Origin of the sequence: Curtobacterium sp. MCBA15_009, assembly GCF_001864895.1 — a bacterium.
Classification (GTDB): domain Bacteria; phylum Actinomycetota; class Actinomycetes; order Actinomycetales; family Microbacteriaceae; genus Curtobacterium.
This window is the reverse complement of the sequence record NZ_MJGO01000040.1, coordinates 21,167-77,250: the sequence shown is the minus strand read 5'-3', so window position 1 is coordinate 77,250 and position 56,084 is coordinate 21,167. Positions and strand designations below refer to the sequence as shown.

The following is a 56,084-nucleotide window of genomic DNA, read 5'->3' as shown; positions in this document are numbered from 1 at the left end:
TCACCGCGAGGTCGGCGAGGATGCGACGGTCGACCTCGACGCCGGCCAGGTTGAGACCCTGGATGAGGCGGTTGTAGGTCAGGCCGTTGGCGCGGGACGCAGCGTTGATGCGCTGGATCCAGAGGCGACGGAACTCGCCCTTCTTCGCGTGACGGTCGCGGTACGCGTAGACGAGGGAGTGGGTGACCTGCTCCTTGGCCTTGCGGTACAGGCGCGAACGCTGGCCGCGGTAGCCCTCGGCGCGCTCGAGGATGACGCGGCGCTTCTTGGCGGCGTTGACCGCTCTCTTTACTCGTGCCATTGCACTATTCCTTTACGATCCGGGGGCTCAGTGGCCGAGGAGCTTCTTGACGTTCTTCGCGTCAGCCTTGGAGAGGACCTGGTCCTCGTTCAGGCGGGCCTTGCGCTTGGCGCTCTTGACCTCGAGGTTGTGACGCATACCGGCCTGCTGCTTCATGATCTTGCCGGTGCCGGTGACCTTGAAGCGCTTCTTCGACCCGGAGTGGGTCTTCTGCTTGGGCATGGAGGTGCCTTTCCGTGGGATGGATGGGGGCCGCGTCGTTGCGGGATCGGTCGGTGGGACCTATTCGGCGGGAGCGTCGGTCTGCTCGGAGCCGGCGGCCGCGTCCGCGGTCTCCTTGCCCTTCGCAGCGTGCTCCGACGCACGACGCTCGGCCTTCTGGGCAGCACGCTTCGCGTTCTGCTCGCCCTTGACGTCGGACTTGTTCTTGAGCGGGGCGATGATCATCGTCATGTTGCGGCCGTCCTGGGTCGGACGCGACTCGACGACACCGAACTCGGCGATCTCCTCCGCGAACTTCTGGAGGAGACGGACACCCTGCTCCGGACGCGACTGCTCGCGGCCACGGAAGAGGATCATCGCCTTCACCTTGTCGCCGCCGAGGAGGAAGCCCTCGGCGCGCTTGCGCTTCGTCTCGTAGTCGTGCACGTCGATCTTCAGGCGGAAACGGACCTCTTTCAGGTCCGTGTTCACCTGGTTGCGACGCGCTTCCTTGGCCTTCTGAGCGGCCTCGTACTTGAACTTGCCGTAGTCCATGATCTTCGCCACGGGCGGCTTCGAGTTCGGCGCGACCTCGACCAGATCCAGTTCGGCTTCCTGCGCGAGACGCAGTGCCATGGCGATCGGGACAACGCCGACCTGCTCACCCTGCGGACCGACGAGTCGGACTTCGGGAACGCGGATTCGGTCGTTGGTACGGGGATCGGTGATGCGGAGCTCCTTCAATCAGGTGGTGGCCGTCCGGGGCGTTTGCCCTGGACGACAGCACGAGAGAGGAGATCTGACGCACGGATCGGAACCCGTTCGGCAGCCGCCCTGCATCGGGTCCGTGGACCCGACCGACGTGTGCACCCAGTTGCCGTGCACTCGCGGAGCGGTGGTGACCCGGTAGCCTGGTGGAACGCGGCCGCGGGTGGGAGAGACTCCTCTTTCGTGACACCGTCCGAGCGCTTCAGGAAGACCTGATGGCACACGGACAGCATCTGCCGCGAGCGAGTCTAGCAGAGGAGCACCGTGACCGACACCCCGATCGACGACGAGGGCAGCGGCATCGACGCCGCACGGGACATCTCGGAGGTGCCCGCCGTCGAGCTCATCAACACCGTCGCGGTGCACCTGCTGAGCGCCGCGGCCGTCAAGGTCGGCCTCGCCGACGACCCGCAGCAGCAGACCGACCTCGACGAGGCCCGGAAGCTCATCACCGTGCTCGCCGGACTGGTCACCGCCGCGGCGACCGAGATCGGCGACCACCACGCCCGGCCGCTGCGCGACGGGCTGCGCTCGGTGCAGCTCGCCTTCCGTGAGGCCTCGGCGATCCCGGACGCCCCGGGCGCGGGCCCGGGCGAGAAGTACACGGGGCCGGTCAACTAGGCGCGGGGGCTGTTCCGCGCGTAGGGCGCCGTTCCGCGCGTAGGTGGTCGTTCCGCGCGTAGGTGGTCGTTTCGCGCGTGGGGAGATGTTTCGCGCGTAGGAGGTCGGTTCTTCCGACTGCCTACGCGCGATTCTGCTTTCCACTGCGAGTGCGATGAGACGTTCTGCGCATGGCGCGGCAGTTCGCGCGTGGTGGGTTCCTCCGGGCTCGGGCAGGTCTTCTGCGCGTCGGAGGGCAGTTGTTCCTGCCTCCTACGCGCGGAAGTGCTCCCCATCGCGGGCGTGATGGGACGGTTCGCGCGTCGTCGGGCGGTCCGATTGTGCTGGGAGCGGCCGCGCGGGAGTTCTGACCTCCGACGCGCGGAACTGCTCGCCAGGGCGGGCGGCGGAGGTGCGCGCAGGAAGGACGGGAGGCCCGTGGCGGCGTCGCCACGGGCCTCCCGTCCGGTGCCGGGCCGGGTCGGTCAGGAGCCGCTGCGCGCGACCAGGCGCGTGACGGCCGCGAGCGGGATGCCGACCCAGTCGGGTCGGTTCCGGGACTCGTAGACGACCTCGTAGACGGCCTTGTCGAGCTCGAAGGCGTCGAGGAGCTCGCGGTGTGCCGTGAGGTCCGCGCCGGTGCCGTGCTCGTAGCCGGCGAGGAAGCGGGAGCGTGCGTCCGCCGCCCACTCCCCCGCGTCGACCGGTTCCGGGTCGTGCGCCAGTGCGCCTGCCACGTAGTCGAACGACCGGAGCATGCCGGCGACGTCGCGCAGGGTCACGTCGGGCACGGAGCGCTCGGCGAGGGGGCGGAGGGGCTCGCCCTCGAAGTCGAGGAACACCCATCCGCGAGACCCGGGAGCCGCCAGGACCTGACCGAGGTGCAGGTCGCCGTGGATGCGCTGCAACTCGGGCCACGGGACCGTGGCCGCGCGGGCGTAGACGGCGCGGATGGCAGCTGCGTGTTCGGCGACGGCCGGGACCTCGCGAGCTGCCGTGTCGAGGCGTTCGTGCATCGTCGCGACGGCGGTGTCTCGTCGGTCGGGGTCAGCGGGCACGGTCGGCAACGCGGTGGCGAGAGTGCGGTGCACCTCGGCGAGCGCTGCGCCGAGCTGCTCCGCCCGGTCGCCGAAGGGGTTCCGCCCCCGTGCGTCGTCGAGGGCCACACGCCAGGCGTCCTCGAGTCCGGGCAGGAACTCCTGCGCGAAGGCGAGGTGGCCGGTCGCGGTCCCGTCCGGGCGTCCGGCGTCGGGCCAGCTGCCGCGGAGGGCACCGTAGACCTGCGGGACGCGGGAGCTGCCTGCGGCGGACAGGGCGAGCTGCGTGGTGACGTCCGGGTTGTCGCCGTGGTGCAGTACCCGGAACACCTTGATGATGACGCGCTCACCGGATGCGGTGTCGCAGATGACCGAGGTGTTCGACTGCTCCCCGGTCAGCACGCGTGCGGCGGTCACCTGTCCGATGGGACGCAGGCTGTCGGGGTCGGCATCGATGCGGCTCGCGAGTTCGGCGATCCAGGCGGTGTCGGTCGTGGCGTCGGTGATCGTCCCCTCGGGACCGCCCGTGACCGGCGACTGGTAGAGCACGGGCGCTGCCGGCGCTGCCGGGGCCTCGTCGAGGACGAGTCGGGTGCCGTCCTCCGTGGAGATCGTGCGGAGGCGCGGCACCGACCCCTTCGACGCGTACCAGCGGCGGTCGGCGATCCAGGCTTCGAGGGCGCGGTCGTCCGGCGCGTCGATGACGGCTGGGGTCGAAGGGGTTCCGGGGGCGTTGTCGAGTGGGTCTCGGGCTCCGTCGCTCATGCAGCGGAAGGTACGCGCCGAGGGCTGTCGAGGTGCCGAGTCCGCGCCGGTGGTGCTCCTCCACAGGCCAGTGAGCCGGCGGCACCGTCCACAGGATGCTCTCGCGGAGCCGAGGGCTGCACGCCCCCGGATCACACTTGCCGCATGACGAGCCGAACCGAGACGAACGACCCTCCCTGCACCGCGCCGCGTCTGCTCTGGTGCATCGACGACGACCGCGAACTGCCCACGTTCGACGGCGTCGGCAGGCGTGTGACCCGGCACGACGCGTCCGTCCTGTACGACGTCGTGTGGGACAGCCCCGACAAGGTGCTCGCGAGCGCGGGCATCGAGTTCGCCAGCTCGGACGACGACGGCGGCGTGTGGACCGTCGACCGCGGCGAGGGGCCCGAGCGGGTCGGCGGCGACCAGGACGAACCGCCGCGTGCGGCGGTCGAAGCCGTCCTGTGCGGGCGGCCGATCGAGCCGTTGTGGGTCCGGCGGGTCAGGACGGTGCTCGTGACGGTGTACGCCGACGACGGCGACCTCGGGGTCGAGGTGGGGGACGTTCGGATGGACGTCGCGGGCTGGACGTCGGCCTTCGGGGAGACCGGTGCCGAACCGCCCCACGGGAGGTGGTGGACACTCGCCGACGACCACCGCGACGCCGTCCACCGTGGCGACGGGCTCGAACGCAGGGTCGAGGCGCTCCTGACGGACGCCGCCGGGGCTCCCCCGTCGAGCACACCGCCGTCGGACGCGTCCGGAGCGCCGCAGCGGTGAACGGATCGCAGAGCGCGCGGTCGTGGTGGACGGGGTGGACGCGGTGGCTCGGGGCGGTCGTGGTCCGCTCCCGGGTGCGACGTGCCCCGCGGACGCCGTGCCCGGTTCTGCGAGGATCGGGGCATGCCGCACTACCTCGAGGACCTCGCAGCCGGTCAGACCTTCACGACGCCGGGACGCACCATCACCGAGGCGGACGTGGTGTCCTTCGCCTCGTGGACGAACGACAACAACCAGGTGCACACCGACGTCGAGTTCGCCGGGCGGACCCGGTACGGCCAGCGGATCGTGCACGGGCTGCTCGGGACCTCGCTCTGCCTCGGGCTCATCGCCCGGACCGGGGTGTTCGAGGGGTCCGCCGTGGCACTGCTCGGGATCGACCAGTGGCGGTTCGCCGAGCCGGTGTTCATCGGGGACACGGTGACCTGCGAGGTCGAGATCCTGTCGACGCGGGCGACGAGTTCCGGGAAGACCGGCATCGTGGAGCGGACCGTCACGCTGCGGAACCAGCACGGGGTCGTCGTGCAGCAGGGGCGCATGGACGTGATGGTCCTGACGCGGGACGCCGCGATCGCCTGACGGTGCACCGTCGTCTTCGGCGGCCGCGTCCACTGCGCGCACCGTCGTGGTCGACCACGACGGTGCGGCGTGCGGCGTGCGGCGTGCGGCTGGGCGGCACTCCGGTACGCGTCCGCGCGGCGCAGCGGCCCGCGCCCGGTGGAGGTCCGGCGCGTGTTCCGGCGCTCGGGCGGCAATCGTTGCCGCACCCTTTACAACGATGTACAACCACGGGAGCATTGATCCATGAGCACGCTCGACGGCACCGTCGCCGCACCTGACACCTCGCCTGCACCGACCCTCCCCCTGGCCTCACGGCAGGACGGCACGTACCCCCGGCCGCAGATGCTCCGCACGGCCTGGGCCGACCTCGACGGCACGTGGTCGTTCCGGAACGAGGGCGACGAGTCCTCGTGGCGGAACGGCTTCCCGGACGCCCGCGACATCCTCGTGCCGTTCCCGCCGGAGTCCTCGGCGTCGGGCATCGACGAGCCCGGGTTCCACCCGGTCGTCTGGTACTCGCGGCCGATCACCCACGAGGACCTGCTCGCAGCGGGGCACGACGAGCACGCGGACCGTCTCGTGCTGCACTTCGGGGCCGTCGACCACCGCGCCCGTGTCTGGATCGACGGGCAGTTCGTCGGCGAGCACGAGGGCGGGCACACCCCGTTCTCCTTCGACGTCACCGAGCTGCTCACCGGCGGCGCCCCGGACGCCGTGCACACCCTGGTCGTCCGTGCCGAGGACGACCCGCACGACCTCACGCAGCCCCGCGGCAAGCAGGACTGGCACGAGGACCCGCACGCCATCTGGTACCGCCGCACCACCGGCATCTGGCAGACGGTCTGGCTCGAGGCCGTGCCGACCGCGTCGATCGGGTACCTGCGCTGGACGAACGTCGACCACGCCACGATGCGCCTCACGGTGCGGCTGCACGGCAGACGGTCCGGCGGCGAGCGCCTCCGCGTCGAGGCGTGGTGGGACGAGCGCGGCGAGCACCTCGCGACGGTCGAGTCCACCATCGGCGACACCGCGACCGAGTTCGAGGTCGTCCTGCCGATCGCCCGCCAGACGAACGGCCAGGCCGAGGACGAACTGCACTGGACGCCCGAGCACCCACGCCTGATCGATGCCACGGTCGCGCTGCTCGCGGCGGACGGCACGCCGGTCGACGCGGTCTCGAGCTACTTCGGCATGCGCACGGTCGGGGTCGACGCGGGGACCTTCCTGCTGCACGGACGCAGCTACGACGTCCGCAGCGTCCTCAACCAGGGCTACTGGCCCGAGTCACACATCGCCGCGCCGTCGCGACAGGCCCTCCGCCGCGAGGTCGAGCTCATCAAGGAGCTCGGCTTCAACGCCGCCCGCAACCACCAGAAGATCGAGGACCCGCGCTTCCTGTACTGGGCGGACCGGCTCGGCCTGCTGGTCTGGGGCGAGGCCCCCGGTGCCTACGCGTTCTCGCCGCGCGCCGTCCAGCGGCTCATGCGGGAGTGGATGGACGCCGTCGAGCGCGACGCGTCGCACCCGTCGATCGTCACCTGGGTGCCCGCGAACGAGAGCTGGGGCGTGCAGCACATCGCGACCGACCCGGCGCAACAGGCGTACGCCCGGTCCCTCGCGGACGTCACCCGGGCGATCGACCCGACCCGTCCCGTGATCTCGAACGACGGGTGGGAGCACACCAACTCCGACATCGTGACGATCCACGACTACGAGGGGGACGGCGTGGCGCTCGCACGGACCTACGCGGACGACGCCGCCCGCGAGCGGCTCTTCTCGCGCTTCGGTCCGGCGGACCGCTGGGTCCTCGTCGGCGGGGCACGTGACGAGGGTCAGCCCGTCATGCTCACCGAGTTCGGCGGGGTGAACTACCAGCCCGGCGTCCAGCGCGAGGACGGCTGGGGCTACACCTCGGCCAGCGACGGCGACGACTGGATCGCGCGCATCACCGCGCTCTACGACGCGATCCGGGCCAGCTCGTTCCTCGCCGGCTCCTGCTACACGCAGCTCACCGACACCATGCAGGAGACGAACGGCCTGCTCAACGCGGACCGCACGCCGAAGGTGCCGATCGAGCAGATCCGTCGCGCGGTCACGGGGCGCTAGCCGGGAGGCCCGCCCCCGGTACGCAGCGGTGGTCGCGTCCGGCAGATGGACGCGCCCACCGCCGCTCCCGAGCCGAGCAGGTCGACGCACGGTCCGGTGTCCGGCCCGGTGCGTGACCGCGAGCAGGTCGCTGCGCGGTCCGGCGTCGGGCCCGGCGCTCGACCGCGCGAGCAGGTCGACCCACGGTCCCGTGTCCGGCCCGGCGCTCGACCGGGTGCGGGGCAGCTGCCGTGGTCTGGGAGGATCGGACGGGTGACGAGCGTGGCGGAGACGAGCCGGGCCTCCCGGCCGGGGGCGCACCGTCTGCTGACCGGACGGCACCACGCGTGGCGCGCACCGCTGCTGCTGTGGCTCGGCTCGCGGGTGGTGAGCACCACGCTGCTCGCGGCGGTGTACCTGCTCGCGACCGCGAACGGCTGGCCGTTCGCCTCGTACCGGCGGGACCCCTCGTTCTTCACGTTCTCCGGGTCGTGGGATGCGTCCTTCTACCGGACCATCGCGGAGCACGGGTACCCGACGACGCTGCCCCTGGACGGAGCCGGGCACGTGGCACCGAACGCCTGGGCGTTCCTGCCGGTGTTCCCGGCGGTCGTGCGTGCGCTGATGACGGTGACCGGCGGGTCGTTCTGGGTGGTCGCCGTCCTCGTCGCCACCGCAGCGGGAGCCGGGGCGTGCGTGCTGCTCTACCGCCTGGTGCTCGCGGTCGGCGACGAGCGGCGTGCGCGGTGGGCGACGGCGCTCTTCGCCTTCGGGCCGACGGGGTTCCTGCTGCAGGTGGCCTACGCCGAGAGCCTGCTGCTCGTGCTGCTCTTCGGGGCGCTGCTGGCGCTCGTGCGACGACGGTACTGGCTCGTCGCGCCGCTCGGCGTGGTGGCCGCCTTCACGAAACCGGGGGTCCTCGCGCTCGCGGTGGCCCTCGCCGTGCACCTGGTCGTCCGGTGGGTCGAGGCGCACCGGACCGGGCGGGTGGCGGCGGTGTTCCCGTGGCGGGAGCGGTCGGTGATCGTGGCCTCGGGGCTGGTCGTGGCGGCGGCGGGACTCGCGTGGCCGGTCGTCGCGTCGGCGGTGACCGGGAGGCCGGAGGCGTACCTCGAGACCGAGCTGTCGTGGTGGGTGGGCTTCGTCGGCCGGCAGCACTTCGCCCCGCTGACGCCGTGGTTCACGATGGCGACGACGTGGCTCGGTCCGCTCGGTGTCGTGCTCGTCCTGGCGGTGGTGGCCGGGGCGGTGTGGTTCTTCCGGCGCCGGGACGTCCGGGCGCTCGGCGTCGACGTGTTCGCGTTCACCGGGTCCTACGTGCTGTACCTGTTCGCGGTGTTCCTGCCGCAGCAGTCGCTGCCGCGGCTGCTCATGCCGACGGCGCCGCTGCTCGGGTCGGACGTGTTCGTCCGGACGCGGCGGCGGGCGGTGACGTGGCTGGTCGTGGGGGTGTGCCTGCAGCCGGTGGCGATCGTGCTGCTGTGGTTCCTCGGGTACCCGTGAGTGGTGCGTTGGCTGCGACGGTGCGGCGGCTGCGGCGCCCTACGCGTCGAACGTGTGGAACCAGGCCGTGCCGCCGGGGTGCTGCACGGTGATCATCTCGTCGAGGTCGCGGTACGGGCCGTCCTGGTTGTGGCTCGCCGACTTGATGCGGATGGTGCCGTCGGGCTCGGTGAAGACCTCGGACACGATCGTCGTGTGGTCCGGCGAGTCGTTGTCGTTCCAGTCGTAGAACACGATGTCGCCGACCTTGACCTTGTCGCGTTCGTCCAGCGAGCGGCGCGTCAGTCCGAACTCGGCGGCGTTGGCCGAGAGCCACGGGTCCATCGTCGGGCAGTAGGTCCAGGTGGCCGAGTGCTCGGCCCCGGCGGCCCGGTTGTACCAGTCCGACCGCTGTTCCCAGCCGCGGGCGATGAGGGTCTGGCTGACGTAGTTCGCGCAGTCGCCGCCGATCGGGTTCATCGTGCCGTACTCCGTGAGGTTGTAGTCCTCCCAGTACCGCATCGCGTAGGCGAGCTGCCGGTCGACGTCGGTCAGCGCCGCGTACGCCAGTGACGTGGTGGCGACGGCGTCCGATGCGTCCGGGACCGGTGCGGCGGTCGGCGTCGGGGTGGCGGTGGCGCCGTCCTGCGTCGCTCCCGTCTGGCCGTCGTTGGCCGCGCTGCCGTTGCCGTCCGAGGACCGGTTCGCCGAGGGGCTCGGCTCGACCGTGTCGGTGAACAGGGCGACGTCGGCGTCCCCCGCCGTGTACATGGCCTGGTGGGGGGCGGTGAAGGTCACCGTCGTCGCCGATGCCTGCACGTCGCGTGCCGCGACACCGCCGACCGTGACGCCCTTGACGGCCGCGAGGCCGGATCCCGTGACCGTGACGGTCACGCCGCCGGCCAGTGGCACCTGGGCCGGGCTGAGGGTCTTCGCCGTCGGCGAGGCCGCCTTCGTCGGGCGCTTCGACCCGTCGGAGCTCCGCCCACCGCCCGTGTCGTCGCCGTCACCGCCCGACGAGCACGCGGCGACCGCGAGTCCGATCCCGGCGACGCCGGCGAGGGAGAAGAGGGCGCGGCGGTTCATCGAGGCAGTCATGACCCGTCCAGCGTAGGCGACGCACCCGACGCCCGGACAGTGCATGATCGTGTGCGGGGGGCACGTGTCCTCCGCGTGCGGACTGCAGCCTCCGGAAGGACCACAACACATGCCCGAGAGCCACGACTTCTTCGTCGCCACCGACCCCGAGACCGCTCGGGCGCAGGTGCGCACCGCCCTCACGAACGAGGGCTACACCGTCGACGACGGCGAGCAGGGCGCACTCCGCGCGACCCGGGGCAGCATGGGCCTCACGCTGCTCATCGGCGGCATGGCGAACGACCGCACCTTCCACACCCGTCTCGACGTGCAGATCATGGTGGCGCCGGACGGCCGGACCGTCGCCCGCCTGCTCCGCGGGTCCGGCAAGTCGGCGCTGAAGGGCGGCGCGCTCGGCATCTCCCGCGGCAACCGCGCGTTCGAGCAGGCCGCCAACGCGATCCACGCCACGTTCACGCAGGCGGGTGTCCTGACGGACAGCTTCGCGAGCTGACCACGGTCGGTCTCCGCCGTCCCGAGGGTCAGCGCCCGTCGTAGCGGACCGCGAGCACGGTGACGTCGTCGTCGTGCTCGACGTCGTCGCCGAGTGCGCCGATCCCGGTGACGAGGTCGTCCGGCTCGGGGTGCGCGGTCGCGAAGGCGCGGAAGGCCTCGAGCGCGTCGACGTCGCCACCGAACAGGTCGAGCACCCCGTCGCTGACGCTCACGACGACGTCACCGGGCAGGAGCGCCGTGCGCGCCGAGGTCCAGGCGGTGTCGACGCCGATGGGCAGGTCCCCGGACCGCAACCACTCGCTGCCGCCCGCCCGCCGGAGCAGCAGGTTGAGCCCGTGCCCGGCGTCGGCCCACCGCGCGGAACCGTCCGCGGCCACCCGGAGGTGGAAGCACGTCGTGAACTGGTCCGTCGACGCGTCACCCGTGTCGGTGCTGAGCGCGCCCGATGCCGCCGCCACCGACGCCGCGGGGTCGGCCGCGTCCACGCTCGTGCGCATCACCGACCGGACCACCGCGGCGATCATGCCGGCACCGGCCCCCTTGCCCATCACGTCGCCCAGCGTGAAGGCCGCGCCGTCGGACGTCGGGAACCAGTCGTAGAAGTCGCCGCCGACGGACCGCGCCGGCAGGCAGACGCCCCGCACGGTGAACTCCGCGGGGATGCCCACGTCCGACCCGGGCAGGAGCGCCCGTTGCACGCGTGCGGCCTGACCGATCTCGCTCTCGGCGATGCGGCGCAGCTGCTGCGCGGTCCTGAGGCGGAGGGCGGCCTGACGGGCGAGTTCGTTCGTCACGCCGGCGACCGCGGCGAAGACCAGCAGCACGAAGACCAGGCGGACGAGTTCGCTCGCCAGGATGTCGCCGGGATCGAGGACGATCGGCAGCAGGAACGTCACCGCGGTGCCCGCGAGCGGGTACACGATGTGCCGGCGCCCCGGTCGCGCGGCGATCCAGATGAGCGGGAGCAGGATCGCGGCGAGGAACACCGACCGTGCGTCACCGGTGCCGAAGCGGAGCAGACCGATCGCGACGAAGTCGAGCGCAGGGACGAGCAGCTCCACGGCGAGCAGCGCCGGGCGGCACACGATCAGGGCGGTGGCGGCCAGGCCGAGGAGCGCGAGCACGACCCCGCTCCACATGGCGGGGCCGTTCGTGACCTCGAGCCAGGGCAGCAGGACGCTGCTCACAGCGGCGACGACGGTGAGCCCGGCGATGACGGTCTGGTTCGCGAGCGGGGCGAAGCGCGCCCGGGACGAACGGTCCCGGTCCTGCTCGGACGGCGAGGGCGCGGTGGTGTCCGGCACGCTGAAGCGTGCCGTCACCGGTCCGCGTGACGGGGTCACGGCGGCGTCACCGCGGAGCGGCCGTCACGCCGCGCCCTGGTCAGGAGCAGGACCAGTCACGGTCGATCTTCGACGAGCCGAACGGGGTGACGTACTGCGTCATGAGAACTGGTCCGTCCAGGAGTGCTCTCGAGGAACAGGCGGCTTGGGCCTGATCGAGCCTTCCGTCGCCAATGGCGATCCAGCTGGGCAGCCTCTGCTTCCTCAGGGCACTTGTCGCCGGGATGTCTCCCATGATCTGACTGAACTGGTACCCAGTTGAGTACACCCCCGCCGAAGTCACCCCAGCGGCCTTGAGTCCGTCGACCATTCCCTGGAGTGACGCTTGATTCAGCGACGTCTTGATCTGCCACGACAGGCCCGTTTCGACATCGATCCACCAACGGTAGGAGGCAGGGTTTGACGGACCGTACTTCTTGACGTCGTCGAAGGCGCGCATGTACCCGTACATGTACGAGCATGCTGCGGTGGTCACTGGCTTAGTGGTTGATGTCTTGACACATGTGCCCAGGGGATTCGGTACCTGGACACCGGCGGGGTAGGTGTTCGAAGTGGGCCATTCCTTGGATCCAGGTTCCTGAGGATCGGAATTGGAGCCGAAGGCTCCCGGATTCGCTGCGAGCACGTAGAGCTGTGCCTTGGGTTGCTTCGTGCCCCCGATCGAGGACGCAGCCCAGCCGAGCTGCTGCTGGAAACACGTGTTCGAGGTGTTCCCCAAATCCCCGTTCACCCCGACGATGCCGAACGACTGGTCCGTCGGCACGCTCTTGCCGCACTGCGGGTACGACACGTCGACCCCGGTGCCGGAACCGCTCGACCCGTCCAGGAAGTACCCCACCACGTCGACGTACACGGTCGCCGAGCCGGCCGACACCTTGGCCTGCACCCGGCCCCCGGACGCGAGCGGCGCGATGAGGGCGTTGCCGATGGTCTGGCCCTTCGCGTAGACCTGTGTCGGGACGCTCGACGCCAGACCAGCGCCGACGACGCGGAGCGAACCGCCGACGGTCCCCTTGCCCACCTTCGCGTTGATCACGGCGGCGGTGGCGTTCCGGGGGACCCCGGCGGTGCCGGCGACGGTGATCGTCTTCGCGGTCGTGCCGGCGGCCACGGTGGCCGCGCGGACGGGGTGGGTGGACACGAACACTGAGCCGGTGCTGACCGGGGCGTAGTACCCGACGACGTCGGCGAGGACGCGCGCGGACCCGGAGGACACCCGCGCCTGCACCGCCCCGCCGGAGAGGCGGACGGTCGTGGTGTTCGCGACCGTGACGCCCTTCGAGTACATGACGGACACGACGCCGGCGTCGTTGCCGCTCGGGGTGATCCGCAGGCGGCCGGACGTCGCCGGACGCGACACGTCGGCCTGCAGCACGACCGCGGTGGCGTTGGTGGGGACCCCGGCCCGGCCCGCGACGACCACGCGGGTCGCGGTGGTCCGCACGGTGCCGTCGAGCACCTTCGACGGGGCGAGCGGCGTGTAGGTCGACCCGGAGGCGCTCGTGCCGTACCAGCCGGCGACGTCGAGCGCGACGGTGGCCTTGCCGGCCGAGACCCGCACCTGGGCCTTGCCCGAGGTGAGCCCGACGGTGGTCGTGCCGGAGATCGGCTGCGCCTTCGCGAAGTTCTGGATCGCGGGGCTCGCGGTGCTGCCCGCGGGTGCGACGCTGACGTACCCGGCCGCGGTCGGAGCGGTCACCGTCGCCGTGAGCACCACGGCGGTGGCGGTCGCCGGGATCCCGTTCCGCCCGCCGAGGGTGACGGTCGTCGCCGTCTTCGTGGCGGTGCCGGACCATGCCCGTGCGGGTGCCACGGGCGTGAACCGTCCGGTCGTCGGTGCCGCGGCCGACGCCGGCGCGGCCGGTGTGGCGACGAGCAGTCCGGCGGTGACGGCGAGCACCGTCCCGATCGATGCGATGGCGGTCCTGATGCGCACGTGCTCCCCCGTTCACGCGCCCTTGCGGCGCACCGGGAGTCTAGAGCGGTGCGCCGGACGACACACCACCACGATCCGTCGATGGACCGATCGGCCCATCTGGCATCCCCGGAACGCAGGACGGCCCGGAACCTGTCGGTTCCGGGCCGTCCTCGTGGTGCTGCTCGGTGGAGCTAAGGGGATTCGAACCCCTGACCTTCTCATTGCGAACGAGACGCGCTACCAACTGCGCCATAGCCCCGAGTGCTCGACCACACTAACACCCTCGGTCCGCCGATCCGAAATCGCCGGGCGCGGTCCGGGCGAGCCGCGGGTCAGACCGCGCGGCGACGACGCATGATCGCGTCGAGGTCGGCCTGCTGGTACGCGTCGTCGTCGATGACGCCCATGCCCGCCCACTTGCTGGGCGGCGCCGGGGGGCCGGTCGGCGCGGACGGCTCCTCGGCGACGAGTTCGGGCACGGCCGGCGCCCGCAGCCCCAGGCGCTCGGCCAGTCGCCCCTGGTCGTGCGCGGACAGCGACGCGGCAGCGTCCTCGAGCTCGGGCCGCATGCGCGACACCCGGGCGAGTGACGGGTCGGCGTCGCCCGCGCGGATCGCGGCGGCCTCGGCCTCGGCCTCGGCCTTGGCCGCGGCGACGCGCTCCTTCAGACGCGCGGCGAGTTCCGCCGACGACTCCGGTGACGGCGCGGGAGCGGACGGCCGTTCGACGTACAACGGCTTCGGGACGCGGTTCGGGGTCCAGCTCCGGTCCTGCGCGGGTTCCGCGGGCTGCTCGGTGGACAGCGGCGGTGCCGGGTCCGTCCACGCGGTCGCCGGCCGGGAGGCACGGCTCGCGCCCGCCTCGGCCGTCGCGATCCGCTGCTTCCGTGCCGTCGCCACCTGGTGCAGCTGGGCGAGGACCGCCGCGGACCCGCCCGCGGCGACGAGCCCGGCGACCGCGACGAGCCAGAGCGACGGTGCCGCGACCAGGACGACGACGGCGACGACGAGGCCGACCGTGCCGAGCAGGGTCGCGCCGAGCCGGGAGCGACGCATGCGCATCGCGGTCAGCGCCGGCACCGACGACGCGCGCTCGAGGACGGGGGCCTGCTCGGCGAGCCGGCGGGTGATCTCCCGCTGCCGCGCGGCCTCGTGGGCGCGGACGATGGCGGTGCGCTTCGCTTCCTCCGAGCGGGCGACGCGCTGCGCCTCGGCGAGGGACTTCGCGTTCATCTCGACGCGGACCTCCTCCGGCAGCTCGGCGGTCTGCGCGAGGATGCGCAGGGTCTGCTGCAGCCGGATCGCGTTCCGCTCGGTCGCGAGGTACTGCCGTCGGGCGGCCCACGACGGCATGAGGTAGACGAGCCAGAGCACGGCCGCGACGAGCAGCACGATGCCCCCGCCCCACGAGCCGATACCTGCCATGCGAACACGGTAGGGGCGCGGGTGACCCCGCCACGTGATTGCCGGACGCGTGTTGCGCGTGTCGCGACGGAATCCGTGGGACGCGCCACGGGCCTCCCGTCAGAGGTGCGGCGTCGTGTGCAGCGGCAGCGCTGCCTCGTCGCGGGCGGCGAGCGGCACGCTGCCCACGCCGGGCGGCACCTGCCCGCGGACCCAGCGTTCGAGGACGCCCTCGCGGACCTCCTCTGCGACGAGCGCGAAGCAGAAGTGGTCGCGCCAGTCCCCGTTGATGTGGATGTACCGGCGGCGGAGCCCCTCGTACCGGAAGCCGAGCTTCTCGACGACGCGCAGGCTCGGCGCGTTCTCGGGGCGGATGCAGATCTCGATGCGGTGCACCCCGACGGACCGGAAGCAGTGGTCGACGGCGAGGGCGACCGAGATCGGCGTGACGTTGTGGCCGGCGGCGCCCTCGACGACCCAGTAGCCGATCGACGCGCTCGCGAGCGAGCCGTACGTGATGCCCGAGACGTTGAGCTGTCCGACGAAGCGGCCGTCGAGCTCCATCGCGAACGGCAGTCCGAGGCCGGCGCGGGCGTTGGCCTGCAGCGCGCGGATGCTGCCACGGACGTCGGTGGAGACCTGGCCGGAGGGGTTGGTGGCCTCCCAGGTGCGGAGCCACGACCGGTTGGTGGCCAGCGCGACGTCGAGGTCGCGGGTGTCACGGAGCCGGAGCGGCCGGATGGTGACCCGCCCGTGGGACAGGGTCGGGATCGTCGTCATCGCTCAGGTTCCTCCGGTGCCCCGCTGCTGTGCGGGACGGGTGTCCCGCTCGGACCCGGGACGTTCCGGGTCCGAGCGGGATGGGCCGACTCATTCGCCCGCGTTGAACTCCTTGAGCCACGACTTGAGGTCGGGGCCGAGGTCATCGCGGTCCGAGGCGAGCTGCACGATCGCCTTGATGTAGTCGAGTTTGTCACCGGTGTCGTAGCGGCGTCCACGGAAGACGACGCCGTACACGCCGCCGGTCCACTCCTCGGCGCTCGCCATCTTCATGAGCGCGTCGGTCAGCTGGATCTCGCCGCCCTTGCCGGGCTCCTGCTTCTCGAGGACGTCGAAGACCTCGGGACGGATGACGTAGCGACCGATGATGGCCAGGTTCGAGGGGGCCTCGCCCTGTGCGGGCTTCTCGACGAGACCGGTGATCTTCACGACGTCGTCGGTGTCCGTCTGCTCGACGGTCGCGATGCCGTACAGGTGGGTCTGCGACTCGGGGACCTCGAGGAGCGCCACGATGGTGGCGTTCTTCTCGCCCTGGACCTCGATCATGCGCTTGAGCAGCGGGTCGCGGGCGTCGATGATGTCGTCGCCGAGGAGCACGGCGAACGGCTCGCGGCCGACGTGCATCTTCGCGCGGAGCACCGCGTGCCCGAGGCCGAGCGGGTCGCCCTGCCGCACGTAGTGCATGTCGGCGAGGTCCGTCGACTGGTTGACCTTCTGCAGCTTGTCGTGGTCACCCTTCTTCTTGAGGGTCTCCTCGAGCTCCGACACGTGGTCGAAGTGGTTCTCGAGGGCGTTCTTGTTGCGGCCGGTGATCATCAGGACGTCGTGGAGGCCGGCGTCGACGGCCTCTTCCACCACGTACTGGATGGCCGGCTTGTCGACGACGGGGAGCATCTCCTTCGGCATCGCCTTGGTCGCGGGGAGGAAGCGGGTGCCCAGCCCTGCCGCTGGGATCACCGCCTTGGAAATCTGGAAGCCCATGGTCGAAACCGTATCCGATCACCCTTCCGAGAGCATGTCGTCGCTCTTGGGGACAGCGCTCCTGCGCGCTGCGCGGCGGGTTCCCGCAAGGCCACGCTCGGTAGACTCCTCGGCATGACCGCCGATCTCGGGAACGAGAAGCGCGCCCTGCGAGCCGACCTCCGGCAGCGGCGGCGCACCCGGACCACCACCGAACGCGCCACCGAGAGCACGGCCCTCACCGCGACCCTGCAGCGCTTCGTCGAGGAGCGCCAGGTCACCTCGCTCGCCCTCTACCTGTCGGCGCCCGACGAGCCGGACGTCCGGCCCTTCCTGAACTGGGCGTGCGAGCGGGGGGTCCGGGTCCTGCTGCCAATCACCCGCGAGGACGGCCTGCTCGACTGGGCGGTGAGCGACGGCGAGAGCGAGGCGGAAGGGATCGCCGGGGTGCCGGAGGTCGTCGGCGAGGTCCTCTCCCCCCTGGCGATCAACGACGTCGACGCGATCCTGGCGCCGGCCGCCGCGGTCGGGCACGACGGGGTCCGGATGGGCTGGGGCCGCGGGTACTACGACAAGACCCTCGGGTCCATGGCGAACCGCCCGCCCGTCTATGCTGTGATCTTCGACGCGGAGTACCTCGACGAGGTCCCGCGCGAACCCCACGACGAACCCGTGGACGGCATCATCACGCCGTCGCGCATCCTCACGTTCCGGAGCTGACGTGCCCACCTACTCGTACCGCTGCACGGAGTGCGACAACGCCTTCGACATCAAGCAGTCGTTCTCCGACGCCACGCTCACCGAGTGCCCGGTGTGCGGCGGTGCGCTCCGCAAGGTGTTCTCGCCGGTCGGCGTGACGTTCAACGGCGGCGGCTTCTACCGCACCGACTCGCGCCCGGCTCCGAAGTCCGAGGGCTCGAGCAGCACCCCGGCGAAGTCCGAGCCGGCGAAGTCCTCGCCCGCGAAGACCGAGTCGAAGCCGAGCACGGCGAAGCCCGCCGCGTCCTGACCACGACGCTGCTCCGTCTGTAGGTTGGGGCGGTCCGCCGGCCGGCGGCCGTCCTCGACCCGGAAGGAGTCCCGTGAAGGGCTTCAAGGAGTTCCTGCTCCGCGGCAACGTCATCGACCTGGCGGTCGCCGTCGTCATCGGTGCCGCGTTCACCGCGATCGTCACGGCGATCGTGAACTCGCTGATCAACCCGTTGATCGGTGCCGTCTTCAACGCTTCGAGCCTGGACGAGGCACTGGTGTGGAAGATCCCGACGGTCTCCGGCGGGCACGCATCGATCCTGTTCGGCGCGATCATCGGTGCTGCCCTCAACTTCCTCATCGTCGCGGCCGTCGTGTACTTCGCGCTCGTCGTGCCGGTGAACCACCTCAAGAAGGTGGCGTTCGAACGCGTCAAGAACGACGAGCAGCAGACCCCGCAGGACGTGCCCCCGACCGACGTCGAGGTGCTGCTCGAGATCCGCGACCTGCTCCGAACCCAGAACGGCGACTCCCCGAGCGCCGGCGGCGGTGCGCACGTCGCGCCGAGCACGGCTCCCGAGGGCCCGGGCATCGCCGGCTCGACGAAGCTCTAGCTCGACCCGGAACCAGGTTCCGGACACGACACCACGAGGATCCGCGGTGCTGTGTCCGGAACCTGGTTTCGTACGCGGGGGGCGGTGCGCGTCAGACGGACGCGAGCGCGCGGCGCTTGCGGACCATCGCCACGGCGTACTGCGCGCCGGCGAGCACGTGGCCGGCGGTGCCGAGGTAGACGAACACGAGGGCGACGACACGCACCCACGGGGCGTTCTCGTCGACGGTGTGCACGGCCGAGAACAGCAGGACCGGCAGCCCGACGAACAGCAGCGCCGAGCGGACCTTGCCCGTCCAGGTGACGTCGAGGTCGGGGTTGCCGCGGAACAGCACGCTCGAGAGCACCGCGAGCACGAGGTCGACCGCCACGACGACGATGACGACGAACAGCGGCAGCAGCCCGGTCAGCACGAGGGACAGCACGATCGCGATGATCGCGAGCCGGTCGGCGACGGGGTCGATGGCCTTGCCGAGCTTCGAGCCCTGGTCGAACCGCCGCGCGATGAAGCCGTCCGCCCAGTCGCTCACACCGATGACGACGAGGGTCACGAGGGCCCAGCCCGGGTGCCCGGCGACGACGAGCCACACGAACACCGGGATCAGCAGGAGCCGGACCAGCGAGATCAGGTTCGGCCAGGTCTGCCAGTCGGGTCGCTGCCGTACGGTGTCGCTCATCGCAGGCAAGGCTACCCGCTACCAGTGCGGCGGGACGTCGCGCCGGAGCTGGTCGTCGTTCTCCCCGTCGCGGTGGCGGGCCGGTTCCGGGGGCGCGTCGGGGGCGTAGCCCGGCACCGGCTGGGTGGTGACGCGTCTGCGGCGCCGCACCAGGCCTCCCGGCCGCTCGCCCGCCTCCCCCGTCTCGCCGCCGTCAGGCGCTGGTCGCACGGGAGGCGCGACTGCCGACGCGTCGTCGGCCCGCGTCCACGTGCCCACCAGCTGGTCCGTCTCCGGCGTGACCGGACCGGCGGGCCGGGAGGCCCGCCGACTCGGCCGGGGGGTCACCGGCGTGCGGGGATCGGCGGGATGGAGATCTCCTGCGTGACGCCGCGGTCGACCCCGAGCACGGCGGCGACGGTGTCGGCGACGCGGTCCGGGTCGGAGAACAGCTGGAACGCGTGCACGCGGACGTAGTGCCAGCCCAGGCGACGCAGGACCTCGGGGCGCAGGCGCAGCGACTCGCGCAGCGAGCCCTGGACGAGCGACGCGTCGGTCTCGATCGTCACGCAGACACCGCCGTGCGCGGCCACCAGGCCGAGCTTGCCGCGGTGGCCGAGCGCGACCGGGATGCCGCGCATCTCGAGGCGGCGGGCCAGGTCGACGAGCAGCGGGTCGGAGTCGTCCGGCACGTACTCGGCGGTGGTGCGGGCGCGGACCTCGGCGAGGATCTCGGCCAGGGCGATGGTGCCGTGCCCCATCCGCTCGGCCTCGATGTCCGACGGCTGGAAGCACGTCACGATCACCATCGAGCGGCGCGCACGGGTCATCGCCACCGCGAGCAGCCGCTCGCCGCCCGGCTTGCCGAGCGGACCGAAGTCGCGCAGCACGCGGCCGTGCGGGGTGCGGCCGTAGCCGATGGAGAAGACGACCCGGTCGCGGCTCTGCGCCACGGACTGCTCGAGCGTCGCCACGATGAAGGGCTCGGCGCGGTCGCCGATCACGAACTCGGTCAGGTCCTTGTGGCCCTGCGCGGCGGTGAGCACGGCCTGCTCGACCCGGACGGCGTGCTTCGCCGACGCGGTGATGACCATGAGCGACTCGGTCGGACGGGTCCGGGCGTGGTCGATGACGAGCCGGACCACGCGGTCCACCTCGGCGTCGACGCTCTCGACGGCTCCGGACTCGGGGTCCGGCACAGCCTTGCCGTCGCTGACGTAGTCGAGCGCGATCGACCCGTGCCCGAGGAACGAACCGGCCCACGGCAGCGACTCGATCTTGCCGCCGTAGAAGCGGCGGTTGACGAGTTCGGCGAGGTCCTCGCCACCGGCGCGGTAGGAGCGCGAGAGCGAGAGCGTCGGCAGCAGCGTGGAGAGCTTCGCGAGCGCCGAGTCGGCGTGGAAGGCGTCGAGGGTGCCCTCGTCGACCTGCATCGCGCGGTGCTCGGGGTCGACGGCGATCCGGAACGGCGACGGGGTCTGCGTGACCGGGTCGCCGAACACGACGGTCTGCCGGGCGCGACGGACGGCGCCGACGGTCTCGGCGATCGTCACGGCACCGGCGTCCACCAGGATCACGGTGTCGAACGGCATCGTGTCGGCGATCTGCGGCACCTCGTACGGGCTCGCGAGCCAGACGGGCGCGATCGAGCGGGACAGGTGCGGCGCGGAGTCCTGCAGCAGGCGCGAGGTGATGGCGCCCTCGCGCAGCTGGGTCTTCAGCGCAGCGGCCTCGTCCGGCCAGTCGACGAGCCCGACCTTCCAGTTCTCGGCGAGCTGCCACGCCAGGCCCTGGGAGACGCCGGCCGCGTGCGCGTCGTCGACGAGGCGGAAGTCCGCCTCGACCCGGTCGAGCATGTCGGTGTTCGCGCCGAGCAGGGCGCGGTCCGACTCGAGCATCGTCTCGAGGGCGGACTGCCACCAGGCGAGCTCGAGCTCGGCGGGCACCTGGGTGTCCGGCACGTGGCGGTTCGCCAGGTCGCTGATGAGCGGCTCGAGCTGCAGGTCGCGCAGGGTCTGCATGAGCTCGGTGCGCTCCTGCAGGTTGTGCAGGACGTCGGACTCGGCGGCGAGTTCGGCGATCGTCGGCACGAGCTGGTCGACGGGCGTGTTCGCGAGCTGACGGTCGCGCTCGGTGCGGCCGAGCGGCTCGTCGAGACGCGCGAGGTCCTCGACGACGTTCGAGAACAGCACCTGCACGTCCGCGATGCCGGTCGGGACCTCGGGGTTCACCCCGGCCGCGACGTAGCGCTGCCAGAGCACGCGCTGCTGCTGCACGCGGGTCAGGGCCTCGTGCAGGTCGGAGACGTGCACCCCCGGACGGACGTACTCGCGGGCGAGCTTCTTGAGCCGACGGCGGTTCGTGCTCGACATCGGGGCGCCCTCGCCGCGCGGGGCGGTGGCGGCGACGAGCTCGGACACCGACCGGTCGAAGACGACGGGCAGGAAGCGGTCGAGCGTGTCCCGGATCTCGGTGAGCAGGCGCAGGTAGATGCCGAGCTCGTTGATCGTCGTGAACTGGCGCATGTGCGTCGTGGCGACGAGGTCGTGCGCACGGCGGAGCAGGGTCGGCAGGCCGTCGGCGTCGAGGTCCTTCGCGATGCGGTGCGCGCGCTGGGCGCCGTCGCTCGACCCGAACTTCGCGCCGTACCAGGGCGAGTCGTCGGGGCCGTAGCGGAACTCGCCGAGGTTGGCGGCGCTCACCATCGTCTCGGCGACGCGCGGGCGCCCCTCGACCATGCTCGCCACCGAGGTCTTCGACAGGCGTGCCGTCGTCGACGGCGGGACCGGCAGCAGCGACAGACGGGACAGCTCGACCAGGCAGTCGAGCACCGAGACGCCGAAGGCGCCGTCCTTGCGGGTCAGGGACCCGCGGTAGTCGGTGAGCACCTTGCGGAGCCGGACCAGGGCGTCGTCGACCTCGCGGAGGTTCGGTCGTGCCGCCTTCTCGTTGCGGGCGATGGCGCGGACGACGTCGCGGCGCAGGGTCGACGGCGTGACCGCGACCCCGGGCAGCTGGACCTCGCCGAACCGTGCGGCGATCCCGCGCAGCGTCGCCCGGCGGGGGCTCACCACGAGGACGCGCTTGTTCGCGGCGACGAGGCCGCCGAGCGCGTTGACGATCGTCTGGGTGCTGCCGGTGCCGGGCAGGGTCTTCACGACGATCGAGTTGCCGGCCGCGATCTGCGCGATCACGTTCTCCTGCTCGTCGTCGGCGTCGAGCAGCAGCGTGTCCGTCTCCGGGCTGCGCTCGTCGGACGGCGTCTGCTCGACCGGGTGGTACGACTGCTCGACCTGCCACTTCGCGCTCGGGTTGCCGGCGAGGGCGTCGAGCACCGGGTGGGACAGGTCGCCGGTGTCCTCGACCATGCCGGTCGCGACCTCGGCGAAGGTGGACACGACGAGTCGCGCGTGCACCGAGAAGCCGGGGATGTGCGCGGTCAGCCCGCGCAGGCGGTCGATGACGGGGTTCGGCGTGAAGGAGCCGTCCTGCTGCGCGAGCGCCACGAAGGACTGCGCGTCGAGGATGACCCCGAACTGCTCGTGCAGCGCGTCGGCGAGGCCGGGGTTGAGCACGGGCTCGCCGAGCAGCCGGACCTCGAAGTCGCGGCCGTGCCGACGGATCGCCAGCGGGCGCAGGAGCACCGGCCCCCGGAAGTGCTCGTCGCCGTGCTGCCAGTCGGCCATGCCGATGCCGAGCTTCACGGCGTCGATGCCGCGCACGGTCGCGAGCTCGGTGCCCTTCGCCTCGACGTGCCCGGCGGCGATGCGCGCGGCGCGCAGGGCGACCTCGTCGCGGATCAGGCTGGAGAGCAGGGTGGTCTTGCCGGTGATGAACTGCGCGAGGCCGCCGGGGTGCGTCGTGGACAGTTCGATGCGGGCGCGCGGGTGGTCGCCGAAGTGGGTGAGCGGGCTGGTGCCGCCGACGCCGGTGAGCTGGGTGCGCCAGCCGTCCCAGGTGGGCTCCGCAGCGTTGCCGGCCTGGAGGCGCGGGTCGCCCAGGCTGATCGCGTGCGGGCTCGTCACCTGCAGTTCCGGGCGCAGGGTCCGGTCCGGCACGTCGGCGCGGTCCCGGTCGGGCTGCTCGCGCTGGTCGTCGTCGCCGGTCTCGTTGCGCTGCTCGCGCTGTCCGTCGCGTCCGGCCCCGTCACGCTGGTCGTCGCGTCCGGCCCCGTTGCGCTGCTCGCGCTGGTCGTCGTTGCCGGTCTCGGGGCGCGCGGGGGCGCCCTCGACGGGGACGTCGTCGTTCACGTCGTCCCCACCGTCGGTCACCCTGTCTCGCCACACATCCGACACTGTAGGCGGAGTCGGAGCCGCGCTCCTGCAATGAACCGGAGGGTTTCCGGATTCGGCGGTCCGACACGCGGGGCCGAGGTCACGGTGTGGTACCAACGGGGCATGGCCATCGACGACCGCTCCGCCCCGCCCGCCCCCACGCCAGACCGGCGTCGATCCGTCCCCGCCGAGATCTCCCGCTCGTGGCTGCTCGTCTCGGGCACGGCGACCGACCGCTTCGAGAAGTCGCAGCGGTCCCGTGCCGACCAGATCATCCTGGACATCGAGGACGCCGTCGACCCCGCAGCCAAGCCGTCCGCGCGGCAGGGGGTGGCCGCCTGGCTGGCGGGTGGTGGCGAGGCCTGGGTCCGCATCAACGACGTCACCACCGACTTCTGGGAGGACGACGTCGAGGAGCTCCGCGGACTGCCCGGCCTGCAGGGCGTCATGCTCGCGAAGACCGAGTCGCCCGCCCAGGTCACCGACACCTGGCACCGCCTCGGCGGGCACACCCCGGTCATCGCGCTCGTCGAGTCGGCGCTCGGCATCGAGGAGTCGGTGTCCATCGCCCGTGCCCAGGGCGCGTTCCGGTTGGCCTTCGGCTCCGGCGACTACCGCCGCGACACCGGGACGAGCGCGGACACGCTCGCCATGGCCTACCCGCGGTCGCGGCTCGTCGTCGCCTCGCGCGTCGGCGACCTGCCCGGTCCGATCGACGGGCCGACCGTCGGGTCGTCGCACCCGATCCTGCGCGAGCAGTCGCAGGTCGCCGTCTCCCTCGGCCTCACCGGCAAGCTGTGCCTGGACACGGAGCAGCTCCCCGTCATCAACGAGGTCATCTCCCCCACGCCCACCGACGTCGCCTGGGCGCAGGACTTCCTCGACGACTTCGAGGCCCGCGGCAAGGTCGTCCGCGACGGTTCCGACCTGCCGCGCCTGGGCCGTGCGCAGAAGATCCAGCGCCTCGCCCGGGCGTTCGGCGTCGAGGCGCGGTAGGACTGCTCCCATGACCTGGTCGAACGTCCCCGGCCCGCCCCCGGGTCCCACCCCGGGCCCCACGGACGCCGAGCGCGCCGCGTGGGAGCGCGGTGGCAGCACGCTGTTCCCCGCCGGCAAGCTCGCCGACCGCATCTCGACGGTGCTGCTGCTCGCCGCTGGTGCCGTCCTGACGGCGGTCGCCGCGGTGGTCGCCATCGTCGCGGTCGCGTCGGCGACGGCCTCGTGCGGCGCTGCGGCGGGGTGCACGCCGGGCGGGTACTTCACCGGCGCGGGCATCGCCGTGGGCGGCTCCTTCGTCGTCGGCGTCGCGACCGTCGTGCTCGCGGTCGCCGCCTGGGTGCGCCGCCGCACGTCGTGGTGGATCGCGGCGATCGGCTTCGTGCTCACCATCGCGATCGTCACCGTGGGCGGGGTCGTCTTCGCGCACGCCGTCGACGACGCGGACGGCACGTCGCCGGGATCGGTGTCGGCCTTGCCCTAGGTTCGACCCCGTGGGACCTCGTACCGCCGCACGGCATCCCTGGTGGGGACGCGCTCGGGAGCGCGCCGGCCTGCTCGCCCTGGGCGCAGCCGTCACCGCGGCCGCGTCCGCGGCGGTCGTGCTGCTCGTCGTGCTGGGGCCCGCCGCAGCGGCGTCGCGGGCGGCCGCGGTGACCGATCCCGTCGCCGCCCGTGCCGCGGTGACCGTCGCGACCGCACTCGACGGCCTGGCCGTGGCGGTCGTCGTGGTGCTCACCGCGGTGGCCCTCGTCGTCGTCGCGCGCCGCGTGGGCGAGCACCGCGGCGCGGAGGACCTGCTGTACACCGCCCGCGGCGCCACCCGTGCCCAGCTCGGCCGGTGGGGTGCGGCCGAGGGCGCGCTCGTCGGCGTCGTCGGGTCCGCCGCCGGGGTCGCCGTCGGCACCGTGCTCGCCGTCGTCCTGGTCGGGCGGGTGCGGGGTGCCGCCGCCGACCCGGCCCGTTCCGCGCAGCCCGACGTCGTCGTGCTCACCGCGGTCGCCGTCGTCGCCGTGGCGGTCCTCGGGAACGCGCTCGTGTCCGCCGTGCTCGCCGCACGCGCGCGGGACCGCCGGTCCGGGGTCGCCGGTCAGGTCGTCACGGCCGCCGTCCTGGTGGCCGCGGCCGCCTTCTCGACGTGGCGCCTGCTGGCAGGCGGGCCGCCGATCACGGTCGACGGGACCGCGGTCGCGGTCGACCCCGTCGCCGTGGTGGCCCCGGTCGTCTGGGTGCTCGCCGGTGCGGCCGTGGTCGTGCTCGTCGGCGCCGTCGCCGCCCGTGCGGTCGCCCGCGCCGTCCGCACGACCCGGGGACTCCTGCCGGCCGTCACGGCCCGCCGGACCGCGCGCTCCTGGAGCGCGACGGCGCCGGTCGTGCTCACCGCAGCGGTGGTCGCCGGCACGGGCGTGTTCGTCGCCGGCTTCGCCGCGACGGTGGCGGCCGTGGACGGGGCCACCGTCCGGGCGGTCGTCGGCACGGACGTCCGGGTGCGCGTCGACGGGGACGCGCAGGTGGGCGGACGGAGCGTGCTGCCGGACCTCCGGGTGCCCGGGGTCCGCTCCACCGCGGTGACGCCGGTGTGGACGGACACGGCGGACCTCGGTGCGGGTGACGCGCAGGTCGTCGCCGTCCCCGGAGCGCGCGCCGCCGCCGTCCTGCCGGGGGCCGCCGGTGCGGCGCTCGAGCGGGCACGGTCGACCACGCCGTCCGGTGTCCCCGTGACGGGCGACTCCGTCTCGGTCCGTGTGCGGACGGCGCCGGCGACGTTCGCCGGCACCACCCGGCCCGATGCCGTCGGCTCGGTGCGGTTCGACGCGTGGGTGGTCGACGGCGAGGGCACACCGGCGCTCGTCCCGCTGTCCGCGCCGTCGGGCGACGACGCCGTCCCCGTCGGTTCGTCCGGGGAACTGAGCGGGCGGCTGCCGGAGGGCGGGTCGGCCTGGCGCCTGCTCGCCGTCGAACCCACGCTGTCGTTCTCCTCGCGGCCGACCGACACCGAGATCGTCACGGGGACCGACACCGAGCCGGCCCCGCGCCTCGAGGTCGCGGTCACGGCCGCGGTCGGCGGCGGCGACGGCGGGTCCGGCCGCGTCACCGTGCAGGACCTCGCACCGCCGATCCGGGTCGTGCTCGGGCCGGCTCCCGACCAGGAGCGCCTGCCCGTCGTCCTCACCCGGACCCTCGCCGACGAACTGGACGTCCGGACCGGTGCCGACCTCGACGTCACCCCCGCCGCGACGAGCAGCACGCTCCGCACGACCGTCGTCGCCGTGGTGCCGTCGGTGCCCGGCGCAGCGAGCCGGTCCGCACTCGCGCTCGACCTCGGCGCCGTGGTCGCGAACTCGATCGACGGCGGCGCGGTCGACGCCGGCTCGCCCGTCCCCCGGGCCGACGAGCGGTGGATCGACACGTCGGACCCGGCGGCGGTCGCGCGGGACCTGCGCGGACAGCTGCCCGGCGACTCCACGGTGACCACGCCGTCCGCCGTGCGCGCCGCCCCCGTCGTCGGCACCGCCGTCCTCGGGCTCGCGGCGGTGGCCCTGCTCGGCGGGCTCCTCCTCGTGCTCGTCACCTCGATGTCCGTCGCCGGGCCCGACCGGTCCCGGTCCGCGCTCCGCGCCGCCGGAGTGCCGGCGAACGCCTCCGCCCTCGCCCGGGCCACCGCGCTCGCCGTCACCACCGGACTCGGGGTCGTCGGGGGCACACTCGCCGGCCTCGTCGCCGTCGCCCTCACCGTCACGCCCTTCGCGCTCGCGGCGGTCCCGACCGCCGACGGCCTGGTCGACACCGCGCCCGTGGTCGCGTCGGCGACGACGTGGACGACCCCGGCGCTGCTCGTGCTCGCGGTCCTCGCGGTCGCCGCCTCGGTGCTCGTGCGCGGACGCCGGGCGGAGGGCCGCCCGTGAGCCGGGACGACGTCCGGCCCCGGCGGACGGCGCGGGCACGACCGGCGAGCCGACGAGCCGCCGTCGGTCGGGTGGGCCGGGCGCACCGGGGACCGCTCGCCGCCGTCGCCGCGGTGACGTTCGCGGCGACCCTGCTCGGCGTGCTCGTCGTGCCCGTGCTCGCGGCGCTCGGGACAGCGGGCACCCAGCACGACCTCGGACGGGCCACGGCTGCCGAGCGGGACCTGCAGGTCCGCTACACGGCAACCGAACCGTACGGTCCCGACCCCCAGGGGGCGCTCACCGGTGTCGGCGACTCGCTCGCCGACGCCCGCGCCGGCATGCCCGCCCTGCTGCGGTCCGTGACGGGGCCCGGCGAGTACTACGCCCAGACGGACCCGTTGCAGCTCGACCCGGAGCCGTCCGCCCCACCGGCGTTCGTGTCGCTGACCGCCGACCCCGGGTTCGCGGGTCGGACACACGTCACCTCCGGACGGGCGCCGCGCGCCGCCGACAGCGAACGTCGCATCGAGGTCGTCGTGTCACCGGCGGTCGCCGAGGCGATCGGGTGGCGGGTGGGCACGTCCCGCACCGTCACGGACACCGGCGTCGCCGTCGAGCTCGTGCTCGTCGGCCTCTACGCGGCGGACGACCCCGGGGCCGACGCCTGGGAGCAGACACCGGCGACCCTGCGCCCCGCTGCCGTGCCGTTCGGTCCGGGGGGCACGGCCGCGTCCGGTGTCGCCTACACCGCCACCGACTCGTTCGCCGCCGTCGCCCGGACGCGCGTGACGACCGGTCGCGGCTGGTTCCCGCTGCGGACGGACGCGGTCTCCGCCGGCGACCGCACGGAGATCGCCGCCCAGGTGCGGCAGGTCCTCGCCGGCACCACCCCCCTGTCGTCGACGGTGACCACCGCGGCGCGGATCACCACGGGGCTGCCCGACCTCCTCGACGCCTCCGCCGCGCGGGAGGCGAGCGTCGGGACGCTGGCCGCGGCACTCGGGTCCGGTCCGCTCGTCGCCGTGGTCGGGGTGCTGGTCCTGCTCGCCCGGATCACCGTCGACCGCGACCGCGAGCGGTGGCGACTGCTCGCGGCGCGCGGCGCGGACCGACGCCTCCGCTCGACGCTGGCCGCCGGGCTCGTCGGGGCGGCCGCCGTGCCCGCCGCGGCGCTCGGGGCGGCGACGGCCTGGGCGGTCGCGACCCTGACCCACGTGCTCCCCCAGGACACGGCGGCCGCTGCGACCACCGCGGCGGCGACCGCAGCCGTCTGCGCCCTGCTGCCCTGCGCGCTCGCCGCGCTGGTCGTGCCCGGCCGGGACCGACGCGTCGGGGCCCTGCGCCTCCGCGGGCTCCTCGAGGGCACGGTCGTCGTGCTCACCGTCGTCGACCTCGTCGTCACGCTCCGGTCCGGGATCGCCACGGCCACCCCGGGTGGCGGGGTCGACCCGCTCGCGGCGGTCCTGCCCGTGCTGCTGGCCGCCACCGTCACCGTCGTCGCGGTCCGGGTCCTGCCGGCGGTCCTCGGTGCGGTCGTCCGGCGCCGGCGCGCGCGGGCCACGCTGCCCGGCTTCCTCGGCGCCGTCACCGCCGCGCGGACCCACGGCACGAGGACGGTCGCGCTCGCCGTCGCGGTCGCCGGGTTCGCGGTCGCCCTGTTCGGCAGCGTCGTCGGCAGCACGCTGGAGGACGGCCTCGACCAGGCCGCGCGGCGCTCCGTCGGCGCGGACGTCTCCGTCGAGTCGACGGCGCTGGACGCCGAGCGCGTCACCGCGTTGTCCAGCGTCCCCGGCGTCGGGCCGGCCGTGGGACTCTCGACCTCGGGCTCGATCGACCTGACGACGCCGTCCGGCCGCGTCACGGCGTCCCTCGTCGTCGCGGACTCCGCACACCTGGCGACGGTCCAGCGCGGGGTGCCCGGCGCCGTCCCCGTGCCGCGGGCGCTGCGCGGGTCGGACGCCCGCGGCGTGCCGATCCTGGTGTCGGAGACGCTGGCCGCCGAACTCCCCCGGGTCTCCGAGGTCGGGGGGACGACCGTGCGGGTCGTCGGGACGGTGCCGGACACGTCCGCGTTCACCCTGACCAAGCGGTGGGCCTTCGTCGACGACCGGTACGCCGACGCGATCACCTCGACCGGCAGCGTGGACCGTGTCCTCGCCCGGCTCCGGCCCGGTGCCGAGGCCGACCGGGTCGCGGCGGCACTCGAGCGCGCCGGGCTCGACGACGGGGTCGCCGTGCGGACGACGGCGAGCGTCGCCCGGCAGCTCACCATGGATCCCCGTGTGCCGGGCGTCCGGGCGATCGCACTCGTCGCCGCCGGCCTCGGCGCCCTCGTCGGGGCCGGGGCGCTCGCGCTCGCCGGCGTCCTGGCCGGTCCCCGACGGCGCGAGCGCGGTCGGCTGCTCCGGGTCCTCGGACTCGGGAGCCGCGAGGACCGGCGGGTGGTCGCCACCGAGGCCGCGCCGACGCTCGTCGCCGCGTTCGCCACCGCGCTGGTCGCCGCAGCCCTGGTCGTGGCGGTGACGCTGCCCGCGGCGGACCTCCGGTCCTTCACCGGTAGCCCCGTGCGACCGCCGGTCGCCGTCGACCCGCTGCTGCTCGCCGGGACCGTCGCCGTCGTCGTCGGGGCGCTGTTCGCGGTCCTCGGGGTCGAGGTCGCCGCCGGGACCGTCCGCGGTGGCGGGCGGCGACCCGTTCGCTCCGCGCGGCACGGTCGCGCACCGGGGGCGTCCGGCCCCGCGCCGCGACGACGGGCCGCAGACCGGGACGACCCGACGCGCGGCCGCCACCGCGCACGACCGACAGCGAACCGACCAGGGAAGAGGGACCGTCCATGAGCGAGACCGACGACATCGTCTGCCGTGACCTCGTGCGGATCTACCGCTCGCAGGACGTCGAGGTGCAGGCGTTGCAAGGACTCACCCTGACCGTGCGACGCGGCGAGATGGTCGCGGTCGTCGGCGAGTCCGGCAGCGGCAAGTCGACGCTGCTCGGCATCCTCTCGGCGCTCGACGAGCCCTCCGCCGGCACCGCCGTGGTGGCGGGGACCGACCTGACCGGCCTCTCGACGAAGGGCCGGACGGCCTTCCACCGGCACGCCGTCGGGTTCGTCTGGCAGCAGACCGCCCGCAACCTCATCCCCTACCTGACGGTGGCGCAGAACATCGCCGCGGTGCTCGCCGTCGCCGGTGTCCGGGGCCGCGCGCGCTCGGAGCGCACCGACGAGGTGCTCGCGTTGGTCGGCATGACCGACCACGCACAGGCCCTGCCCGAGGACCTGACGGGCGGCCTGCAACAGCTCGCCGCGATCGGTGTCGCCCTGGCGAACAGCCCACGGGTGCTGCTCGCCGACGAACCGACCGGGGCCCTCGACCGCGCGAGCGCCCGTGCCGTCCTCGCCACGATGCGGGCGGTGAACGAGGCGGCCGGGGTGACGATGCTCGTGGTCACCCACGACGAGCAGGTGGCGTCGCAGATCCGGCGGACCGTCCGCATCCGGGACGGCCGGACCTCGACGGAGACCATCCGCGACGACCTCGGCGCCGGACCCGGTGCGGAGTACGCCGTCGTGGACGCCGCGGGGCGGCTCCAACTGCCGGAGTCGTTCCAGCGCGCACTCGGCCTGCACGACCGTGTCCGCCTCAGCCTGCACGACGACCACGTCGCGATCCGACCGGGGGCCGACGCGTGAGCACCACACCGTTCCTGGTCGCCTCCGGCGTCGGACACGACCACCGCACCCCTGCTGGCCCGGTCGGCGCGCTCGACGGCGTCGACCTCGTCGCCGACCGCGGGGAACTCGTCGTCGTGCACGGCGCGTCCGGCTCGGGCAAGTCGACGCTGCTCCAGGTGCTCGGCGGCCTGGTCCGGCCGAGTCGCGGGACGGTCCTGCTCGACGGCGTCCCCCTCGCGCGGAGCTCCGAGGCCGAGCTGCTCGCCCTGCGACGGGACCGCGTCGCCTTCGTGTTCCAGGACTTCCGGCTGCTGCCCGAACTCAGCGCCGCCGAGAACGTCGAGGTACCGCTCCGCATCGCGCGCACGGACCCGGCCGAGCGCGACGACCGGGTCCGCGCCGTCCTCGCCGACGTCGGGTTGGCCGACCACGCCGCGCAGCGCCCCGACCAGCTCTCCGGCGGGCAGCAACAGCGTGTCGGGGTCGCGCGCGCCGTCGTGGGCCGACCGGGCCTGCTGCTCGCCGACGAACCGACCGCACAGCTCGACAGTGTGACCTCGGCAGGCATCGTCGACCTCATCGCCCGGCTCGTCGAGCGCGACGGGCTCACCGCGGTGGTCACGTCCTCGGACGACGCGTTCGCCGAGCGGGCCACCAGGATCGTCGAGCTGCCGGACCGCTGACCCGGGCCCGGCCGCACGGCGTCCGGGCGCCGGGACGACCGGTGGTCGCGCGGCGCGGTGACCAGGCGACGCGATGCTCAGGCGCTGCGCCCCAGAATGATGACCATGTCTCCCGACCTGCTCGTGACCCGCCGCCGCGTCGGAGCGCTGCCCAGCATCGCCCTGGCCCTCGTCGCCAGTGTGGTCCTGGGCGCGGCCACGTTCTTCGCGCAAGGAGTCCTCCCCGACCTCATCAGCTCGTTCGCCAACTCTGCGAGCGGGTGGACCCTGGTCACGGCGGCGCTCGTCTGGTCGCTCCGCCAGCGGACGGGGGTGTCAGCAGTGCTCGGGGCCGTCAGCTTCGTGGGCCTCGTCGCCGGGTACACGATCGCGTCGGAGCTCCGCGGGATCCACTACGGCCCGCTCGTGTTCGGCGTCATCGGGCTGGTCGTCGGCCCCTTCGTGGGGGTCGCGGCTGCGTGGCTGCACCGGCGTGAGCAGCGACCGGCCATGGGTGCCGCCGTACTCGCCGGGCTCGCCACCGGCGAGTGCGTCTACGGGCTCACCGTGGTCGCGGAGACCACGTCGCCGTTCTACTGGATCCTCATCGGCGTGCTCGGGACCGCGCTGCTCGCCGTGGTCCTGGTCCGTCACGTCTCCCGGCCGGCGATCCGGGTCGCTGCGATCATCGCGACCGCCGCAGTCGCCGTGGCGTTCTGCGCCGTCTACACGGCCGTCGGGCTGCTCGCGTTCTGACGATCGGCCGGCAACGCAACGGCGGCACACGGCGCGGTTCGAGGACGACGGCCGGCAGGTCGTCCGCTGTGCCGCCCGGAGCGACCGTTCACCGAGACGGGTGGATGGGGACCGTCAGCTGCCGGACCCAACGTTCTTCGTGGAGTCCGGTCCCCGGATCGACCTGCTGGTCCCCGCGGCGCTCGAAGCCGTGCTTGGCGTAGAAGCGCCGAGCCCGCTCGTTGCACGAGAACACGAGGAGGTGCGCATCGTCCTCGGCGAGCGCGGCCGTGAGGAGGCTCGACGCGACACCGGCTCCGTGCGCCTCCCGATCGACGTACAAGGAAACGAGCTCGAGGTGCGGCAAACCGGCTGGGACGTCAGCGCTGCGACTGGTGCTCGCGACGCCGAGGACGCGCCCGTCGAACGACTCCGCCACGAACACGAGCCGGCTGCCGGTGTCGATGCGCTCGGCCCAGCGCTCCGCCGCGGAACCGGCGGACCGGGCGTCCAGGAACGAGTCGGGGACGATGCCGCGGTAGGTCTGCTCCCACGCGAGCGTCTGGAACAGCCCGATCGTCGCGGAGTCCTCGACACGGGCCTGCCGGATGCGCACCACCAGACCGGTGTCGAGGACGCTTCTTCCAGGCACTGCGTCGCCCCGCATGTCGTGGGGAGCGTTGCCGGTGTGCACGGGGGACGACATCGCGACATGCTACCGGCGCGGAACGGCGGATCGACGACCGCGGGAGCAGTGACGGGGCTCAGCGGTGTCCACTGGTCGCCGGCCGTCACGGTCCTCGTCACCGGTGCCGAGGACCCGCTCGACGTGGTCGACCGCGCACCCGGATCGCTCGCACCGCGTGGTGCTGCGTGCCACGACGACGACCGAGGTCGCCGGATCCGTCGCGCTCGGGCTGCGACCGTCCGCAGCAGGCACGCGCCGCCGACTCCGTGTGCGACCGGTGGCGTGTGCAGCGTCCGCATGCTGGGCGCCCTGGACGGCGAGCGGCGCATGCTGGGCGCATGAAGCAACGAGTCATCGGAGACGTGTCCGTCAGCGCCATCGGTCTGGGCGGCATGCCCATGTCGATCGAGGGCCGGCCGGACGAGAGTCGGTCGATCGCCACCATCCACGCCGCGCTCGAGGCCGGGGTCACCCTCATCGACACCGCGGACGCCTACCACCTGGCGGCCCACGACGAGGTCGGGCACAACGAGGAGCTCATCGCGCGTGCGGTCCGTGAGTTCCACGGGCAGACCGACGAGGTCCTCATCGCGACGAAGGGCGGTCACCTCCGCCCCGAGGCCGGTGCCTGGGCGCAGAACGGGCACCCGGAGTACCTCAAGGAGGCCGCGAAGGCGTCGGCGAAGCGCCTCGGCGTCGAGGCGATCGGGCTGTACCAGTTCCACCGCCCGGACCCGGCGGTCCCCTACGCCGAGTCGGTCGGCGCGCTCGCCGAGCTGCTCGACGAGGGCGTCATCCGGATGGCGGGCATCTCGAACGCCGACCCCGACCAGATCCGCACCGCGAACGAGGTGCTCGGCGGACGGCTGGCGTCGGTGCAGAACCAGTTCTCGCCGGGGTTCCGGTCGAGCGAGCCGGAACTCGAGCTCTGCGACGAGCTCGGCATCGCGTTCCTGCCGTGGAGCCCGCTCGGCGGGATCACCGGCGCGGCCGACCTCGGCACCGCGTTCGAGGACTTCGCGTACATCGCCCGTGACCGCGGGGTCACCCCGCAGGTCATCGCGCTCGCCTGGGAGCTGCAGAAGAGCGACGTGGTCGTGCCGATCCCCGGGGCGTCCCGCCCGCAGTCGATCCTCGACTCGGTCACCGCGCCGACGGTGAAGCTCCGCCCGGAGGACGTCGCCCGCCTCGACGCCGCCGGCGCCGCCACGAGCTGACCAGCGACGCCGCCGCGGACGCCGCGACGCCCCGCTGTCCGGTCCGGGCAGCGGGGCGTCGTCGTGTCCGGGTCAGCCGTTCGGGCAGACCTTCGACACCTTGGCGAGCGTCGACTGCACGTCGGTCTGCGCCTCGGTCGCCTCGGTCGAGGTGGCGGAGCCGCTGTCCTCGAGTGCCTCGGCGTAGTCCCGCGCGGAGTCGGAGAAGTCCTCGAAGGCCGAGCGCACGTCGTCGTTGCCGACCTTCGGCAGGATCTCGTCCATCCGGTCGGCGATCCCCTGCACGAGCTCGGCGCGGCCGGCGGCGTCCGCGGGCGCGGTCGACGACGACTGGGCGGCGATGAACGACTTGAACTCGTCCTCGACGACCGAGCACGCCTGCTCACGCGACTGTGCCGGAGCGGCCGCCGCGGTGCTCGGAGCGCTCGAGGCGGTCGTCGACGCAGCGCTGCTCGGGCCGCCGGACGCTGCGTCCGAGGACCCGCCGCCGGACGAGCAGCCCGTCAGCAGGGCGAGGCCGAGACCCGCGGCGGCGAGCGCCATGACCGGTCGGCGCATCAGGAGTTGCACGCCTTCTCGAAGGCGTTGCCGGTCTCCTGCACCTTGGTGCTCGACTTCGTGAGCGCCTGCACGTCGGCCGACTTCGGGTCGTCGGCGACGTCCTCGATCTGGTCGACGAGGTCGCCGTACGCGTCCTCGAACGCCTCGCCCTTCTGCTGGAGGTCGTCGTCGGACAGGTCGTCGACGCCGTCGGAGATGGTCTCGTCGAGCTCCTTGAGCTTCTTGACGGCGGCGTCGGGGTCGGACTGCAGCTTGGTGGCCTCCTGCTGCACGCCCTGGGCCGCGCTCTTCACGGTCTTCTCGAACGTGTCGCACTGCTCGGCCTTCGACGGGCCGGAGGCACAGCCCGCGAGCAGCGTGAGCGCGAGGCCGGCGGTGGCGAGTGCGATGAACTTCTTGGGCATGGTGGAGTGTCCCCCTCGATCGGTCCGCACGCCCCCGGTTGAGGTGCGGATGCGTCGCCGAGCGTACATGGAACATCCACAGGTTCGTCCGGCTGCTTGTCGGGTTCCGACCGGTCGGAGGCCTCGGCACCGCGCGTACCGTCGAGGGCATGCGAGCCATCACGTCCGACGACGCCGGTCTTTCCGTGACCGACCTGCCCGATCCGGTGCCCGGTGCCGGCGAGGTCCTCATCGAGGTCGCCGCGGCCGGTGTGAACAACGCCGACCTGCAGCAGCGTGCCGGGAACTACCCGCCGCCTCCCGGGGCGTCCGAGATCCTCGGGCTCGAGGTCTCCGGCACCGTGCGGGCGCTCGGGGCGGGCGTGACGACGGTGGCCGTCGGCGACCGGGTCTGCGCCCTGCTCTCGGGCGGTGGGTACGCCTCGCTCGTGGTCGCCCCGGCCGCCCAGGTGCTCCCGGTCCCCGACGGCGTCGACCTGGTCGAGGCGGCCGGCCTGCCGGAGGCCGCCTGTACGGTCTACTCGAACATCGGCATGCTCGCCGGGCTCCGCCCCGGTCAGACGCTCCTCGTGCACGGCGGCACCGGCGGCATGGGATCGCACGCGGTGCTGTGGGCGAAGGCCCTCGGCGCGACGGTGATCGCGACGAGCGGCGGCGCCCGCAAGGTGCAGGCGTCGAAGGACCTCGGTGCCGACGTGGTCATCGACCACCGCACCGAGGACTTCGTCGAGCGGGTCCTCGCGGAGACCGACGGACGCGGGGTCGACGTGGTGCTCGACGTCGTCGGTCCGTCCTACCTGGACCGCAACCTGCAGGCGCTCGCGCCGAACGGGCACGTCGCGGTGATCGCGTCGGGCAGCGGCACCACGGCGGAGCTCGACTTCGGCACCCTCATGCGCAAGCGTGCGACGGTCAGCGGCACCACCCTGCGTGCCCGTCCCCTCGACGAGAAGGCCGCGATCGTCCGGGCCGTGCGCTACAACGTCTGGCCGCTCGTCGCCGACGGTCGCATCCGACCGGTCATCGACTCGGTGTTGCCCCTCGCCGAGGCGGACGAGGCGCACCGCCGGGTCCGCGACGGCGAGGTCGTCGGCAAGGTCCTGCTGACGCTCTAGGCCGGAGGCGGGCCGAGTGAGCCGGTCCTCGGCCGCCCGGTGACGCACACCCGCACCCCGCGCAACGACCACCGCCCCGCGACAGCACCACCGCCCCGCGGGGGTACCACCGCGGTCGCGATCAGGCGTGCACGCGGGCGAGGAACTCGACGAGTGCGGGGTGGGTCGGCGCGTCGAGCACCTCGGCCGGGGTGCCCTGCTCGACGACCTCGCCCCGGTGCAGGAACACGATGCGGTCGGCCACGTTCCGCGCGAAGTGCATCTCGTGCGTCGTCATGAGGATCGTCGAGCCCTGGCGCTGCAGGTCGGTGACCAGGTCGAGCACCTCGCCGACGAGCATCGGGTCGAGCGCGCTCGTGACCTCGTCGAGCAGGAGCAGTTCCGGGTCGGAGGCGATCGCCCGCACGATGGCCACGCGCTGCTGCTGCCCGCCGGAGAGCCGGTCCGGGTACGCACCGGCGAACTCGGCGAGGCCGATGCGGTCGAGCAGCCGACGCGCGGTCGCCTCGGCCTCGACCCGTCCGACGCCGTGCACCTGCCGCGACGCGAGCGTCACGTTGTCCAGGACGCTCATGTGCGGGAACAGGTTGAACTGCTGGAAGACCACGCCGATCCGGGCCCGCACGGCGTCAACGGCGATCCGCGGGTCGGCCACGTCGGTGCCCTGGAGCAGGATCTCGCCGTCGTCGATGCCCTCGAGCAGGTTCACGGTCTTGAGCAGGGTGGACTTGCCCGAGCCGGACGCCCCGATGACGCAGATGACCTCGTGCCGGTGCAGGGTCAGGTCGATCCCGCGCAGGACCTCGTGGTCGCCGAAGGCCTTGCGCACCCCGCGCAGTTCCAGGACGGGAACCGACGTCGGCGACCCGCCCCGTGCCTCTCCCCGCCGGCTCGGCCGATCTGCCGCTGGCGCGTCAGCTCGGAACCGGCGGCGTGGGCCCAGACCGACGTCCGGTCTGGAGGCGCGGCCCGCGCCCGCCTCGGATCGCTCGCTCACACGGTCCCTCCGATCTGCTCGCGCCGCTGCTGCCGACGCGCGATCGCGTCCGTGACGCGGATCAGCGGCAGGCTGATCACCACGAAGAGCAGGCCCGCGACGAAGTACGGCGTGAAGTTGTAGGTCTCGGCCTGTGCGATCTGTGCGGAGCGGACCGCGTCGACGGCACCGAGGATCGACACGAGGCCGACGTCCTTCTGCATCGACACGAAGTCGTTCATGAGCGCCGGCGTGACCTTGCGGATCGCCTGGGGCAGCACGACCAACCGCAGCGTCTTGGCGTGCGAGAGCCCGAGCGACCGGGCGGCCAGGCGCTGGGAGGGGTGCACGGCCTCCATGCCGGCGCGCAGCACCTCGGCGATGTACGACGAGTAGGTCAGGACGATCGCGACGGTGCCCCACACCTCGGCGGGCAGCCGCGGGAACACCCCGAGGCCCGGGATGCCGTACCCGACCAGGTAGAGCACGATGATGAGCGGCAGGCCGCGGAACAGGTCCGTGTAACCGGTCGCGAGCATGCGCAGCGGGAAGAACACCGGGCTCCGCAGGCCCCGGACCACCGCGAGCAGGGTGCCGAACACCGCGACGCCGATCGCCGCGAAGAAGAGGATCCGGACGTTCAGCCACAGGCCTCGCAGGATGGAGGGGAACGTGTCGACCGCGGTCTGCGGGTCGAAGAACGACTGCTGCACCGCGGCCCAGCCGGGGGTGTTCACGACGCCGAAGTAGGCGATCGCGATGACGACCAGCGTCGACACCACCGACACCACGATCGACCGGCGTCCGCGCTGCCGACGGTACAGCCGGCGCTCGAGCTCCACCTGGCTCGGCGCGGGAGCGGCGACCGGGGTCCCGGCGCCTGCTGGCACGGTCACGGAGCTACTTCAGGACCGGGGTGTTGGTCTCCGAGGAGAGCCACTTGGTCTGCAGGTCCTCGAGGGTGCCGTCGTCCTTCAGCTCCTCCAGTGCCTGGTCGACCTTGCTCGTCAGCGCCGAGCCCTTCGGCAGGACGAAGCCGAACTGGTCGCCCTTGCCGTCCGACGGGAACTGCGCCGAGACCGTGCCGTCGTCGAGCTGCGCGGCGGCCATGTAGAACGCCGTCGGCAGGTCGGTGACGATCGCGTCGATCTGGCCCGACTTGAGCGCGAGCACGGCGTCGTCGTTCGAGTTGAAGACCTGCGGGGTGACCCCGAGGACGCTCTTCACGCTCGCGATCGAGGTCGAACCGGTGGCGACGCCGATCGCGTCCTGCTTGAGTGCGTCGACGGTGGTGGCGTCGGCGGCCTTCGAGGTGCTCGTCGTCACCACGGCCTGGGTCGTCGTGTAGTACGCGCTCGACATGTCGACGGCCTTCTTGCGCTTGGCGTCGATCGAGAACTGCTGGACGTTGAGGTCCCAGTCCTTCGGCCCCGGGGCGATGGCGCTGTCGAAGGTGCTGCGCTTCCACACCACGTCGGACTTGCTGTACCCCAGCTCCTTCGCGACGGCGTAGGCCACGGCGGACTCGAAGCCCTTGCCGGACTCCGGCTCGTTGTCGTCGATCCACGGCGAGTACGCCGGCTCACCGGTCGCGATCGTGAGCTTGCCGTCGGTGACGGTGCCGTCGGCGTTCGAGCCACTGCTGCTGCTGCCCGAGCACGCCGACAGGGCGAGGGCGGCGACCGCGGCGGTGGCGACGGCGAGGGTGAGACGGAGGGAACGGGTCACGGTCGGGCCTTCGTGCGAGGGGGTGGGGGCAGGTCGAAGTGTACTTCGCGGTGGGATACCACGGCGAAACGGTGTCGCGGCGCTACTCGGCAGCGGTGGCCGCGTCGTCCGCCATCGTGAAGTCCTCGAACGAGAAGCCCGGCGACACGAGGCAGCTCAGCAGCACCTCGCCGTCGCCCGGGAGCGTCCGCTGCCACACGCCGCCGCGCACGAACGCCTGGGCGTCGTTCACCCGGTCGCGCCCGGCGTCCGGGCCGAGGGTGATCGTCGCGCCGGGCTCGGGAGCGTCGCCGTCGCCGCCGAGCTGCAGCTCGACGGTGTCCGGCCCGTGCCACATCCAGATCTCGTCGCTCGTCACCCGGTGCCAGGCCGAGGCCTCACCCGGGGGCAGCAGGAAGTGGATCAGGGTGGCGGCCGGACGGTCCCCCGCGGGGGTGGTGACCGTCGCCGGCGAGGTCCAGGTGCGGACGTACCAGCCGCCCTCGGGGTGCGGTTCCATGCCGAGGGCGATCGCGCGCTTCGGCACGTCGAGCCACTCGATCAGCTCCCCGGTGACGGTTCGGCGTGCGGCCGTGCCGGGGCGTGGTGCGGTCTCGGTCATCGTTCCTCCACAGGGCGGACGGGTGGGACAGGGGTGAGTGCGTGGGCGACGGCGCGGACCTCGCCGCGGATGACCGTGGCGGCTGTGCGCCCGGCGCCGTCCTCGACGAGTTCGGCGAGCGCGTCGGGCACGGTCCGGGCGTCGACGTCGAAGACGGCCAGGTCGGCGCGCGCCCCCACGGCGAGGTGACCGATGCGGTCCGGCCCGACGGCGAGCCCCATGGCGTGCGCGCCGCCGAGCGTCGCCGCCGCCAGGAGCCGCTCGTGCAGGTCGCGGTGCCCGTAGCCCTGGGCGCGGGCGATCCGGTGCAGGGCGGTGACGTCGGCCATCAGGTCGAGGGACGGCGACGACGACAGCGAATCGGTGCCGATCGCGATCGGGCTGCCCTCGCGCAGGTAGTCGGCGACGGGCGGCGGGTCGAGGCCGATGACGGCGTTCGACCGGGGGCAGAGCGCCACCGCGGTGCCGCGGGCACGCAGGAGCGCCCGGTCGGCGCCGGTCACGTACACGCCGTGGGCGATGTGGCAGTCCGGACCGAGCACGCCGAGGCGGTCGACGAAGGCGGTCGCGCTCGCGCCGAACCCGAGCGCGCGCATGGCGCGGAACGACGGGGCGTTCGCCAGGTGCCAGTCGCTGCCGTGGCCGACACCGTCCACGCCTTCGAGCCCGGGGACGGGACCGAGGGCGGTGCGCTCGCCCTCGAAGGCGGCCTCGCCGAGGTGCAGGTGCAGTCGCAGTCCGCGCTGCCGGACGATGTCGGGGAGTTCGAGGAGCGGCGCGACGTCGAGCGAGTACGGCGCGTGCGGCGAGAGGCCGGCGCCGGGGGTCGTCGGGACGCGGTCGAGCTCGTCGAGCACCTGGTCGCGACCGTGCGACTGCCAGGCGTCGTTCTCCCAGTCCATGACCTCCCAGTACGCGATGCCGCCGAGTCCGGCGTCCTGCAGGGCGGTCGAGGCCTCGATGTCGGTGACGATGTCCGCGATGCTCGTGACGCCGGCCAGGATCGACGCCCGCGCCCCGTCCGCGGCCTCGGCCCGCCAGTCGTGCGGCTCGGCGTAGTCGACGTTGAACGCTGCGGCCCAGTCCTCGAACCCGTCGTACTGGCGCTGCCCGACACCGGACATGCCGGTGTACTGCAGGTGCGCGTGCGCGTTCACGAGTCCGGGCAGGAGCGCGCCGCGCCACCGGCGCTCGGTGAACGGTGTCCCGTCGAGTTGGTCGACGACCCACGACCGGTCGCCGACGTGCAGGATGCGGCCGTCCTGCACGGCGACCGCGCCGTCCGCGATCGGCGGCGCGGTCATCGGGACGACGACGCGCGCCGAGTGCACGGTGACCGGCCGCTGTCCCGCGGTCACGTCGGGTCCCCGAAGCGGTGCGTCCGGACGTCCGGCTCGCGGTCCGCAGGCTGCTCGGGAAGCCGGCGTGGGCCCACGCCGCCGGTTCCGGGCTGACGCGCCAGCGGCAGCCCGGCCGTGCCGGTGGGGAGAGGCGCGGCTGGGCTCCCGAACGCGGCGAGCGCCGCGCGGGCGGTCGCGTCGTCGACCGCGGGGTCGATCGGCACGACGGCGCGCTCCAGCTCGTCGCCCCGCTCGAGGAGCATGCGGACGGCGCCGAGCTGCACGGCGAAGGACAGGTCCATGATCTCGACCGGGTTGCCCTCGGCCGCGGTGATGTTGATGCAGCCGCCGTCGTCGAGCACGATCGGCCCGCCCTCGGCCCCGGGGAACACGAACCGCTCGGCCTTCGGCCCCACGTGCCGGCGCCGCGCCCCGGCGGCGAGGGCGTCGTCGACGGCGATCTCCTGGTCGACGCCACCGGCCACGGCGACCACGGCACCGTCGGCGCAGGCGCGGAGCACGTCGAGGTCGATCGTGTCCGGCACCCCGGTGGCGCTCACCACGAGGTCGGCGCCGGGCACCGCCTCGACGAGCGGGACGACCGCGTACCCGGCGAACCGCGCCTGCAGGGCGCGGACCGGGTCGGTCTCGGCGACCGTCACCCGGAACCCGAGGGCGGCGAGCACCATGGCGACCCCCTCGCCGACGGGGCCGAACCCGGCGACGACCGCCGCGCCTCCCGGCCGGACCCGGTGCGTGCCGGACGCGAGCCCGTCGACCAGGTCGAGCACCGCGAACACCGTCGACTGCCCGGTGCCGTACCGGTTGTCGAAGGACGTCTTCGTGCGGGCGTCGTTCACCCCGATGACCGGGATGCCGAGCTCGCCGCGCGCAGCGAGCACCCGCAGGGGCCGCAGGCCGCTCGTGGTCTCCTCGGCGGCGCCGAGCATCGTCGGCAGCAGGTCCGGGCGTCGCTGGTGGGCGAGCCGGATGACGTGCGAACCGTCGTCGAGCAGGACGTGCGGGGCGGTGTCGAGCATCGCGAGGGCCAGCTGCTCCTGCTCGGGGAGCGTCGCCGTGCTGCTCGCGAAGACCGTCAGCCCGGCGGACCGCAGCGCGTCGGCGACGGCGTCGTCGGTCTCGTCGGCGTGCGCGTAGACGACGACCTCGGCACCGGCGTCGCGGAGCAGCAGGCTCAGCACGGCCGTCTTCGGCTCGAGGACCAGCGCGACGCCGACGCGCGTGCCGCGCAGGAGTCCGCCGTCGCGGAGCTCCGCGGCGACCGAGCGGGCGACCGGCATCGACCGTCGCGCCCAGCGCAGGCGGGCGTCGGCGGCGGGGTCGTCCTCGGGGTCGCGGCCGGTCGACACCAGGAAGACGTCGTCGGACAGCACCGGGACGGCGAGCACGCCGGGGCGGGCGGGTGCGACCGGTCCGAAGGCGTCCTCGTCCACGGCGGGCAGGTGTCGACCGGCGTCGACGACGATCAGTGTGGCGCCGCGCGGACGGTCGGCGGCCTGCTCGATCGCGGGCGTCGATCCCTCCGGCGTGCCGAGGCACCAGAGCTGGTCGACGGTCTCCTGCGGGTCGGCGGCACGGGCGCCGAGGCCGGTCAGCAGGGCGTGCAGTGCCGCGATGTCCCTCCGGTCGCCGCCGACGATGCGGAACCGGCGAGCGGCGACGAGCAGGTTCGTCGCCGCGGCGAAGCGCCGGACGGCGGCCGATGCCCACGACAGCGTCTCGGGGTCGGGTGCCATGGTGCAATCGTAGGGAATGCGCCGACCCCGTCTGACGTACCCTCTGGGCATGAGCGATGCGACGACCGAGACGGTGACCATGTTCGGCGCGGACTGGTGCCGCGACTGCCGACGGTCGAAGGCGCTGCTCGACACCCTCGGGGTCGACTACGACTACGTCGACGTCGAGGCGGACCCGACCGCGGCCGCACGTGCCGAGGAGATCAGCGGGCGGAAGAACATCCCCGTCGTCGTGCTGCCGGACGGTCGGCACTTCGTCGAGCCGTCCGACCAGGAGCTGCGAACGGCCCTCGAGGCCGGCGGGGTGGTCTGACCGCCCTCGACCACCTGCGCGACGTCGGCCCTTGTACGACATGAGGGGCGGTCGTCAATGAAACCGAGAGGCTTCCCAGGGAACTCGGAGTTGAGTCAGGCGTCGGCCCTGACTCCGGCAATCCATGCCGCGGCAACCGCATCCACGAGGAGGAAACCGTGCTCGGTCTCATCATCAGCCTGATCATCATCGGACTCATCGCCGGCGCGCTCGCGCGGCTCATCGTCCCCGGCAAGCAGCACATCTCGATCCCCATGACCATCCTGCTCGGCATCATCGGCTCGTTCGTGGGCGGGTTCCTCGGGTTCCTGATCTTCCAGCACGACCCGATGGACGGCTTCTTCCAGCCGGCCGGCATCATCGGCTCGATCATCGGAGCGATCATCGTGCTGCTGATCTGGACCCGTTTCGCCGGTCGGGGCGCGAAGACCCGCTAGTCGGCACCCCTGCACCACCGAACGCGCCCCGTCCGAGACGGGGCGCGTTCGTCGTTCCCGGTGGTGCCGCGGAGGTGCGGGCCGACCAGTAGTGTCGTCCGGCATGGGGCGGACAGCATGGACCGACGTGCCGGTGGGACTGCGGGAACGGGTGGGTCGGGTCCTCGGCGGGCCGGTGGTCAGCGCGCGCTCGCAGGCGAACGGGTGGTCGCCGGGCAGCGCCGACCGGGTCACGACGGCGGACGGCCGCCGGGCCTTCGTGAAGACGGTCTCCCGCTCCCGCAACGAGGATGCGCTGACGATGCACGGCCGCGAGGCCCACGTGGTGGCACAGCTCCCGGCGTCGGTGCGGGCACCCCGCCTGCTCGACGTCCTGACCGACACCGTCGACGGTGACGACTGGATCGCCCTCGTGCTCGACGACGTCGACGGCACGCACCCCGGCGCTGCGGGCGACGGCTCGGACGTCACGGCGGTCCTCGACGCCCTCGACACGCTCCCCCTTGCCACCGGCGGGTTGGCGGCGCTGCCGCGCATGGCCGAGGACCTGCGCCACGACTTCGCCGCCTGGGAACGGCTGCTCGGTGACGGCCCCCTGGCGGGACGGGTCGCCGAGGTCGTCCCGGCGCACGTCCTGGGAGCCGGTTCGGCGATGGCCCGCGCCGCCACCCGCGCCGCCGCGATGGTCGACGGCGGACACCTCGTGCACGCGGACTGTCGTGCCGACAACCTGCTCGTCGACCCCGCCGGGCGTGTGTGGGTCGTGGACTGGCCGTGGGCGGGCATCGGCGCGCACTGGCTCGACCCGCTGACGTACCTGCTCGACGCGCTCGTCCGCGGCGAGGACGTGAACGTCGAGCACCACCTCGCCACGCACCCGGTGTTCGCCGGGGTACCGGACGACGCGGTCGACGCCGTGCTGGCAGGGCTCGCCGGGCTCTTCTTCGAGCACGCCCTGCCGCCGGCACCGCCGAACATGCCGACGATCCGCGACTTCCAGCGCCGTGAGGGCATCGCCGCGGCCGAGTGGCTGCTCCGCCGCTGGGCCGCCCGCTCCGCCTGATCGCGTACGACCCGTCCGGGGGACGCCGCTGTCCAGGGAGCGCGGTGCGCCGGAGCGTACGGTCCCCACCATGACTGATGAGCAGAGCACACCTCGTCCGGAAGACGATGCCGCGCGTCTCGGTCTCGTCGTCGTCGGGGAAGCGGCGGCCTTGCACTCCGGCGACGAGGCAGCGTTGGACGCGAGCGAGCAGAACATCCGGGACACCGTCGACGAACTGGTCGACGAGCCCCTGACCGAGCGCCAGGAAGAGGTCCTCGAGCGGCTGGCCGCCGCCGGGGGCACGCTCACCGCCGGGCTCAGCGGCGCCCTGGCAGCGCAGACCGGTCGGAGCGTGGACGACGTCCTCGAGGGCGCCGCCCGCAGCGTCGTCTGGCAGCAGCGACTCGCGAACGAGCGGGACGACGCCGCTGGCGACACCGACCCGGCCCGGGACCGCGAGGACGCCGGCGGTCAGCAGCGCGACCACCGCGACGAGCAGGGACGCGACCAGGCCTGAGCAGGCACGCGTCGGTTGCGACGCGACCGACGGACAGGAGGCGCGGTGCGGGTCGGACCCGCACCGCGCCTCCTGTCCGTCCGCGCGTCAGCGCCTACGCCCCGGCACGCCACCAGTCGTCGAAGGGCGTCGCCGGCACCTGGCGCTTGTGCTCGGTCGCGCGGTAGCGCGCCTCGATCGCCTCGGCGACCTCGACCGGCACGTCGTGCCCCTGCAGGTAGGCGTCGATCTCGGCGTAGGTGAGACCGAGGTTCGCCTCGTCGGTCTGGCCGGGCAGGTCGTCGAGCAGGTCCGCGGTCGGGGCCTTCTCGTACAGGCGGGCCGGTGCCCCGAGGTGCTCGAGCAGCTGCCGCCCCTGGGTCTTCGACAGGCCGGTGAGCGGCGTGAGGTCCACACCGCCGTCGCCGTACTTCGTGAAGAAGCCGGTGACCGCCTCGGCCGCGTGGTCGGTGCCCACGACGAGCAGCCCGCGCTGGCCGGCGACGGCGTACTGGGCGACCATGCGCATGCGCGCCTTGACGTTGCCCTTGACGAAGTCGCTCAGCTCGACGCCGGACGCCGCGGTGTCCTGCACCACCCCGTCGACGCCGTGCTCGATGTTCACGGTGATGCCCGGGTCAGCCGCGATGAACTGCAGGGCGAGCTGGGCGTCGTCCTCGTCGGCCTGCACGCGGTAGGGCATGCGGACCGTGGTGAACTCGGCGGGGTGCCCCTCGGCGCGCAGGGACTCGACGGCGAGCTGGGTCAGGCGGCCGGCGAGCGTGGAGTCCTGGCCGCCGCTGATCGCGAGGAGGTACCCCTTCGCACCGGTCGTGAGCAGGTAGTCGCGGAGGAACCCGACGCGTCGGGCGACCTCCTGCTCCGGGTCGATGGTCGGCTGGACGTTGAGGTCCGCTGCGATGGCGGCTTGGAGTTCACGCACACTCCCAGTATCGCGCCGATCGGCCTCAACTGACCGGGAGGATCCCGATCGGTCGGATGGTGTTGTCGTGGTCCGCACCGATCGCGCAGGTGCAGACCACGCTGAGCGTCTCGTCGCTGCTGGTCAGGCGGAAGCGCTCGACGTGCGGCGGGCCGACGTGGCGGTCGAGCGGGTGGGTGTCGTGGTCGTGCACGGCGGTCCTCTGGAGTCGTGGCGCAGGTGGTGCTGGAGGTGGGGAGGCGGGATCGCCGCGGGTCAGGTCCTGGTCGCGGGCCGCGCGCCCACTCGGCCGGCGGGGTCGCTCCGCCGTCGCCGTGGCAGTGACGGTGGGGCCGCAGCGCTGCGCGTCCGGCAGCCGGCCGAGCAGGCGGCACGGAACGGCGGGTGGGCGGCGGAGCAGGCGGCACGCGGGCGGGCGGCGGACACGATCGGGCGCATCGAGCGTGCGCGCGTTCTCGGTCGTCGTGCCATCCCTGATCCCATCGGGCACCCGGCGTCGGCACCGGGCGACGACGGCGGTGGTGAGACGCCGTCGGGGTCAATCTACTGCGGCTCGGGCACTCCCTGGCGATACCCCCGTTCCGGGGTCAGGCGCGCGCACGGTACAGCGCGGTCCGGTCCCGGACTCCTGCGCGGCGGCGGCAGGTGGTGGACCGAGCGGTCCTGCTCACTCGACGGCGGTCGGTCCGGCGCCCCGACCGCGCCGCGCGACGAGCACGACGAGGGCGCCCAGCACGAGCACGACGCCCGCGCCGAGCGCGATCCACACCCCGGGAGCGATCCCGTCCGACGCTGCCGGCGCCCCGTCCGCGACGGCGACCGCCGAGGCGGACGGCACGCTCGTCGGCTCGGCCGTCGGGGTGCTCGCCGGGGCGGTGGACGCCGGGGACGTCGGCTCGGCCGTGGCCTCCGCCGTCGGCACCCGGTACTCGAACCCGAAGGAGCCGTCGATCGGGTGCCCGTCCGGCGAGAGGTAGCGCCAGAGCACCGTGTACGCACCGTTCTCGAGGTCGACCGCCGTGCTCATGGTCGTCCCGTCGACGGTCACGTCGCCGCGCGACGCGGCGGTACCGTCCGTACCGGTGACCTCGATGCGCAGGCCGGCGTCGAGGCCGGCGAGCGGCGCCTCGGTGAAGGTGAGCGCCACGCGGTCGAGGGGCTCGGTGACCACCGAACCGTCCGCCGGGTCACTGCCGGTCAGCCCGGCGTGCGCCGAGGCAGGCTGGGCGCCGACGAGCGCGAGGAACCCGCCGATGACGATCGCGAGGGCCGCTGCTCTGGTTCCGCCGGTGCGCATGCCCAGATGCTACTGGGACGCGCTCCTCCGACGGCGCGGAGTCAGAGCTGCTCGCCGAGGAAGTCGGCGTACGACGGCTCGTGGTTGAGGTCGGCCGAGGCGGCGGACACGAGGCCCGTCCCCTCGAGTCGCTCCGCCACGAGGGCGGCGAGGTCTTCCGGCGACCGCAGACCGTGGCGGTGCCAATCGTGGGGCATCCTGGCGGCCATGACGACCAGCCCTTCGTCGGGATGATGCGCATCCCGGATCCGTCCGGGTCGACCCGCTGTGCCAGACCCCACAGGACGTGAGGAGCATCGTGACGACGGATCCCTGATACCGACCCGGTACCTCCACCGTAGGGTGGCGCCCGCCCGGCGTCGAACGCGGTGCGTTTCGTGGCCGCTCCGACGCGTGTTCCGGATGGGACGGGAGGCGCGGTGCCGGCTGGCACCGCGGCCCCCTCGGCCGGTCCCGGGCCGACGCGCCAGCGCCGGACGGGCCGTGCCCGGTGGACAGGTTCCGGGCTGACGCGCCAGCGCCGGACCGGCCGTGCCCGGTGGGCAGCTCCCCGTCCGGCGCTGGTCGCGGCGTCGGGGCCGCGTGATCGCTCGGGTCAGTCGGTCCCGGAGTCGAAGGCCGCGCCCTCGGACGCGGCGTCCGTCGCGCGGTCACGCGCGAGCTCGGCGTCGGAGGACTGCACCGCACCGCCGAGGATCTCCTCGGCCTCGCCCGACTCGAGCGTGCCGACGAGGTCGCCCGTCGCCCCGCCGATGAGCCCGGCGGCCGCGTACTGCTCGAGCCGCGACCGCGAGTCGGCGATGTCGAGGTTGCGCATGGTGAGCTGGCCGATGCGGTCGTCCGGGCCGAAGGCCGCGTCGCCGACGCGCTCCATCGACAGCTTGTCCGGGTGGTACGACAGCGCCGGACCCGTCGTGTCGAGGATCGTGTAGTCATCGCCGCGACGCAGGCGCAGCGTGACCTCGCCGGTGACGGCCGACGCGACCCAGCGCTGCAGCGACTCGCGCAGCATGAGCGACTGCGGGTCGAGCCAGCGTCCCTCGTACATGAGGCGACCGAGTCGGCGGCCCTCGTTGTGGTACGACGCGACGGTGTCCTCGTTGTGGATCGCGTTGAGCAGGCGCTCGTAGGCGATGTGCAGCAGGGCCATGCCGGGCGCCTCGTAGATGCCGCGGCTCTTCGCCTCGATGATGCGGTTCTCGATCTGGTCGGACGCACCGAGGCCGTGGCGGCCACCGATGGCGTTCGCCTCGTAGACCAGGGCGACCGCGTCGGGGTACTCGACGCCGTTGATCGCGACCGGGCGACCGGCCTCGAAGCGGACGGAGACGACCTCGGTCGCGACCTCGACGTCGTCACGCCAGGCGGCGACGCCCATGATCGGCTCGACGAGGTCGAGCCCGCTCGAGAGCTCCTCGAGGCTCTTCGCCTCGTGCGTCGCACCCCAGATGTTCGCGTCGGTCGAGTACGCCTTCTCGGTGGAGTCGCGGTACGGGAAGCCACGCTCGACGAGCCACTCGCTCATCTCCTTGCGGCCGCCGAGCTCCTGGACGAACTCGGAGTCGAGCCACGGCTTGTAGACGCGCAGGCGCGGGTTCGCCATCAGGCCGTAGCGGTAGAACCGCTCGATGTCGTTGCCCTTGTAGGTGGAGCCGTCGCCCCAGATGTCGACGCCGTCGTCCTTCATGGCACGGACGAGCATGGTGCCGGTCACCGCGCGGCCGAGCGGCGTCGTGTTGAAGTAGGTCTTGCCACCGGAACGGATGTGGAAGGCGCCGGTCTGCAGGGCGACGAGGCCCTCTTCGACCAGGGCGCTCTTCGCGTCGACGAGCCGGGCGATCTCGGCACCGTACTCGTGCGCGCGACCGGGCACCGCGTCGATGTCGGGCTCGTCGTACTGGCCGATGTCGGCGGTGTACGTGCAGGGGATCGCCCCCTTCTCACGCATCCAGGCAACGGCACAGGAGGTGTCGAGACCTCCGGAGAACGCGATGCCGACTCGTTCGCCGACGGGGAGACTGCTCAGGACCTTGGACACGGGGTCAATCGTACGGGGCGCGCGGAGCGCGGAACCGTCCGGCGCGACGGTTGTGGAGAACGCGGGGCCGGCCGCGGGAACCGATCCGGGGCCACCGGACAATACGGAGCATGAACCAGATCACGGGGGACCGGGCCGACTGGGCCCTGGCCGTCGCCGGGGACGGGCGCGCGGTCGGCAGGGTCTTCGACCGGCACGCACCGCGGCTCCGCCGGCACGTCGCCGGACTCGTCCCCACACCGACCGACGCCGACGACGTCGTGGCGATCGTCTTCCTGGAGGCCTGGCGGAAGCGCGACCGGGTGCGGTTCGTCGACGACTCCATGCTGCCCTGGCTGCTCGTCACGGCGACGAACACCGCGCACAACACGACCCGCGCCACACGGCGTCACCGGGCCTTCCTCGGCAGGTTCCCGGTGGACGACCCCGCACCGGACCCGGCCGAGGCGTACACCGACGCCGAGGCGGTCGCGGCCCTCCGCGGACTCCCCGTCGCCGACCAGCGGGTCCTGACCCTCTGCGTGCTCGAGGGCCTCGGCGAACGCGAAGCGGCGGTGGCCCTCGGGGTCGCCCCCGGGACCGTCAAGTCCCGACTCCACCGGGCGAAGGCCCGGCTCCAGCAGCAGTACTCGACCACCGCAGCACCCCTCGGAGGCACCCCGTGAACGACGACCAGATCTCCCCCCGACTCGCCTCGATGCGTGACGCACTCGTCGCCGACGTCGACGCGACGGCCCACCCCGCGCGTCCGCGGCGACGACGCCCCACCCGCGGCACGGTCGCCGCGGTCGTGACGGCCTTCGCCGTCGGTGCCGGACTCACCGGAGGGATCACGGCTGCGGCGCTCCCCGGCGCCACCGCGGACGCCGCACGCGAGGACCTGCTCGCGACGACGACCCGCTACGGGACGGTCGAGGTCAACCACGGATCGATGCTCGGCTCCCCCGCGTTCGCCGTCACCCACGGCGACGCCTCGTTCTCGCTCGGCACGCGGCCGGGAGGAGCCGACCGGGTGACGCTCACGTGGGAGTGCCTCGACCCCGGCACCTTCACGGTCGAGGTCGGCGGGACGATCGTCGCCGACGCCGTCGCGTGCACACCGGGGTCCATGCCGCGGTGGAGCCTCTCCCCGCTGACCGGGTCCGGAGCGGCCGCCGTGTCGGTCTCCGGCGGCGGCGGTGCCCGCTACGCCGTGTGGGCGTCGTGGGCCCGGTCGGCACGGATCGCGCAGCCCTCGACCCAGCAGCAGGCCGCGGTCGCCGACGGGACCGTCACCCTGGCCGAGTACACCGCCGCGTTCGACCGGCTCGCGGCCTGCATGGCGCAGGCGGGGCACCCGATCGGCGACGTGGCGCCGTCGTGGTACGCCGACGGCTCGTGGTCGAGCACGGGCCCCGGCGCCGGCCCGTGGTACATCTGGTCGACGCCGATGGAAGCCCTCGACGTCCTCGACACGCAGTGCGCGCCGCGCGAGTTCGAACAGGTCGACGCGATCTGGCAGGGCGAGCACCCGATCCCGGACGAGGCCGGCTGATCGCGGGGATCGCCGCAGGGACTCGAGCCCTGCGGTGACCTGCGGTGCCCCGTGGTCCCCGTGGTCCCCGTGGTGCCCCTGGAGGGACTCGAACCCCCAACCGTTTCCTTAGGACGGAACTGCTCTTCCATTGAGCTACAGAGGCTGGCCCGACCACTCTAGCGGCGGAACCGGCCCAGGAACGCGTGCAGCTCGTCGACGAACAGGTCGGGCTGCTCGAACGGCGCGAAATGGCCGCCGCGGTCGAGTTCGTGGTGGAACACCAGGTTCGTGGTGCGCTCGAGCCACTCCCGCGGCGCCCGCACGATGTCGCCGGGGAAGATCGAGAACCCTGACGGCACCTCGACCCTCCGTTCGAGCTGCTCCGCCGGGATCGCCGCGTTCGCGTGGTACATCCGCATCGCCGACCCGATGGTCGCAGTGGCCCAGTACTCGGTCAGCAGCGCCAGGACCTCGTCGCGTGTGTACACCGACCACAGGTCGCCGTCGCAGTCGCTCCACGCCCGGAGCTTCTCGACGATCCAGGCGGCCAGTCCCGCAGGTGAGTCGTTCAGCCCGACGGCGGCGGTCTGCGGCTTGGTCCGGTGCAGCATCGCGTAGGCGCCCTCGGCGGTGCGCCACCGGTCGGTCGCGGCGACGAACTCCCGCTCGGGTCCGGACAGCGTCGCCGGGTCGAGGCCCGGCCAGGCGAGCCCGCCGTCGATGCGGTGCACGGCGACGACCCGGTCGGGGTGGTCGAGTGCCAGGTACCGGGCGACGTGCGTGCCGATGTCGCCGCCGGACACCGCGAAGCGCTCGTGGCCGAGCTCCGTCATCAGCGTCGCCCACGTGCCGGCCACCTGCCGGGCGTCGAGCACCTGCGGCGGGGCGTCCGAGAACCCGAACCCCGGCATGTCCGGCACGACGACGTCGTAGCCGGCGTCGACGAGCATCGGCAGCACCTTGCGGTACCGCCACCCGGAGTCCGGCCAGCCGTGCGCGAGCAGGACGGGCAGGGCGTCCGGCTGCGCAGCACGGGCGTGCAGCACGTGGATGCCGATCCCGTCCACGACGACACGGCGCGAGGGCAGTGCGGCGAGCTCGGCGCGGTGTGCGTCGAAGTCGAACCCGTCGGCCCAGTACTCGACGAGCGGGCGCAGGACGTCGAGGTCCACGCCGAGCGACCAGCCGGTCCCGGTCGGCGCATCGGGCCAGCGCGTCGCCCGCAACCGCGCGCGCAGGTCGTCGATGGTCGCGTCGTCGATGTGCGGTGTCTCGCCCATGTCGGTGACGCTAGTCAGCGCGACCGACAGACGGACGGGAGGCCCGGGAAGACGCCGCCACGGGCCTCCCGTCCGCCACCGGGTGAGCAGAAGACGACGGGTCGCCGCGCGGGACCCGTCGTCTTCTGCTCACTGGGCGCGCCCCACCGGGGGCGGCCGCTACGCGGCCACGAGGTACTCGTCCCACTCGGACTGCGGGCGCTCGATGCCGCGCACGACCCACGACGCCCCGTGCGGCACCTTCGGGCGGAACCGCAGGTGCCACCCCATCTCCTGGGGCGTGCGGTCGCCCTTCGTGTTGTTGCAGGCGAGGCAGCAGGCGACGAGGTTCTCCCACGAGTCCTGGCCGCCGCGCGACTTCGGCTGCACGTGGTCGATGGTCGTCGCCTGGCGGCCGCAGTAGGCGCAGCGGTTGCCGTCACGGCGCAGGACCCCGCGGCGGGACACCGGGACGAGCCGCGAGTGCGGGATGCGGACGTAGCGGGTGAGGATGATGACGGACGGACGGTCGTAGACCGCGGTGGACCCGGTGACCGGGTGGTCGAGGTCCGCGGCGACGATGGCGGCCTTCTGGTTCATGACCAGCACGAGGGCTCGTCGGAACGAGATCACCGCGAGGGGCTCGTAACCGGCGTTGAGGACGAGAGTGCGCATGGGTTCCCTTCCGACGTGCCTGGACGGCTTCCAGGCGCTGCGGGTGCGTCGGACCGTCGACGACGAACGGGTGACCCCGACCTGCTCACACTCCCCGGAACCACGAAGAGCACCACCCGGATGGGCAGTGCTCTCGTCATGCAGGGGCGTGCTCGTGCACGCAGGCTGTGGTCGACCGTATGTCGACGCGCGCGCGCCGACCCATGGTGCGGGTCGTGCGGAACATCGACATCAGGTCTCCCTGTCCGCGCCGGTACGGACCGGTGCAGCGTCAGGTTAACCCAGAAACCGGCCCGGCACGAGGGTGCACGGACCGGTTCGGGTGGAGTTCACACGCCGGAGGGACGCTGGTCGCTAGATCCCGAAGCGGACGATGTGGTAATCGCTCGTCCAGATCGGACGGATCGAGACGGAGCCGCCGGGCTTCGGCGCGTCCATGATCATGCCGTTGCCCATGTAGAAACCGTCGTGCGCCTCGTTGTTGAAGATGACGACGTCGCCGGGCTGGGCCTCGGACTCGGGGATCGTGGTGCCGGCCTGGTCCTGCAGCGGGACCGAGTGCGCCAGGTTGATGCCGTGCTGGGCGTAGACGAACATCACGTAGCCCGAGCAGTCGAAGCCGGACGGGTCGGCGCCGCCGAAGACGTACGGGGTGCCGATGTACTGCTTGGCGGTGGCGACGACGGCCGGCAGCGAGAAGGGCGTGTCCGCCGCGGTCGAGCTGGCCACGTAGTCGGCGGCGGACGGGCCGGAGTACGACGCGTACTGCTGGGCGGTCTGCGCACGGGCGTCTGACGTCGCGGCCGACTGCTCCTGCTGCTCGGCGGCCTCGGCAGCTGCGGCTTCGTCGGCGGCCTGCTGCGCCGCTGCCTGGCGGGCTTCCGCGCGGGCGTCGAGCGTGGCGGTCGAGGTGGCCCCGTAGCCGTCGCGGCTCGTGTCGGCCAGGGCGACGGCGTCGGAGACGGAGAGCTCCTGGCTCTGGGTCGCACGGGCCTCGCGCTGGGCGGAGGCGGCGTCGGTGCCGGTGGTCGGCTGCGAGGCGGCGAACGCCGGGGCGACCGCGACGGTGCCGAACATGCCGACGGCGACGGTCAGCACGACCGGCGCGAGGAACCGGCGCTTGCGCGACGAGGCGCTCGCCTTGGCGGCGGTCGCGTCGGCCGCGGCCTGCGCGGCCCGGCGGCCGCCGGGGAGCGGGGCGGTGCGGACGGGCACGACGGTGCGGGTCGTTCGGCCGTCGGCCTGACGCAGGGACCGCCGGGTGAGCGGTGCGTCGGTGGCGTTCTCGGTGTTCGTCAGGGTCGCGGTGTTCGTCGGGTTCGCGGGCGTCGGGGCGTCCGCGGCGGAACCGGTCTGCGTCAAGGGTGGGTCTCCGGCGTCTCGTCATCACGCGGCCGTGGGTACCCGGCGACGTGCAACCCCATCCGTTCGTCATCGTTTCCGATCGAGGCAGGAGACGGGTTCGAGACGTCCTGCCACGGGTCTCCACGCCAGGCGCAGCGCGGGGACTCGGACGAGTGTACGCAGGCGTCGTTACCTTGTCGAGACCAAAACGCCCGTTTGTAACGATCCGGTAAAGAAGCCCTGGTCAGGGCGGGAGGATCAGTCCCGCTCGATGTACACGTGCTGGGCGACCTCGACCGGGAGCTCGATGCCGGCGTCCTCGCCGTCGACGCGCACCGCGACGTAGGCCCCGGCGCGCTGCACGCGGGCGAGCCGTCCGGGCATCACGCCGGCGGTGCGGAGCTGGTGGAGGAGCTCCGGCTCGAACTGCACGGGCTCGCCGAGTCGGCGGATCACCCCGGTGGCGACGGCGTCCGTGCCCTCGGTCGCCGCGACGATGTGCTGCACGCCGTCGAGGAACCCGGCGGCGGCCGGCCCGCCGATCTCGGCCAGGCCCGGGATCGGGTTGCCGTAGGGCGACTCGGTCGGGTTGCCGAGCATCTCGAGCAGGCGGACCTCGACCTGCTCGCTCATCACGTGCTCCCACCGGCAGGCCTCGTCGTGGACGAACGCCCAGTCGAGGCCGATGACGTCGGCGAGCAGGCGCTCGGCGAGGCGGTGCTTGCGCATGACGTGGGTCGCCCGGGAGCGGCCCTCGTCGGTGAGCTCGAGGTGCCGGTCCCCGGAGACGACGACCAGGCCGTCGCGCTCCATGCGGGCGATGGTCTGGGAGACCGTCGGACCCGAGTGGCCGAGGCGCTCGGAGATGCGCGCACGCAGCGGCACGATCGCTTCTTCCTCGAGGTCGAGGATCGTGCGCAGGTACATCTCCGTGGTGTCGACGAGATCGGTCACGGTCCGCCTCTCATGTCTGGGCCCAGCGGCCACCACCCTACTTGTTCGACCCGACGGGCACCGCACGACGGCCGCCGAGCGCGGGGCCGACCGTCCGCGCGGCGTCGGACTGGACCGCTCCACAGCCGCCCCGTCCGGCCGGTGCAGGGGCGTCGCGACGCGGATCGGGCTGGCTAGGATCGGTGCATGGCAGACATCGTCATCCCCGCCGAACTCCTCCCGACCGACGGCCGCTTCGGCTGCGGACCGTCCAAGATCCGCGGCGCGCAGCTCGAGTCCCTCGTGACGCGCGGGGCGACGATCCTCGGCACGTCCCACCGGCAGAAGCCCGTCAAGGACCTGGTCGGCAGCGTCCGCTCCGGGCTCGCCGACCTGTTCTCGCTGCCGGACGGCTACGAGGTCGTGCTCGGCAACGGCGGCTCGACCGCCTTCTGGGACGCCGCGGCCTTCGGGCTCGTCGAGCGCCGCGCCGAGAACCTGTCCTTCGGCGAGTTCGGGTCGAAGTTCGCGAAGGCCGTCGCCGCACCGTGGCTCGAGGCACCCTACGTCGTCGAGGCCCCCGGTGGCTCGCTCGCCGCGCTCGAGACCGTCGAGGGCGTCGACGTCTACGCGTACCCGCACAACGAGACCTCCACCGGCGTGATGGCCCCCGTGGTCCGCGCCGAGGGCGACCCCGGCGCCCTGACCGTCGTCGACGCGACGAGCGCGGCCGGCGGTGTCGCGTTCGACGTGTCCGCCACCGACGTGTACTACTTCGCGCCGCAGAAGAACTTCGCCTCGGACGGCGGCCTCTGGCTCGCGCTGTTCTCGCCGGCAGCGCTCGAGCGGGTGGAGCGGATCGCCGCCTCGGACCGCTACGTCCCCGAGTTCCTGTCCCTGCAGAACGCCGTCGACAACTCGCGGCTGAACCAGACGCTGAACACCCCGGCCCTGGCCACCCTGCTCATGCTCGACGACCAGGTCCGGTGGATCAACGAGTCCGGCGGCCTGCAGTGGGCCGACACCCGCACGAAGGCATCGTCGTCGACGATCTACGACTGGGCCGAGGCCTCCGACCACGCGACGCCGTTCGTGGCCGACCCGGCCGCACGGTCGCAGGTCGTCGCCACGATCGACCTCGACGAGTCGATCGACGCGAAGGCCGTCGCCGCGACCCTGCGGGCGAACGGCATCGTCGACACCGAGCCCTACCGCAAGCTCGGCCGGAACCAGCTCCGGGTCGCCACCTTCACCGCGATCGACCCCGACGACGTCGCGAAGCTCGTCCGCGCGATCGACTTCACCGTCAACGCACTCGGCTGACGCCCGGCACCCGGACGCCTGCACCACGCGAGCCCGACGACGAACGCCCCACG

General features: G+C 73.1%; 55 protein-coding genes and 2 tRNA genes (1 of these 57 cut by a window edge). 25 read left to right on the top strand and 32 right to left on the bottom strand.

Features of this window, described 5'->3' with window-relative positions:
* The 3 genes in view from rplT to infC are tightly spaced (at most 60 nt apart) and all read right to left on the bottom strand, a layout consistent with a single transcriptional unit that may run on beyond the window.
* Window positions 1–301: the 5' portion of a 50S ribosomal protein L20 gene (gene rplT, locus BIU97_RS15705; RefSeq protein ID WP_017887975.1), read on the bottom strand. 83 nt of this gene lie to the left of the window's left edge; only the first 301 of its 384 coding nucleotides appear in the window; its start codon is at window positions 299–301; the stop codon falls past the left edge of the window.
* A 27-nt stretch (window positions 302–328) separates the two neighbouring features.
* The gene (rpmI, locus tag BIU97_RS15700) at window positions 329–523 is read right to left on the bottom strand and encodes a 50S ribosomal protein L35 (protein WP_056120818.1); all 195 of its coding nucleotides are present in this window, start codon (window positions 521–523) and stop codon (window positions 329–331) included.
* A 60-nt stretch (window positions 524–583) separates the two neighbouring features.
* Window positions 584–1,246 carry a translation initiation factor IF-3 gene (gene infC / locus BIU97_RS15695; RefSeq protein WP_083404879.1) on the bottom strand — a complete coding sequence of 221 codons (663 nt, stop codon included), beginning with the start codon at window positions 1,244–1,246 and terminating at the stop codon, window positions 584–586.
* Between the two features lie 288 nt (window positions 1,247–1,534).
* On the opposite strand from infC, the gene BIU97_RS15690 reads away from it, so the two are divergent.
* Window positions 1,535–1,891: a DUF1844 domain-containing protein gene (locus BIU97_RS15690; RefSeq protein WP_071262584.1), complete on the top strand. Its 357-nt coding sequence runs from the start codon at window positions 1,535–1,537 to the stop codon at window positions 1,889–1,891.
* Between the two features lie 464 nt (window positions 1,892–2,355).
* On the opposite strand, the gene BIU97_RS15685 is transcribed toward BIU97_RS15690, so the two are convergent.
* Complete coding sequence (locus BIU97_RS15685; protein ID WP_254783014.1) at window positions 2,356–3,672, bottom strand: phosphotransferase; 1,317 nt, start codon at window positions 3,670–3,672, stop codon at window positions 2,356–2,358.
* Between the two features lie 144 nt (window positions 3,673–3,816).
* On the opposite strand from BIU97_RS15685, the gene BIU97_RS15680 reads away from it, so the two are divergent.
* From BIU97_RS15680 to BIU97_RS15665, 4 genes are all read left to right on the top strand, one after another.
* Window positions 3,817–4,434 carry a hypothetical protein gene (locus tag BIU97_RS15680; RefSeq protein WP_071298114.1) on the top strand — a complete coding sequence of 206 codons (618 nt, stop codon included), beginning with the start codon at window positions 3,817–3,819 and terminating at the stop codon, window positions 4,432–4,434.
* 123 nt (window positions 4,435–4,557) lie between these two features.
* Window positions 4,558–5,013 (top strand): MaoC/PaaZ C-terminal domain-containing protein, encoded by a 456-nt coding sequence (locus tag BIU97_RS15675; protein ID WP_071298113.1) that lies wholly within the window; start codon window positions 4,558–4,560, stop codon window positions 5,011–5,013.
* A 225-nt stretch (window positions 5,014–5,238) separates the two neighbouring features.
* The gene (locus BIU97_RS15670) at window positions 5,239–7,101 is read left to right on the top strand and encodes a glycoside hydrolase family 2 TIM barrel-domain containing protein (RefSeq protein WP_083420989.1); all 1,863 of its coding nucleotides are present in this window, start codon (window positions 5,239–5,241) and stop codon (window positions 7,099–7,101) included.
* 252 nt (window positions 7,102–7,353) lie between these two features.
* On the top strand, window positions 7,354–8,583 hold the full coding sequence (locus BIU97_RS15665) for a hypothetical protein (protein WP_175472465.1): 1,230 nt from the start codon (window positions 7,354–7,356) through the stop codon (window positions 8,581–8,583).
* Between the two features lie 39 nt (window positions 8,584–8,622).
* Here BIU97_RS15665 and BIU97_RS15660 read toward each other — a convergent pair whose 3' ends face one another.
* Window positions 8,623–9,660, bottom strand: coding sequence for an amidase domain-containing protein (locus BIU97_RS15660; RefSeq protein WP_071298112.1), 1,038 nt, complete (start codon window positions 9,658–9,660; stop codon window positions 8,623–8,625).
* Between the two features lie 109 nt (window positions 9,661–9,769).
* On the opposite strand from BIU97_RS15660, the gene BIU97_RS15655 reads away from it, so the two are divergent.
* Complete coding sequence (locus BIU97_RS15655; RefSeq protein ID WP_071262588.1) at window positions 9,770–10,153, top strand: hypothetical protein; 384 nt, start codon at window positions 9,770–9,772, stop codon at window positions 10,151–10,153.
* A 28-nt stretch (window positions 10,154–10,181) separates the two neighbouring features.
* Here BIU97_RS15655 and BIU97_RS15650 read toward each other — a convergent pair whose 3' ends face one another.
* The 6 genes from BIU97_RS15650 to galU all read right to left on the bottom strand — a co-directional run bounded on the left by BIU97_RS15650 (window position 10,182) and on the right by galU (window position 16,580).
* Window positions 10,182–11,459 (bottom strand): PP2C family protein-serine/threonine phosphatase, encoded by a 1,278-nt coding sequence (locus BIU97_RS15650; protein WP_139196079.1) that lies wholly within the window; start codon window positions 11,457–11,459, stop codon window positions 10,182–10,184.
* A 79-nt stretch (window positions 11,460–11,538) separates the two neighbouring features.
* Window positions 11,539–13,434: a hypothetical protein gene (locus BIU97_RS15645; protein ID WP_071262590.1), complete on the bottom strand. Its 1,896-nt coding sequence runs from the start codon at window positions 13,432–13,434 to the stop codon at window positions 11,539–11,541.
* 168 nt (window positions 13,435–13,602) lie between these two features.
* Window positions 13,603–13,675, bottom strand: a tRNA-Ala gene (locus BIU97_RS15640).
* Window positions 13,676–13,748: 73 nt separating this feature from the next.
* Window positions 13,749–14,840, bottom strand: a complete 1,092-nt coding sequence (locus BIU97_RS15635) for a hypothetical protein (RefSeq protein ID WP_071262591.1) — start codon at window positions 14,838–14,840, stop codon at window positions 13,749–13,751.
* Between the two features lie 99 nt (window positions 14,841–14,939).
* The gene (locus BIU97_RS15630) at window positions 14,940–15,599 is read right to left on the bottom strand and encodes a GNAT family N-acetyltransferase (RefSeq protein WP_071262592.1); all 660 of its coding nucleotides are present in this window, start codon (window positions 15,597–15,599) and stop codon (window positions 14,940–14,942) included.
* Between the two features lie 90 nt (window positions 15,600–15,689).
* A complete protein-coding gene (gene galU, locus BIU97_RS15625) occupies window positions 15,690–16,580 on the bottom strand; it encodes a UTP--glucose-1-phosphate uridylyltransferase GalU (protein ID WP_071262593.1) in 891 nt (296 codons plus the stop codon).
* A gap of 114 nt (window positions 16,581–16,694) precedes the next feature.
* Here galU and BIU97_RS15620 point away from each other — a divergent pair, with 114 nt between their 5' ends.
* From BIU97_RS15620 to mscL, 3 genes are all read left to right on the top strand, one after another.
* Window positions 16,695–17,279: a 5-formyltetrahydrofolate cyclo-ligase gene (locus tag BIU97_RS15620; RefSeq protein ID WP_071298110.1), complete on the top strand. Its 585-nt coding sequence runs from the start codon at window positions 16,695–16,697 to the stop codon at window positions 17,277–17,279.
* 1 nt (window position 17,280) lies between these two features.
* A complete protein-coding gene (locus tag BIU97_RS15615) occupies window positions 17,281–17,568 on the top strand; it encodes an FmdB family zinc ribbon protein (protein WP_071298109.1) in 288 nt (95 codons plus the stop codon).
* A gap of 73 nt (window positions 17,569–17,641) precedes the next feature.
* Window positions 17,642–18,142: a large conductance mechanosensitive channel protein MscL gene (gene mscL / locus BIU97_RS15610; RefSeq protein ID WP_071262596.1), complete on the top strand. Its 501-nt coding sequence runs from the start codon at window positions 17,642–17,644 to the stop codon at window positions 18,140–18,142.
* Window positions 18,143–18,233: 91 nt separating this feature from the next.
* Here the strand turns inward: mscL and BIU97_RS15605 are convergent, their stop codons facing one another.
* Together BIU97_RS15605 and BIU97_RS15595 are read right to left on the bottom strand one after the other, a co-directional pair.
* Window positions 18,234–18,818: a CDP-alcohol phosphatidyltransferase family protein gene (locus BIU97_RS15605; RefSeq protein WP_071262597.1), complete on the bottom strand. Its 585-nt coding sequence runs from the start codon at window positions 18,816–18,818 to the stop codon at window positions 18,234–18,236.
* 323 nt (window positions 18,819–19,141) lie between these two features.
* A complete protein-coding gene (locus BIU97_RS15595) occupies window positions 19,142–22,840 on the bottom strand; it encodes an AAA family ATPase (RefSeq protein ID WP_441294400.1) in 3,699 nt (1,232 codons plus the stop codon).
* A 354-nt stretch (window positions 22,841–23,194) separates the two neighbouring features.
* Between BIU97_RS15595 and BIU97_RS15590 the strand changes: the two genes are divergently transcribed.
* The 7 genes from BIU97_RS15590 (at window position 23,195) to BIU97_RS15560 (ending at window position 32,046) form a co-directional block, all read left to right on the top strand.
* Window positions 23,195–24,067 (top strand): HpcH/HpaI aldolase/citrate lyase family protein, encoded by an 873-nt coding sequence (locus BIU97_RS15590; RefSeq protein WP_071298106.1) that lies wholly within the window; start codon window positions 23,195–23,197, stop codon window positions 24,065–24,067.
* 10 nt (window positions 24,068–24,077) lie between these two features.
* Complete coding sequence (locus BIU97_RS15585; protein WP_071298105.1) at window positions 24,078–24,551, top strand: DUF6264 family protein; 474 nt, start codon at window positions 24,078–24,080, stop codon at window positions 24,549–24,551.
* 10 nt (window positions 24,552–24,561) lie between these two features.
* On the top strand, window positions 24,562–26,973 hold the full coding sequence (locus tag BIU97_RS15580; protein WP_071298104.1) for an FtsX-like permease family protein: 2,412 nt from the start codon (window positions 24,562–24,564) through the stop codon (window positions 26,971–26,973).
* On the top strand, window positions 26,970–29,792 hold the full coding sequence (locus BIU97_RS15575) for a hypothetical protein (protein WP_139196078.1): 2,823 nt from the start codon (window positions 26,970–26,972) through the stop codon (window positions 29,790–29,792). Before BIU97_RS15580 ends, BIU97_RS15575 begins: the two co-directional genes overlap by 4 nt.
* The gene (locus BIU97_RS15570; RefSeq protein ID WP_071262602.1) at window positions 29,789–30,646 is read left to right on the top strand and encodes an ABC transporter ATP-binding protein; all 858 of its coding nucleotides are present in this window, start codon (window positions 29,789–29,791) and stop codon (window positions 30,644–30,646) included. The genes BIU97_RS15575 and BIU97_RS15570 overlap by 4 nt, the downstream gene beginning before the upstream one ends.
* Window positions 30,643–31,311 (top strand): ABC transporter ATP-binding protein, encoded by a 669-nt coding sequence (locus BIU97_RS15565; RefSeq protein ID WP_071298102.1) that lies wholly within the window; start codon window positions 30,643–30,645, stop codon window positions 31,309–31,311. Before BIU97_RS15570 ends, BIU97_RS15565 begins: the two co-directional genes overlap by 4 nt.
* Window positions 31,312–31,416: 105 nt before the next feature.
* Complete coding sequence (locus BIU97_RS15560) at window positions 31,417–32,046, top strand: DUF6518 family protein (protein WP_254783013.1); 630 nt, start codon at window positions 31,417–31,419, stop codon at window positions 32,044–32,046.
* An 88-nt stretch (window positions 32,047–32,134) separates the two neighbouring features.
* On the opposite strand, the gene BIU97_RS15555 is transcribed toward BIU97_RS15560, so the two are convergent.
* Entirely contained in the window at window positions 32,135–32,731 is a 597-nt protein-coding gene (locus BIU97_RS15555; RefSeq protein ID WP_083420987.1) for a GNAT family N-acetyltransferase, read from the bottom strand.
* 320 nt (window positions 32,732–33,051) lie between these two features.
* Here BIU97_RS15555 and BIU97_RS15545 point away from each other — a divergent pair, with 320 nt between their 5' ends.
* On the top strand, window positions 33,052–33,930 hold the full coding sequence (locus tag BIU97_RS15545; RefSeq protein WP_071262607.1) for an aldo/keto reductase: 879 nt from the start codon (window positions 33,052–33,054) through the stop codon (window positions 33,928–33,930).
* Between the two features lie 72 nt (window positions 33,931–34,002).
* Here BIU97_RS15545 and BIU97_RS15540 read toward each other — a convergent pair whose 3' ends face one another.
* Together BIU97_RS15540 and BIU97_RS15535 are read right to left on the bottom strand one after the other, a co-directional pair.
* Window positions 34,003–34,488: a hypothetical protein gene (locus BIU97_RS15540; protein WP_139196077.1), complete on the bottom strand. Its 486-nt coding sequence runs from the start codon at window positions 34,486–34,488 to the stop codon at window positions 34,003–34,005.
* Window positions 34,488–34,895, bottom strand: coding sequence for a hypothetical protein (locus BIU97_RS15535; protein WP_071262609.1), 408 nt, complete (start codon window positions 34,893–34,895; stop codon window positions 34,488–34,490). Before BIU97_RS15535 ends, BIU97_RS15540 begins: the two co-directional genes overlap by 1 nt.
* Window positions 34,896–35,044: 149 nt before the next feature.
* Here BIU97_RS15535 and BIU97_RS15530 point away from each other — a divergent pair, with 149 nt between their 5' ends.
* Window positions 35,045–36,010, top strand: a complete 966-nt coding sequence (locus BIU97_RS15530) for an NAD(P)H-quinone oxidoreductase (protein ID WP_071298099.1) — start codon at window positions 35,045–35,047, stop codon at window positions 36,008–36,010.
* Between the two features lie 121 nt (window positions 36,011–36,131).
* Here BIU97_RS15530 and BIU97_RS15525 read toward each other — a convergent pair whose 3' ends face one another.
* The 6 genes from BIU97_RS15525 to BIU97_RS15500 all read right to left on the bottom strand — a co-directional run bounded on the left by BIU97_RS15525 (window position 36,132) and on the right by BIU97_RS15500 (window position 42,412).
* Window positions 36,132–36,839: an amino acid ABC transporter ATP-binding protein gene (locus tag BIU97_RS15525; protein WP_302846704.1), complete on the bottom strand. Its 708-nt coding sequence runs from the start codon at window positions 36,837–36,839 to the stop codon at window positions 36,132–36,134.
* Between the two features lie 164 nt (window positions 36,840–37,003).
* Window positions 37,004–37,882: an amino acid ABC transporter permease gene (locus tag BIU97_RS15520; RefSeq protein ID WP_083404884.1), complete on the bottom strand. Its 879-nt coding sequence runs from the start codon at window positions 37,880–37,882 to the stop codon at window positions 37,004–37,006.
* A 4-nt stretch (window positions 37,883–37,886) separates the two neighbouring features.
* Window positions 37,887–38,714 (bottom strand): ABC transporter substrate-binding protein, encoded by an 828-nt coding sequence (locus BIU97_RS15515; protein ID WP_071298098.1) that lies wholly within the window; start codon window positions 38,712–38,714, stop codon window positions 37,887–37,889.
* Between the two features lie 82 nt (window positions 38,715–38,796).
* On the bottom strand, window positions 38,797–39,315 hold the full coding sequence (locus tag BIU97_RS15510) for a cupin domain-containing protein (RefSeq protein WP_083404885.1): 519 nt from the start codon (window positions 39,313–39,315) through the stop codon (window positions 38,797–38,799).
* The gene (locus BIU97_RS15505) at window positions 39,312–40,673 is read right to left on the bottom strand and encodes an amidohydrolase family protein (protein ID WP_254783012.1); all 1,362 of its coding nucleotides are present in this window, start codon (window positions 40,671–40,673) and stop codon (window positions 39,312–39,314) included. Before BIU97_RS15505 ends, BIU97_RS15510 begins: the two co-directional genes overlap by 4 nt.
* A complete protein-coding gene (locus BIU97_RS15500; RefSeq protein WP_071298097.1) occupies window positions 40,670–42,412 on the bottom strand; it encodes an adenosylhomocysteinase in 1,743 nt (580 codons plus the stop codon). Before BIU97_RS15500 ends, BIU97_RS15505 begins: the two co-directional genes overlap by 4 nt.
* Before the next feature lie 49 nt (window positions 42,413–42,461).
* On the opposite strand from BIU97_RS15500, the gene BIU97_RS15495 reads away from it, so the two are divergent.
* The 4 genes from BIU97_RS15495 to BIU97_RS15480 all read left to right on the top strand — a co-directional run bounded on the left by BIU97_RS15495 (window position 42,462) and on the right by BIU97_RS15480 (window position 44,724).
* Entirely contained in the window at window positions 42,462–42,725 is a 264-nt protein-coding gene (locus BIU97_RS15495; protein WP_071262613.1) for a glutaredoxin family protein, read from the top strand.
* Window positions 42,726–42,883: 158 nt separating this feature from the next.
* Window positions 42,884–43,162, top strand: coding sequence for a GlsB/YeaQ/YmgE family stress response membrane protein (locus tag BIU97_RS15490; RefSeq protein WP_071262614.1), 279 nt, complete (start codon window positions 42,884–42,886; stop codon window positions 43,160–43,162).
* A gap of 103 nt (window positions 43,163–43,265) precedes the next feature.
* Window positions 43,266–44,225, top strand: a complete 960-nt coding sequence (locus tag BIU97_RS15485) for a phosphotransferase (protein ID WP_071298119.1) — start codon at window positions 43,266–43,268, stop codon at window positions 44,223–44,225.
* Between the two features lie 70 nt (window positions 44,226–44,295).
* The gene (locus BIU97_RS15480; RefSeq protein WP_139196075.1) at window positions 44,296–44,724 is read left to right on the top strand and encodes a hypothetical protein; all 429 of its coding nucleotides are present in this window, start codon (window positions 44,296–44,298) and stop codon (window positions 44,722–44,724) included.
* 94 nt (window positions 44,725–44,818) lie between these two features.
* Here BIU97_RS15480 and nadE read toward each other — a convergent pair whose 3' ends face one another.
* From nadE to argG, 5 genes are all read right to left on the bottom strand, one after another.
* Complete coding sequence (gene nadE, locus BIU97_RS15475) at window positions 44,819–45,646, bottom strand: ammonia-dependent NAD(+) synthetase (protein ID WP_071298095.1); 828 nt, start codon at window positions 45,644–45,646, stop codon at window positions 44,819–44,821.
* 25 nt (window positions 45,647–45,671) lie between these two features.
* Window positions 45,672–45,839, bottom strand: coding sequence for a hypothetical protein (locus BIU97_RS18200; protein ID WP_175472143.1), 168 nt, complete (start codon window positions 45,837–45,839; stop codon window positions 45,672–45,674).
* A gap of 474 nt (window positions 45,840–46,313) precedes the next feature.
* Window positions 46,314–46,943, bottom strand: a complete 630-nt coding sequence (locus BIU97_RS15470; protein WP_071298094.1) for a copper resistance CopC family protein — start codon at window positions 46,941–46,943, stop codon at window positions 46,314–46,316.
* Between the two features lie 41 nt (window positions 46,944–46,984).
* Window positions 46,985–47,140: a hypothetical protein gene (locus tag BIU97_RS18195; RefSeq protein WP_175472144.1), complete on the bottom strand. Its 156-nt coding sequence runs from the start codon at window positions 47,138–47,140 to the stop codon at window positions 46,985–46,987.
* 398 nt (window positions 47,141–47,538) lie between these two features.
* Window positions 47,539–48,981, bottom strand: a complete 1,443-nt coding sequence (argG, locus tag BIU97_RS15465; protein ID WP_071262618.1) for an argininosuccinate synthase — start codon at window positions 48,979–48,981, stop codon at window positions 47,539–47,541.
* Between the two features lie 110 nt (window positions 48,982–49,091).
* Between argG and BIU97_RS15460 the strand changes: the two genes are divergently transcribed.
* On the top strand, window positions 49,092–49,646 hold the full coding sequence (locus BIU97_RS15460) for an RNA polymerase sigma factor (RefSeq protein WP_071298093.1): 555 nt from the start codon (window positions 49,092–49,094) through the stop codon (window positions 49,644–49,646).
* Complete coding sequence (locus tag BIU97_RS15455) at window positions 49,643–50,515, top strand: hypothetical protein (protein WP_071298092.1); 873 nt, start codon at window positions 49,643–49,645, stop codon at window positions 50,513–50,515. Before BIU97_RS15460 ends, BIU97_RS15455 begins: the two co-directional genes overlap by 4 nt.
* A 70-nt stretch (window positions 50,516–50,585) precedes the next feature.
* Here BIU97_RS15455 and BIU97_RS15450 read toward each other — a convergent pair.
* The 5 genes from BIU97_RS15450 to BIU97_RS15430 form a co-directional block, all read right to left on the bottom strand.
* Window positions 50,586–50,660 (bottom strand) — tRNA-Arg (locus tag BIU97_RS15450).
* A gap of 13 nt (window positions 50,661–50,673) precedes the next feature.
* The gene (locus tag BIU97_RS15445) at window positions 50,674–51,777 is read right to left on the bottom strand and encodes an epoxide hydrolase family protein (RefSeq protein ID WP_071298091.1); all 1,104 of its coding nucleotides are present in this window, start codon (window positions 51,775–51,777) and stop codon (window positions 50,674–50,676) included.
* 159 nt (window positions 51,778–51,936) lie between these two features.
* Window positions 51,937–52,431 (bottom strand): HNH endonuclease, encoded by a 495-nt coding sequence (locus BIU97_RS15440; protein ID WP_071298090.1) that lies wholly within the window; start codon window positions 52,429–52,431, stop codon window positions 51,937–51,939.
* A 354-nt stretch (window positions 52,432–52,785) separates the two neighbouring features.
* On the bottom strand, window positions 52,786–53,793 hold the full coding sequence (locus BIU97_RS18490) for a C40 family peptidase (protein ID WP_071298089.1): 1,008 nt from the start codon (window positions 53,791–53,793) through the stop codon (window positions 52,786–52,788).
* Window positions 53,794–54,033: 240 nt separating this feature from the next.
* Window positions 54,034–54,729 (bottom strand): metal-dependent transcriptional regulator, encoded by a 696-nt coding sequence (locus BIU97_RS15430; RefSeq protein WP_071262624.1) that lies wholly within the window; start codon window positions 54,727–54,729, stop codon window positions 54,034–54,036.
* A gap of 186 nt (window positions 54,730–54,915) precedes the next feature.
* Here BIU97_RS15430 and serC point away from each other — a divergent pair, with 186 nt between their 5' ends.
* On the top strand, window positions 54,916–56,031 hold the full coding sequence (serC, locus tag BIU97_RS15425; RefSeq protein ID WP_071298088.1) for a phosphoserine transaminase: 1,116 nt from the start codon (window positions 54,916–54,918) through the stop codon (window positions 56,029–56,031).
* Window positions 56,032–56,084: the final 53 nt, after the last annotated feature.

Coding starts and splice junctions, on each gene's coding strand:
- BIU97_RS15460 (WP_071298093.1), top strand. CDS start 49,092: ATGAACCAGATCACGGGGGACCGGGCCGACTGGGCCCTGGCCGTCGCC.
- BIU97_RS15535 (WP_071262609.1), bottom strand. CDS start 34,895: ATGCCCAAGAAGTTCATCGCACTCGCCACCGCCGGCCTCGCGCTCACG.
- BIU97_RS15510 (WP_083404885.1), bottom strand. CDS start 39,315: ATGACCGAGACCGCACCACGCCCCGGCACGGCCGCACGCCGAACCGTC.
- BIU97_RS15605 (WP_071262597.1), bottom strand. CDS start 18,818: ATGAGCGACACCGTACGGCAGCGACCCGACTGGCAGACCTGGCCGAAC.
- BIU97_RS15545 (WP_071262607.1), top strand. CDS start 33,052: ATGAAGCAACGAGTCATCGGAGACGTGTCCGTCAGCGCCATCGGTCTG.
- BIU97_RS15590 (WP_071298106.1), top strand. CDS start 23,195: ATGGCCATCGACGACCGCTCCGCCCCGCCCGCCCCCACGCCAGACCGG.
- BIU97_RS15570 (WP_071262602.1), top strand. CDS start 29,789: ATGAGCGAGACCGACGACATCGTCTGCCGTGACCTCGTGCGGATCTAC.
- BIU97_RS15470 (WP_071298094.1), bottom strand. CDS start 46,943: ATGCGCACCGGCGGAACCAGAGCAGCGGCCCTCGCGATCGTCATCGGC.
- BIU97_RS15685 (WP_254783014.1), bottom strand. CDS start 3,672: ATGAGCGACGGAGCCCGAGACCCACTCGACAACGCCCCCGGAACCCCT.
- galU (WP_071262593.1), bottom strand. CDS start 16,580: ATGGGCTTCCAGATTTCCAAGGCGGTGATCCCAGCGGCAGGGCTGGGC.
- BIU97_RS15485 (WP_071298119.1), top strand. CDS start 43,266: ATGGGGCGGACAGCATGGACCGACGTGCCGGTGGGACTGCGGGAACGG.
- BIU97_RS15585 (WP_071298105.1), top strand. CDS start 24,078: ATGACCTGGTCGAACGTCCCCGGCCCGCCCCCGGGTCCCACCCCGGGC.
- BIU97_RS15670 (WP_083420989.1), top strand. CDS start 5,239: ATGAGCACGCTCGACGGCACCGTCGCCGCACCTGACACCTCGCCTGCA.
- BIU97_RS15630 (WP_071262592.1), bottom strand. CDS start 15,599: ATGACGACGATCCCGACCCTGTCCCACGGGCGGGTCACCATCCGGCCG.
- BIU97_RS15440 (WP_071298090.1), bottom strand. CDS start 52,431: ATGCGCACTCTCGTCCTCAACGCCGGTTACGAGCCCCTCGCGGTGATC.
- BIU97_RS15540 (WP_139196077.1), bottom strand. CDS start 34,488: ATGCGCCGACCGGTCATGGCGCTCGCCGCCGCGGGTCTCGGCCTCGCC.
- BIU97_RS15445 (WP_071298091.1), bottom strand. CDS start 51,777: ATGGGCGAGACACCGCACATCGACGACGCGACCATCGACGACCTGCGC.
- serC (WP_071298088.1), top strand. CDS start 54,916: ATGGCAGACATCGTCATCCCCGCCGAACTCCTCCCGACCGACGGCCGC.
- BIU97_RS15500 (WP_071298097.1), bottom strand. CDS start 42,412: ATGGCACCCGACCCCGAGACGCTGTCGTGGGCATCGGCCGCCGTCCGG.
- BIU97_RS15655 (WP_071262588.1), top strand. CDS start 9,770: ATGCCCGAGAGCCACGACTTCTTCGTCGCCACCGACCCCGAGACCGCT.
- BIU97_RS18195 (WP_175472144.1), bottom strand. CDS start 47,140: ATGCCCCACGATTGGCACCGCCACGGTCTGCGGTCGCCGGAAGACCTC.
- BIU97_RS15530 (WP_071298099.1), top strand. CDS start 35,045: ATGCGAGCCATCACGTCCGACGACGCCGGTCTTTCCGTGACCGACCTG.
- BIU97_RS15660 (WP_071298112.1), bottom strand. CDS start 9,660: ATGACTGCCTCGATGAACCGCCGCGCCCTCTTCTCCCTCGCCGGCGTC.
- BIU97_RS15635 (WP_071262591.1), bottom strand. CDS start 14,840: ATGGCAGGTATCGGCTCGTGGGGCGGGGGCATCGTGCTGCTCGTCGCG.
- BIU97_RS15480 (WP_139196075.1), top strand. CDS start 44,296: ATGACTGATGAGCAGAGCACACCTCGTCCGGAAGACGATGCCGCGCGT.
- rpmI (WP_056120818.1), bottom strand. CDS start 523: ATGCCCAAGCAGAAGACCCACTCCGGGTCGAAGAAGCGCTTCAAGGTC.
- BIU97_RS15495 (WP_071262613.1), top strand. CDS start 42,462: ATGAGCGATGCGACGACCGAGACGGTGACCATGTTCGGCGCGGACTGG.
- BIU97_RS15555 (WP_083420987.1), bottom strand. CDS start 32,731: ATGTCGTCCCCCGTGCACACCGGCAACGCTCCCCACGACATGCGGGGC.
- BIU97_RS15675 (WP_071298113.1), top strand. CDS start 4,558: ATGCCGCACTACCTCGAGGACCTCGCAGCCGGTCAGACCTTCACGACG.
- BIU97_RS15680 (WP_071298114.1), top strand. CDS start 3,817: ATGACGAGCCGAACCGAGACGAACGACCCTCCCTGCACCGCGCCGCGT.
- BIU97_RS15560 (WP_254783013.1), top strand. CDS start 31,417: ATGTCTCCCGACCTGCTCGTGACCCGCCGCCGCGTCGGAGCGCTGCCC.
- BIU97_RS15620 (WP_071298110.1), top strand. CDS start 16,695: ATGACCGCCGATCTCGGGAACGAGAAGCGCGCCCTGCGAGCCGACCTC.